This window comes from Bradyrhizobium barranii subsp. barranii, assembly GCF_017565645.3.
Taxonomy (GTDB): Bacteria; Pseudomonadota; Alphaproteobacteria; order Rhizobiales; family Xanthobacteraceae; genus Bradyrhizobium; species Bradyrhizobium barranii.
Window position 1 is genome coordinate 7674203 of record NZ_CP086136.1, and the last position, 57671, is coordinate 7731873.

A 57671-nucleotide genomic window follows, 5' to 3' on the forward strand; every position below is an offset into this window, starting at 1 on the left:
CCACCAGATCGCGCCAGTTGTCCGCCCGTCCGCCGGGCCCGGAGAAGAACTGATCGATGCGCTTTTGCGCGGGCTTGGCTTCTTTGGACATGCGGCTCTCCCGATCCCATAGGCAAAGGTGATGCAGGATCGTGAGTGCGGGACCGGTCGCTCCATTGATCCAAGTCAACGGTCGCGCATTCTGATCGGGCGGACGGACAGGACGATGCCCTCTGCATCGCAATACCGGGGCGTCAGACCGTTCGTTGCGCGGTGTTGGCTGGATCGTCGCCCAGGACGCTGTCGAGCGACCGCAGCCACTGGCCGCTGTCGGTTTTCTCCGCCAGCCCTTCGGCGCGCAGCAGGTCGCGCAGCTGCGCATGCGCGCCGACGATGCAGAAGATGACTTCGCGGGAGGCGAGTTCGTCGTAGAGCTCGTGCAGCATGCGCGCGCCGGCCAGATCGATATAAGGCGAGGCCGAAAGATCGCAGGCCACCAGCCGGATGCCTGGCGACCTCCGTAGCGCGATCAGGACCGTCTCCAGGATCGTCTCGGCATTGATGTAGAGCAGCGATGCTTCGGGGCGGAATGCGATGATTCCGGCCAGCGGTTCGACGTCCTCGTGCCTGGCGCTGTCGGAATAGCGGCCGCTGCCGGGCAATCGGCCAAGGAACGCGACATTCGGCCGCGAGGCGCGCGCCAGCAGCAGGAAGATCGATGCAATCGCTGCCAGTAGGACGCCCTGGAGGATGCCGAGCAGAAGCACGGATACCAAGGCAATCGCCGCCGCGTAGAAATCGATCCGGCTGACCCGCCACATCCGCAGCAGCGCACGCACGTCCACGAGCTTATAGACCGCGGCAAAGACGATGGCTGCGAGCACGGCCTTGGGCAGGTTGGTCAAGAGACCGGTAAAGAACAGAAGGCACAGCCCGAGCGTCACGGAGCAAATCACCAGCGCCAGCGGCGTCCGTGCGCCGGCGCTGTCATTGACGGCCGATTGCGACAGGCCGCCTGCGACGGGATAGCCATGGCCAAAGGCGGCCGCGAGGTTCGCGGCGCCAAGACCCAAAAACTCCTGCCGCACGTCGAGGGGATAGCCGTGCCTGGCGGCAAAGCTGCGGGCGGCCGAAACCCCTTCGATGTAGGCGAGCAGCACGCATCCGGCGGCGAGCGGGAAGAGATCGTCGAACTCCAGCAGCCCGAATGTCGGCAACCCCGGTGTCGGCAACCCTTCCGGTATCTTCCCGGTGACGGGCACACCGAGGGCCGGAAGGCCGAACAGCGTCGCCACCACGATCGCAAGCGCCACGATCGTGATGCCGACCGGTTTGCCCGGCAGAAACCGCTCGCCAAGCAGGAGCAGCAGCAGTGCAACTGCGCCGATCCCCAGTACGAGGACATCGACATGCCCAAGTTGCCCTGCCAGCTTGATCGCGCGGTCGAAAAAGTTGTGGCCGCCGCCGGCGACCCCGAACAGGCTCGGCAACTGGCTCATGATGATGGTGAGCCCGGCACCAGCCTTGAAGCCAACCAGAATGCTGTCGCTGACAAGGCGGACGAGCACGCTGAGCTTGAACAGCCAGGCGATGAAGCACAGCACCGCCACCGCGAAGGCCGCCAGGCTTGCGATCTGCGCATAGCGCACCGCATCCCCGCCGGCCAGCGCGCCGACTGTCCCGGCGATCATCAGCGAGATCGCCGAAGTCGGGCCGATCGCGAGCTGGCGTGACGACCCGAGCAGAGCGTAGCCGATGCCGCCGAGCATGTAGCCGTAGACACCGACCTGTGGCGCGAGACCGGCGAGCGCCGCATAAGCCAGCGAGACCGGGATGGCGTAAGCGGCGAGCGTCACACCGGCGACGGCGTCGAAGGGCAACCATTCGCGCCGGTAGCCGGCAAGCCAGGAGGCCGGCGGAAAGAACCGGGTCCATCCGGGTTCGGACGGCGCGCTCACCGCACCACCTCGTGATGCGGCACCTCGCACCGCAACAGCACGATCAGCAGCACGATCACGGGAACGCCGAGCGCGAGATCCGGGATGCCTTTGGTGGCAAGGGCCCCGACAGCGGCGCCAAGGCCGAACACCGCGCACAGGCCGACGAAGATGCCCGAACGGCGCAGCGTTCGCGGCGGCGCGCCTCCGGACGCAGCCGCAAAAATGTTTTCGATCGCCTGGCGCATGTTGCCGGTAATCATCACCGTGCTACAGACCACACCCTCGACCTTTGTGAAGATCGCGGTCTGCATCGCGGCAACGAGCGAAATGCCGAGCGTACCGGCGATATCCGGCAGCCGATTGTGCAGAATGCCGATCGCGATCAAGAGCAGAATCTCGATCAGCGTGCTGATCGCGCTGGCCCGTTCGCCGGCAGCGCGGCGCAGCCAGGCGGCGATCACGATGCCAACCGCGAAGGCCAGCATCGGCGGCACGAAGTGAAACGCCTTCGCCCAGTTGCCGGCGGTCGCATAGACCCAGAGAAAGATCAGGTTGGCGGTCTGGGCATTGGCCATCACGCCGTGGATGATCCAGGTATAGGCATCGATATAGCCGCCGGCGAAGGCGAGCAGCAGGACGATCTCGACCGTCTCATCGCGGCGCACCGCATCGGCTACGACATCCAGAGTGCTCATGCTGACAAAGCGGGCCGTCGCAGGTTCTGCATGCGCGCATAGGCGGCGCCCTGCCGCCGGCAAGGCTTGATCTGGATCAAGCAATCTCCCTTCCCCGCAAATCAAATCGGCCAAAGCACCGGGGGAATTGCGACCATGGAAACCGTCAGGTGGATCATCTCCACCGCTCCGGAAATCTTCCTGCTGCTGGCCATTGCAATCGGCTCCCTCCTCGGCCGGATCAAGATTCGTGGCTTCTCGATCGGAACGACCGCCTGTGTGCTGATCGTCGCCGTCCTGATCGGGCAACTCGGAAGCTTTGCTTTTCCGCCGATCCTCAGGGCGATCCTGTTCAGCCTCTTCGTGTTCACCATCGGCTACCGCTCCGGCCCGGAATTCTTTGCTTCCTTGAGCTTTCGGACCCTGGCGCAGGTTGTCCTGGCGCTGGTGATCGGCGCTACCGGCCTCGTCATCGTGCTCGTCTTCGCCCATGTCTTCGAGCTCGATACCGGAACTGCGGCGGGGCTGACCGCCGGCGCGCTGACCCAGTCCTCGGTGATCGGCACCGCGTCGGGCGCGCTGGCGCAACTCGGTCTGCCGAAGGCGGCGCTGGAGCAGCAGGAGGCCAATATCGCGGCCGGCTATGCCGTGACCTACGTGCTCGGCTACATCTTGACGCTGTTGTTCGTCCCGTTCGTCGCGCCCATCCTGATGCGGGTCGATCTCAAGGCGGAGGCTGCGAAGCTCGAAGCCGAGCTGGCCGGCGGCGCGCCACCGAAGACCGAAAACCTGTCCTATCGCAAATTCCAGGCGCGCGCCTATCGCGTCTCGACCGCCGCTGGCTCCACGATCGCGGCGATCGAAGCCGAGATCGGCAGCCGCACCGTCGTGGAGCGGATCGTGCGCGCCGGAGCAGACATCAAGCCGCAGCATGACACCCGGCTCGAAGCCGGCGACGATGTCGTGATTGCCGGCCCCACCACGGCAATCGTGGCGGCCAAGCCCCTTCTCGGCGTCGAAATCGACGCCGGCGAACTCCTGCGCAACTTGCCCGGCAACGTGACCGAGGTCCTCGTGGAAAACCGCAGGCTGCACGGCCGTTCGATCCGGGACATCGCCGAGCGGCTCGGCGACGATGCGCGCGGCGTGTTCCTGCGCTCCCTGACCCGCATGGGCCGCGAGGTGCCGCTCGGCCCCGACACGCGCGTCTATATCGGCGACATCATGACGCTGGTCGGCAGCACCGGCAACATCGCGCGGGCGACAACGCAGGTCGGACACGCCCTCAACGCGTCCGACCGGACCGATATTGCTTTCCTCACCGCAGGCATTGCCGTCGGTCTGTTGGCCGGCCTTGCAAGTTTCAAAGTCGGTGCCGTCGCGCTGACGCTCGGCGGCGGAGGCGGCGCGCTGATCTCCGGCCTCGTCTGCGGCTGGCTGCGGTCGCGAAACCCGACCATGGGCGCGCTGCCACCGGCGGCGCAACAGACGCTGAGCGATCTGGGGCTTGGCGGCTTCATCGCGGCGATTGGGCTCGGCAACGGCCTTGCCGCCTGGACAGCCATTCAGGCGCACGGCCTCCTGCTGGTCGGCATGGGCATCGTCGTCACGCTGATCCCGCTGACGGCCGGGACCCTGTTCGCCCGCTACGTGCTCCGCATGAACCCGGTCGTGACCTGCGGCGCGCTCGCCGGTGCCATGACGGTCGACGCCGCCGTGACAGGCGCGTGCGACGTCGCCGAGAGCAAGACGCCGGTGCTTGGTGTCGCCGTGCCCTACGCGGTCGGCAACGTGTTGCTAACGGTGCTGGGCCCGATCGTCGTTGCCGCTACGTATACGGGGTGAAGGAGATCGCGATGCGCTCGCTTCTGGCTGTAACGCTTCGATCCCTGGCGACCACCCTGCTCGTTCTGGCCTCGCTCTCCGCCCCAACGCGGGCTGAGGACGAGGTCCGAATCCAGGAAGAGATCTGGGCTCTGCCGCTGCCGTTGCCGATGTTCGCCTATCTGGTGCGCCCGGTCGGCGACGGCCCTTTCCCTCTGGTGATCATGAACCACGGCGTCTCTCTCAATCCGTCCGACCGGAGCTTCTTCCCGCTGGTGGAATTCCGCGACGCTGCAAAGTGGTTCGCAAAGCGCGGCTATCTCGTGGTCGCACCGGTCGGCAGCGGCTATGGCGCCGCGGCCCTCGACATTCCCGAGCGCGCGCTCTACGGGCCATTCTTTTCCAAGGTCGGAAAGTGCACGAACCCCAACTTCCATGATGCGGGCCTCGCAGTCGCCAAGGTCGATCTCTGGATCATCGACTACATGGCCGCCGAGAAACGGATCATTCCAAAGGACGTGATCGTGGTCGGCCAGTCCGCCGGAGGCTGGGCTTCCATCGCCTTGTCCAGTGTGAACCCACCACAGGTGAAGGCCATCATCACCTTCGCCGCCGGCCGCGGCGGGCGGGTCGGCGGCAAGCCGAATAACAATTGTGCACCCGACAAACTGGTCGAGGCGACCGCGGATTTCGGCAGCACGTCGCGGGTGCCGATGCTGTGGATCTACATCGAGAACGACACGTTTTTCGGCCCCGACCTGTCGAAGCGCATGCATGCAGCATTCACGGCGGCAGGCGGCCGCGCCGAATATCATCTGATGCCGCCGTTCGGCGGCGAGGGCCATTTCTTCATCGGCTCGCCGGACGCGATCCCGCTGTGGTCGCCGCTGGTGGCGAAGTTCCTCGACGCGCAGAAATAAAATTCAGGTTCGGAGGCACATCATGCCAAGTCCCCGCAATTGTCTCTCTGGCCTGCTGGTCGTCGCGGTCGCCGGAAGCGCGACATGTGCCGGCATCGCCGCGCCGAAATCCGCGCAGGCCGATAAACCCGCCGAGGTCGCGACACGCGGCCAGCGCGAGGCAAAGGACATCGTCTACGGAGACTGGCAGAAGCTCTGCTTCAAGGCAGGCGGTGCGCCGACGCTGTGCCGAACGTCAATCACGGGCAAGTTTCCAACCGGCCAGACGGCCGTGCGCGTGGACCTGATCGAGCGCGAAGGCACTCCCTCGGCACGGCTGCAACTCTTCGTGCCCGTCGGCATGTACCTGCAACAGCCAGCGAAGCTGACCGTCGACCAGGGCAGCCCCCTCCGCATCCCTTACAGCTGGTGCCTGACCAACGCCTGTATTGCGGCCGACGTCGCGCCTCCCGCGATCATCAAGGAGATGGAGTCAGGGAAGACACTTGCCCTCGAGGTCGTCGATTCAAACCTTCTGGCGTTGACGACCTCGGTGCCGCTGGCGCAGTTCGCGTCCGTCCACAAGGGCGCACCGGCCAGGACGCTGGAGCAATATGTCGACGAATGAGCGGCCATGCTGCGTTACGCAGCCGACGCACGCGCCACCGACTCGATCAGGGACTGCGCCGTGAATGGCTTGACCAGATAGGCAATGCATCCGGACGCGACCGCCGCCGCGCGGTTCGCCGAGCTGTCATTTCCGGTGATGTAGATCACCGGTGCGGTGACACCCTCCTCGGCCAGTTGCCGGCGCAGGTCGATGCCGGACCTTCCGTTCAGGTCGATATCGAGAACGATGCAGATCGCCTTGTCGAAGCTGCCGTGATGGAGCAAGGCTCCTGCAGAGTCGAAGAGCGTCGCGGCAAAGCCATGCTCGCGGAGCAGTCTGTTCACGCTGGTCCGGATGGACGGATCGTCATCGACGACAAAAACCGAGTCACGCTCTGGCAAGGAAGCGCCCCTTCGAGACGAATGACTGATCACGGCGGCGTCGGCGCCATATTCGCCTGGTCTACTTGCGTGTCAGGCAAAGCGCCGCATTCGCCGCCCTGCATGGCAGCACCGCACCAACGAATTTCATATTGTCTCTTGGGGAAGTCACACCGCGGGAACTGTGCCGTGACGACAAATCAGCTAATCGTCGCTCGTATCGAGCATTCCAAGCCGTTCCGCGATCGAAACGAGCTCCGCCAGCGAACGAACCTGCATCTTCTCCATCACCTGGTGGCGGTGCGCCTTCACGGTGCGCTCGGTGGTTCCAAGCTCATGCGCGATCTGCTTGTTGATCCTGCCGCGGACGATGAGATCGAACACCTGACGCTCGCGATGCGTCAATGCGGCGAGGTGAATGCGGAAGGTCTCGAGCCTTCCGCGATGCGCCTGCGCGGTGTGCTGGCGCACCATCGCGCGCTCAATCGCAGCGATCAACTGCTCGGAGGATACCGGCTTGGTCAGGAAATCCTCCGCGCCGGCCTTGATGGCCTGCACCGTGGTTGGCGTGTCGGCGTGTCCGGTCAGGAATATGATTGGCAGCGTCGAGCCCGCCGCGACCAAGCGGGTCTGCAAGTCGGGGCCGCTCAGCCCCGGTATCCACACGTCGAGCAGGATGCATCCCGGCTGCGCGTCATCAGGCGCCGCATCCAGTAAATCCTGCGCCGATGCGTAGGTCGCAACGTCGTAGCCCGCGAGCTTCAACCGGCGCGCGATCGCCGTCCGGAAGGAATCGTCGTCGTCCACCACGTGAACAAGGCCGGGCACGCATCACCTCTTGCTGAATTCCGACAGCTTCTCAATCCGCGCAACAACCTCCCAAAAGGCGTCCACGCTGTCCCTTGGTACAATGAACCTTGGGACAATGGATGAGAATGCCGCCTTAGTCGTAAATCAACTTCGACGGGAGTGGGACGGCGCGGCGCATTCCCAGCGGCGAGAGTTTTCGTCCGACAGACCAATTCGGCGATGAGCTGAGGAGTTGGCCTATGTTCGTTCGCATTGCAGCGGATTCGACGCCGCGTCCCAACTCCCTTCGTGACCTCGGCATGACCAGCGATTCAAATGCGCTCGTCAGTTTAAGCCAATTTACCTATAAAAAGGGCAGCGAAATCTACGGGGAGAGAGAGCCCGCCGAATATGTCTATCAGGTGACGTCCGGTGCGGTGCGAAGCTACAAGCTGCTGTCGGACGGCCGCAGGCAGATTGGTGCCTTTCACCTCGCCGGTGACATTTTTGGCCTGGAGAACGGCAACGAGCACCGCTTCACCACGGAAGCGATCGTCGACACCACGGTGCGCCTGGTCAGACGGCAAAGCCTCGAAATGGTGGCCGAAAGCGATGCGATGGTCGCCAGAAACCTGCTCAGCATGACCACCAACAACCTCCAGCATGCGGAGGACCACATGCTGCTGCTGGGACGCAAGACCTCGCTGGAGCGGGTCGCGGCGTTCCTGCTCGAGATGGACGGGCGGTTGACGGCGTCCGGCGTCATGGCGCTGCCGATGTCGCGGCGCGATATCGCCGATTACCTCGGCCTGACGCTGGAGACGGTATCCCGCGCGCTGTCACGGCTCCATGAGCTCGGCGCCCTCGGCTTCGTCGGCAACACCCAGCGTCAGATCGTGCTGCTGGATCGGCACCAGCTTGCAAGCCTCGACCTGCAGCCTTGAGCGGGCCGACACCGGCGAATGGCACAAACTGCACATCACACCGGTACCGTCCGATGCTAGCCTCTTCCGATGTGGAACGAGACCGCATTTCGGATCGCAGTCGTTTTGTTCGGGACGCTGCCGGTGGCGTTCACGGCCATGATCCTTTTCCTGGGGTGAGCTCGGCTCTGGCCGAGGCCTCCATCGGTATCAGGATCATTTAAGGCCAGGCGCCTGGGTTACGCCGAGGTGCTCTAGAGTCTTGCGCAAGACCTCGAACAGGATGGCGGCCGACCAGCCGAACAGCAGGACACCATTCATAGCCGTCAACGGGCCGATGAGGCGCCATTCGCGCACCGGCGTGATATCGCCGTAGCCGAGCGTGGTGTAGTTGACGAAGGCGAAGTAGAGCGCATCACTCCCCGGTGCGGCGGCCTGAACGACTTCATACATCAGAGCCCACACCAGAACCTCCAGCGTATGCGCGACCTGCAACACCACGGCTGTCGCGACCATGACACCCATCAGATGCGCTCTTGGTCTCCTGGTTTGCCGCAAGCCCGCGCCGCGGGCGATCCCGACGGCGACGATGGTCACCAGCGCATGGATTCCGATATTGATCACGCTGACCAGCGTACCGACGAGGAATTGAAGAAGCATCGAGCGCCGCCAATCCTTTTCAGCTTTCCGGGAAGCTGCCTCAACGTGGCGACGGCCCGTTCAACAAGAGCGCCAACGTGTGCCGCGCGATGGTCAATTCATCGTCGGACGGGAGCACGTAGAGAGGGATACGACTATCGCGGCGCGAGATCAGCCGTGCGTTATGGGCGTTGGCCTTCACATCCAGTATAGCACCGAGCCAGCTCAGCCTTTCGGCGATGCGCGCGCGGATCGCGGTCGAGCCTTGGCCGATCGCGCCGGTGAAAACAAAGGCGTCAAGCCCCTCCAGCGCGGCCGCGAGCAGGCCGGCGTTGAGGCCGGCGCAGTAGGCGAGGTGCTCGACGGCCTGTTCTGCTCGCAGAAAACGAGCCGCCGCACCGTCGTCACCCGGATTGGTGAACAGAAATGTGTCGCCGGGATCGATTTCGCCTGCGGAATAGTCCGACGGCGATGCGCCAAAAGCATGGAATCCATTCGTGCTTTCGACGCTGCGGCCTTCCTTCAGCGCGCACATCGAGCTGGTGTCGTCGAGGCACGCAACGATCACGCGGCGCGCGGCAATCTCGGGGGCCTCGAGCGTCAGAGCTCGTGCGATCGACTCGTAGCAAAGACCGTGGGCCCCGTAACGCCTTACGTCACCTGCGCAGAGTTGATGCGCAATAGGATAGCTGCCGTTCTCCACCGCCTTGCCAAGATGGAACGCGGTATCGAAGCAGGCGACTTGCGGTAGCGCGGGATGATTGGCCTGCATGATACGGATTGGCGCAAGATTATACGGCTGAAGCAGCGGCGCGAGTGCGATCAGCCGTTCCAGACGCGCCATCACGGCGTCATCGATCAGGGCCGGTCGGGCGTCATCCGGTCCTCCCTGAGCGACGCGATGTCCCACGGCCAGCGGCTGGATTCCCAATTCGTCCCGCAGCGAGCTATCGACAACCGCGCATGCCGCCGGGATGTCATCGACGTCGTCGTTCTGATAGGTGCGGTGCGCCAACGGATCGCCGTTCGCTCTGCTCGCCCTGAGGCGCGGATGGCGGCCGAGCCCGTCAAGCCGTCCCTTGATTTGCCGTTCCAGCCTCCCCTCGCCTCGTACGGAGAAGAGCTGGAAGTTCACGCTTCCTGCATTCGCATCGATGGCAAGGATCGCATCCATGGCGGTCAGTCGACAGCCGTCATCGCCGGGGACGTTTGCCCGAATGCGCAATCCCGCTGCGACGTTTGATGGGCCATCGACATGCCTGAGGTCAGATCTGCCTACGCCCAATCAGGGCGCATCGGGAGTCGAGAGGATTGACTTAGGTCAAAGGTGATGCGTGCGGAGATTCAGGTCTCTTCCGGCCTTTTCGGCGCAGCGGCGCGGTCGTTTCGGATCCAGGCCGCCGCGAGTTCCCAGGCGACCGACAGGATGATCGGCCCGATGAAGAGGCCGATGATTCCGTGCGCGAGCGTTCCGCCGATCACCCCGATCAGGATCACGATCGTCGGCGTGGTCAGGCCGCGCCCCATGACGATGGGTTTCAGGATGTTGTCGAGGATGCCGACGGCGCCGAGGAAGACGGTCAGGAGCACCGCGGTGGTCACGTCCTTGTCCATCCAGATCCAGATAACCACGGGGAAGAGAACGAGGAAGGGGCCGATCTGCACGATCGACAGCAACAGGACGAGGAATGCCAGCAGGCCGGCACTCGGGACGCCTGCGAGCTTGAAGCCGATGCCGGCCAGTAGCGACTGCACGATTGCGACACCGATGATGCCCTGCGACACCGCGCGGATGGTCGCGCCGGCGAGCTCCAGAAAATGCTCGCTCTGCTCCGGTACGACCCGGAACAGGAAGCCGCGCACCGCGTCGACGAGCTGCGGACCGTAGGGAAAGAGGAAGCCGGCGACGAATACCGACAGCAGGAACTGGAGCGTGCCGACACCGGCATCACCGGCGAGCGACAGCATCATCCCGGCTAGCGGTTTCAGATACGGCATCACCTCGCTCAGCACCGCGCGAATATTGCTGTTGGCCTGGGTCCAGAGATCGTAGAGCTGGGGGCCGATCAGCGGCCAGCTCTTGATCTGTTCGGGCGCCTCCGTAAGCGTGAGATCGCCGCTGCTGATCTGGCCCGCGAGATCCTTGATGCCGTCGACTGCGCTCATGCCGAGCCAAGCCGCAGGACCAATGACGATGCCCAGCGTAACCAGCGTAAGAATGAAAGCGGCGGTGCGCGGGCGGCCCCCGAGGCGTTTGGCGAGCCAGCCGAAGACTGGATAGAACGCCACCGCGAGCACCGCACTCCAGGCCAGGATTGGCACGAAGGGGCGGATGATCAGGAAAGTCCACAGGATCAGCAGCGCCAGCAATCCGAGCCGGATCACGAGCTGGATGACTCCGTCGATGGACCGATGCTGGCGAAGAGTGTTCAAGGCCTGTGTCCGGGCAGCGCTCCTGCTGGAAGCCTAGCGGCCCCTATCCCACGGCGGGCTTGATACAGATCAATGGCGCGCCCAATGCTCGCGCCAATACACGCTAGTCTACGACGAGCACGTCATCGACCTGTGTCATCGGATCTGCGCGCTGCAGCGCTCGGACAAGACAGGCTTTGCTCTGCCGCCTGAAATCAAACAGCCCTAGGCCACGCCGCGGAGTCTTCAGCGGAACAGGCTCGTCTTCCATCTAGTGCCTGGGATTGAGGGCATCATTCAGGCCGTCCCCCATCAGGTTGAAGCCGATGACGAGCGCAATGATCGCGAGCCCGGGCCAGAAGGCCATCCATGGCGCCTCGCCGAGAAATTGCCTGGCTACGTCGAGCATGGCGCCCCATGAGGGGGCCGGAGGAAGCTGGCCAAGCCCCAGAAAGGCCAGGCTCGCCTCGGCGAGAACTGCAATCGCCATGGTCAGCGTCGCCTGCACAATCGTCGGCGCGAGCACGTTCGGCAGCACCTGTCCGGTCAGGATGGCGAGATGGCCGAGGCCTTGGGACCGGGCCGCCGCGATGTAATCCTCGGTGCAGACAACCAGCGTCTCGGCACGCGCGACACGAACGAACACCGGCACGGCGGAAATGCCGATGGCAATCATCGCATTTTGCAGGCTGGGGCCCAGGAACGCGGCGAGCGCAATCGCCAGCACCAGAAAGGGGCAAGCGAGCAGCGCATCGGCGAAGCGCGAGATCACCATGTCGGTGAGGCCGCCGAAATAGCCGGCCATGAGACCAAACGGAAGGCCGATCAGCACCGCGACCGTCACGGAGACGATGCCGGCGGAAAGCGAGGCTTGCGTGCCGAAGATCACGCGCGACAGCACGTCCCGACCGAGATCGTCGGTGCCGAACCAATGTGCCGCACCGGGTGCCGCGCGAATCGCCATCCAGTCCGGCGAGTTTGGATCGTACGGCGCAATCCACGAGGCAAACACCGCCAGCACGACGAAGAACAGGATGATCGTGGCCCCGATGACGGCGGATGGTTCGCGCAACAGGCGACGAATTTCCGAAGGAGCGGCGGCGCGTGCCTGACTTGCGACCGGCACCGTCTCAATCGAGCTCATGATCTGAGCCTCGGATTGAGCAGCACATACGCCACGTCGGCAATCAGGCTCATCAGGAGGAATACGGCTGCTGTGCAGAGCACGACCGCCTGAACCACGGCATAATCGCGGCTGAACACGCCGTCGACGACCATCTTGCCGAACCCTGGGATGGAAAAGACCTGCTCCGTCAACACCGCGCCGGCCAGCAGTTCGCCAAATTGCAGTGTGCCCAGCGTGACCACGGGAATCAGCGCGTTCGGCAGCGCATGACGCAGCACGATGGTGCTTTCGCGGACGCCCTTCGCGCGGGCGGTGCGCACGTAGTCCTGCTTCATCGCCTCGATCATCGCGCCGCGGACATGGCGCATCATGATCGCAGCGGTGCCCGTGCCGAGCACCAAAGCGGGCATCAGCATCGAAAGCAGGTTGCCTCCCACGCTCTCGGACGGCGGAACGAAACCTCCGGCCGGAAGCCAGCCGAGATTCACCGAGAACAGAAGGATCAGCATGATCCCCAGCCAGAAATGCGGGATCGACAGTCCGGCAAGCCCGAACAGACTAGCGCCGTAGTCGAAGGGCGTCCCGCGCCCCAGCGCCGCGAAGATCCCGATCGGCAACCCGACGAGCAGCGCGACCAGCATCGACAGCATCGCGAGCTCAGCGGTCACCGGCAATTTTTCCGCCAGCATGGTGCCGATCGGCAATCGGGTGCGTACCGACGTGCCGAAGTCACCGTGCACCAGGGCTTTCAGCCAGACGGCGTATTGCACCGGGATCGGATCATTGAAGCGATACTTCTGCCGAAGATATTCAACGACTTCGGGATTACGCTCTTCTCCGGCGAGCGCCAGCGCAGGATCGCCGGGCAGCAGTTTCTGCAGACCGAACACCATCATCGACACCAGCAACAGGGTCGGCAGCAGGACGGCAAGCCGGCGCAGAAGCAAGCTCTTCATCGGGGCAGACTGGTCCTCACCAGGGCGAGCGCATCGGCGGGCGCGAGGCGTTGCGCATCAATTCACAGGCCTGACACCGACCAGGCGCAACAGACCGTCCGGCACCATGACGATGCCGCCGACCGATTTGCGGGCCGCAAAGAACCAGTTCGGGTGATGGAGCGGAATCGACGAGAGCGCCGTCAGGTAAATGTCCGTCGCTTTGGCGTAGAGTGCCTTGCGCTTGGCTTCGTCAGCCTCGCCCCGGGCCTGGTTCAGGATCGCATCGAGATCCTTGTTGCAGTACTTGTTGACGTTCTGGGAGCCCGCGCAACTGAAAAAGGCGACCAGCGTCGGGTCCGGGTCAGCGCGGCCGCTCCAGTTGCCGATATAGGCTTCGAAATTGCCGTTCATGTAGCGCTCGATGGCCGTGGTCGTTTCCATGGGCAGCAGCTTGACGTCGAAACCGGCCTCGCCCGCCATCGACTGTATGATCTGTGCGACCCGGGAATCGCCGGCCGTATTCTCGTACTGGATCTCGACCGGCACGCGAGTCATTCCGGCGGCGGCAATCATTGCCTTTGCCTTGGCAACATCGCGAGCCGGCGCCTTGCGCGCGCTATCGTAGAACGGAGATGACGGCGGGATCATCTGGTTATCCGCCAGGAACTCGCCGTTGAAGGCGACGCGAGTGATGACATTGCGATCGATCGCCAGCTCAAAGGCTTGACGCAGCGTCGAGTTCTTGCCGAGTGGCGTATCGGCCTTCGCGCCCGCGCCGACATTGAACATCAGATGCGAGACGGCAAGTCCCTGGCCGGAATGCAGGGCGAGGTTGGGATCGTCGCGCACGGTCTTGAGATCGGTCGGCGCGATACGCTCCGCGAGATCGAGATCGCCCGCCCGGACGCGTGACAATCGCACGGTCGAGTCGGGAACGTAGTAGTAGACGACCTCGTCATAGCCGACCCGTGCAGCGTCCCAGTAGCCGGGATATTTCTTGACCCGAATGAGGTCGCGCGACTTGCGCTCGGCAAATTGATACGGACCGGCACAGACCGGCGCGGCTGCAAATTCCCCGGCTTTCTCCGTGGCGGCCTTGGGCGAGACCATCATGCCGGCACGATCGCTGAGATTGGCAAGCAGCGGCACGAACGGCTCCGACAGGTTGAACTTCACCTTGTCCGCGGCAAGCGCTTCGACGCTCGCGACCGGCGCCAGCTCGGCCTTGCGCTTGGAATCCGGCATGGACTTCATGCGCTCGATATTGAACTTGACTGCCGCTGCATCGAACGCGGTGCCATCGTGGAACGTGACATTCTTGCGCAGCGCAAAGGTGATCGACTTGCCGTCCGCGGACCACTCCCAAGCCTCCGCCAGCTGCGGCACGATCTTGAGGTCGGGGGAGATATCGACGAGCTTGTCGCACAGCGCCGCAAACACGAAGCGGCCGGAGTAAGTGCCGCTGAGTGCCGGGTCGAGCGCATCGGGATCGTCCTGAATGCCGACCCGCAATGTCGCGGCACTCGCCGAGACAAGGCCCGTTGCGATCATCAGAATTGCCGCCAACGCCGTGCCCGTCCGCTTCATACGGAATTCCTTTCGTCGCACGCCTATCCCAAGGCTTCCAAGGCTCTGCTGTTGAAGGTCAAGACAAGCACGACTGAACCTATTTGTAAATGCCTCGAACAAATCATGGAACTAAATTACAATACGTCGCTTTCGAGAGCGCAAAATCCTCGCACCGCACCCCTTGACGACAGATCATGCGAGGTATTAGTTCGGTATGTTGACTAATTGGATTGAGGCCCATGCCAGACGCCCCCTCATCGCCCGTTGCGCGACAGCAATCCGTGCGCCTTGTGGTAGAGCGCCTGCTGCGCGATCGCTCGGTATCGCGCGCCGAAATCGCCCGCAGCACGGGCCTGTCCAAGCAGACCATCTCCGAAGTGATGCGTGATCTCGAGCGCGACGGCTGGGTCCATGAGGACGGTCAAATCCAGGGCAGCGTGGGGAGGAGCGCCGTCACCTATGCGCTCCGGCCGGATGCCGCCTTCGTGTTGGGTATCGACCTTGGCGGCACGAAACTGCATGTCGCACTTGCCGATCTGCACGGTGAGATCGTCGCCGAGAGCATCGAACCGACATCCGGCGACGGCGGCGCTGCCGTGGTCGCACAGATCGATCGCATGAAGGATGCCCTGCTTCAGCGTGCGTCCGTATCCGCGCAACGCTTGCGCGGCGGCGTGATGGGAAGTCCGGGGATGGTCGACCCAGCGTCGGGCAGCATCGTCATCGCGCCCAATATCCCCGGACTGGATAGCCTGGACGTGAGGGCCGCGCTGCGCGAACGGCTCGGAATCGACGTCGCCATCGAAAATGACGTCAATCTCGCCGCAATCGGGGAGCATTGGCGCGGCAACAGCCGCAAGGCGCGCAGTTTCGCCTTCATCGCAGTCGGCACCGGCATTGGCATGGGCATCTTTTCGAACGGCTATCTCGTGCGCGGCGCACGCGGGGCGGCCGGCGAGATAGCTTACCTGCCGCTTGGGGGCGATCCCTACGATGCGCGCGGCCTTCGGTTCGGCACCCTGGAAACCGCGATCGGCAGCGCCGGCATTGTCGAACGCTATATCGCGCTCGGAGGCGCGCCCGGCAGTACCGTGCGCGATGTCTTCGATCGGCTCGCGGTCGAGGAGGCGGCGCGAGTGACGATCGACGAGATCGGCCGGATCCTCACGACCGCGATCCTGGCGGTGCACAGCATCCTCGATTCGGAAATCATCATCATGGGCGGCAGCATCGGCGCGCGGCCCGAGTTGAAGGTCCGGATCGATGAACATCTGGCACGCTGCATGCGCGAGCCTGTTCGTATCGAGCTCAGCGCGCTCGGCAATCGCGCCACGCTGATCGGCGCGATCGGAAGCGCGATCGACCTCGTGCATCGCTCGTTGTTTGGCATCGGCAAGGATGCGGGCCCGCTGGCTCTTCCTTTCACGGCAGCAGATGTCGCGGCATGAAGGAGCAGGCGCCGAGAATCGAAGTTGTCGGCAATGCCGCCGCCGTCGCGGAACGCGCAGCCGCGCTCGTCATCGCGCGGCTACACGATCGGCGGCCGGTTACCCTCGGTCTTGCGACCGGAGCGACAATGGCGCCGCTCTATGCCCGCCTTGTCGCCGCGACCCGCGCCGGCCTCATCTCATTCCGAACGGTGTCGAGTTTCAACCTCGATGAATATGTGGGCGTCGCACCCCAATCGCCCGGAAGCTTCCATGCCTATATGCAGCAGCACTTGTTCAGGCATGTGGATATGGAAGCCGGTCGGGCAAAGATCCCCGATGGCACGGCCGACGACGTCGCCGCCGAGGCCGCGCGCTATGAGGCGCAGATTGCGGTTGCCGGGGGCATCGACCTCCTGCTCCTCGGCATCGGCGCCAATGGCCATATCGGCTTCAATGAGCCAGGTTCGGATTTCGCCTCACGTACCCGCGAGGTCAGACTCGACGAGGCAACCCGCATCGCGAATGCCATCAATTTTCCCGATCCGGCGTCGGTTCCCGAACGTGCGATCACAATGGGCATAGCGACAATCCTGGAGGCTCGGAGCATCCTCCTTGTCGCCAAGGGACCGGAGAAAGCAGCCGCCATCGCAGCCGCGATCGAGGGTCCGATCACAGCAGCTTGCCCTGCCTCGGCACTCCGCCTGCACGGCAACGTCGATATCCTTTGCGATGAACCGGCTGCCGCAGCCCTCGCCACGCGGCCCCACAACAACAATCGGAGAAGGGCATGAGCTGGGGACAGCGCGATTTCATGGTGCCGGGGCGCTCGCTGGCGGTGGGCGATCGGGGCATGGCCGCGACCTCTCATCCGGCTGTCACGCTCGCTGCGGTCGAGATCCTGCGCAGTGGCGGCAATGCGGTCGATGCCACCATTGCCGCGATCGCCCTCCAGGGTGTCATTGATCCGCATATGACCGGCATCGGCGGCGACTGTTTTGCGATCTATGCTCCCGCCTCCGGCAAGCCCGTCGCTGTCAACGGCTCGGGCCGAGCGCCGGCGAAGGCCGAGCTCGGCTGGTTTCAGCAACTCGGGCTGGCGTCGATCCCGGACGATTCACCCCATGCAGTGACAGTTCCGGGTGCGGTCGATGCCTGGTGCCGCCTCTCTGGCGACTATGGTTCAAAAAGCCTGGACGAGGTTCTGGCGCCGGCGATCCGCGCGGCCGAGACCGGCTTTGTGGTGACGCCCCGCGCCGCGCTGGATTGGGCACGCTACGCCGATCGCATCGAACGACATCGGACTGGCGTACCGATCTATCTGCCCGGTGGCGCTGCGCCCGCCGTCGGCAGCAAGCTCAATCATCCCGCACTCGGCGCGACGCTGCGCCGGATTGCACGCGAGGGGCGCGCCGCGTTTTACGAAGGTGCCGTCGCCGAAGAAATCGTCGCGACATTGAAGGCGCTGGGCGGAGTGATGCAGCTTGAAGATCTCGCAAGTGCCCGATCGGAGTACGTTGAGCCGATCAGCGCCGACTACCGCGATCATCAAATCCTGCAATGTCCGCCTAACGGACAGGGCGTCGCGGCGCTGCTGATCGCCCGCATCCTTGCCGGCTTCGACATGGCCAACCCAGCGCTCGGCGAGGCGGATCGCATTCACCTCCTTGCCGAGGCAACCAAGGCGGCCTACCGGCAGCGCGACGCGCTGGTCGCCGATCCGGAATTTCGTCCGCTCGATGTCGACTCGCTACTCTCGGAGGCGTCAGTCGCGGCATTGCGCTCCTCTATCGACCGGAGGCGTGCCAGCGCATCAGCGGATTTTGACATGCCTGTTCATCGTGACACGGCTTACGTTGCGGTCGCCGATCGCGACGGCAACATGGTATCTTTCATCAATTCGCTTTTCTTCGCGTTCGGCAGCGGCATCTACGCTCCGCGCGCTGGCGTGCTATTGCAGAACCGGGGTTCGGGATTCTCCCTTCTCGAAGGACATCCCAATGCGATTGCGCCGCGAAAACGTCCCTTTCACACCATCATTCCGGGTCTGCTGGCGAAGCATGGCAAGCCGATCATGGCCTTTGGCGTGATGGGTGGACAATACCAGGCGGCGGGACATATGCAGATCCTGAGCGGCGTGCTCGATCGTGGGCTCGACATTCAGCAGTCCTCGGATGCGCCGCGCAGCTTTGCGTTTGATGGCACACTGAGTCTCGAACCCACGATTCCCGGCTCCGTCGCCGACGAATTGATTGCGCGCGGTCATCGCGTGATCTGGGCGGACGAACCGCTCGGAGGTTGTCAGGCCGTGCACGTCGATCCTTCCAGGGGCGTCATTCTCGGCGCGTCGGACCATCGCAAGGACGGCATTGCACTGGCGGCGTGACCAGGATGAGAATGACGTGATGTCGGATCGGGCAGCATGAGCGAGACAACAGAGGCGATCCTGTCGATCGAACGGCTGACGCTGGCGCTGCCCGCCGGCGGGGATCGCGCCTCTGCCGTCGAGGACGTTTCGCTTGCCCTGTATCCGCGACAAATCCTCTGCGTCGTCGGTGAATCCGGCTCCGGTAAATCGGTCTGCGCCTCTGCCGTCATGGGCCTGCTGCCCAGGGCCATTCGCCCGGTTGCAGGGGCCATACACTTTGAGGGGCGCGATTTGCTGAACCTCCCCGCAGCAGAATGGCGGACGTTGCGCGGGCGACGCATTGCGATGATCTTCCAGGAACCGATGACAGCGCTCAATCCTGTGATCAGGATCGGCGACCAGATCATGGAAGCGTTCGAGGCGCACGGACAATTCACGCCAACTGAGCGGCAAACCCACTTGCGCGCCCTCCTCGAAGAGGTAGGCATGCGCGACCTCGAGCGGATCATCCATAGCTACCCGCATCAGTTGTCGGGTGGCCAGCGTCAGCGTGCCATGATCGCAATGGCCCTTGCGCTCGAACCATCGATCCTGGTCGCGGACGAACCAACCACGGCACTCGACGTCACGACACAGGCGCAGATCCTTCGGTTGATCCGGGACATTCAGCAGCGGCGCGGCATGGCGGTGCTGTTCATCACCCATGATTTCGGCGTCGTCGCCGACATCGCGGATCGCGTCGCGGTCATGGAGAAGGGGCGCGTCGTCGAACAGGGGTCCGTGGAGGACGTGCTCGAACGCCCGCAGCATCCCTATACGCGTCGGCTGCTCGCCGCGGTGCCCGGCGGGACCCCGCCGGTCCGGGCCCGGGTCGAGGACGAACCGATCGCCTGCGCCGCGACTGGACTTGCGAAGATCTATCGTGGCAGCGACTGGTTCAGCTCGCAGACCGAGGTCGCAGCCGTAAAGAATGTGACCTTCGAAATCCGGCGCGGCGAGACGCTCGGCCTCGTTGGAGAGTCCGGCTCGGGCAAGAGCACGATCGGTCGGCTGGTGATGCGTCTCACCGACGCCGATGCGGGCGTGGTCCGTATCGGCGAACTCGATTTCTCCGAGGCTCGCGGTGCCCGCCTGCGGGCCGCCCGCAAGCACGTCCAAATGGTATTCCAGGATCCCTTCGCCTCGCTCAATCCACGTCGCCGCGTCGGGCGAATTATCGCCGACGGGCCGATCGCGCACGGCGTCCCGCCGGCGCAGGCCTTCGCGCGTGCCGAGGAACTGCTGGCGCTCGTGGGTCTCGACCCGAGCGCCGCGCGACGCTTTCCGCATGAATTCTCCGGAGGGCAACGCCAGCGGATCGGAATTGCGCGCGCGCTGGCGCTCGACCCGGAGGTGCTCGTGGCCGACGAACCGGTGTCAGCGCTCGACGTCTCTGTCCAGGCGCAAGTGCTCACCTTGCTCGAGACATTGAAGGCGCGGCTGCGGCTGGCGGTGCTGTTCATCACCCACGATCTCAACGTCGCGGCCCAGGTCTGCGACAGGATCGCAGTGATGCGCCTCGGAGAAATCGTCGAGATCAGGCCGACGGCAGATCTGCTGACACGGCCGGAGCATCCCTACACGCAGGCACTGCTGGCCGCGATCCCGGGCAGGCAACGCAGAACGCCCTCGTCGGTCTGAACCACCGCATTTTCATTGAAGGAGGTCTCTGACATGCAGAAGCTCACGGAACTTCCACTGCTGCGCATCGGCCTTGTCGGCAGCGGCTTCATTGCCGCGTTCCATCTGCAGTCCATGCTCGGTGTGCGCAACGTCAGCGTCGGCGGCGTCTACAGCCGTTCCGCCGAGCGGCGGACACGCATTGCCGACAAGGCGCGCAATCTTGGCCTTGGGCCGGCGCATGTGTTTGACAGCATCGAGGCGATGGCAATGTCCGGCGAGGTCGATGCGCTTTGGCTGCTGACGCCGAACGACAGCCGCCTCGACATCATGCGCGAGATCCACCGCGTGACCAAGGCCGGAGCTCCCCTGCGCGCCATTGCCTGCGAAAAGCCACTCGCCCGCACGCTTGCCGAAGCACGGGAAATGCGCAGGCTCGTCGAAGATGCAGGCCTGCTTCACGGTTATCTGGAGAACCAGCTTTTCTCGACCGCGGTGATGCGCGGCAAGGACATCATCTGGCGGCGGGCCGTACCCGGAAGTGGACGCCCCTATCTCGCGCGTGCCGCCGAGGAGCATTCAGGACCGCACGAGCCGTGGTTCTGGCAAGGTGACAAACAAGGAGGGGGCGTGCTCTCCGACATGATGTGCCATTCAGTCGAGGTCGCACGCTTCATGCTGACCGCGCCGGGCGCAAAGCGCGACTCCTTAAGGCTGCTCAGCGCCAGCGCCACGACGGCCAATCTCAAATGGACGCGCCCCCACTATGCCGCCGACCTCAAGAGGCGAATGGGGGTCGATTTCACCAAACGTCCGGTCGAAGATTTCGCGCGCGGGATACTTGCGATGGAAGATGCTGACGGGCATCAATTGATGATCGAGGCGACAACCTCATGGGCGTATGTCGGCGCGGGCCTGCGCATCCAGCTTGAATTGCTTGGTCCCGAATATTCGATGGAGTTCTCCTCGCTCTCGACGGGCCTCAAGGTCTTCCTTTCCCGTGCGATCAGCGGATCAGAGGGCGAGGATCTCGTCGAGAAACAGAATTCCGAGCAAGGTCTGATGCCGGTTGTCGAGGACGAAGCCGGCATCTACGGCTACACCGACGAGAACCGCCATATGGTGGAGGCATTCAGGCGAGGCATGAGTCCGGCAGAAACCTTCGATGATGGGGTCGGTGTCATGGAAATGCTTATGGGACTCTATCGCTCCGCAGAGCTTGGCCGGACCATCCATTTCCCCGATCCCGAACTCGAACACTATGTTCCTCTCGTGGCGCGCTGACGGCGTGAAGCCCTGTCCTCCAGGCTGAGGAGTCGAGATCACCGACGAGAAGCTCGGCTTCAACATCGCGTCTTCCCGAGGATGGCGCTCTGCTATTTCGCCAAGCGGAACTTCCCACCCTCGACCTTGATCAAAAAGGCCGAGCGTTCATCATAGCCGTTGTGGTCGGTCTTGCTCATGTTCGACAGCCCGTTGTTGAGATAGACGTTCTCCCCGCGCTCGAGTTCGTCCCGCAGAGCTGCACGAAACTCGGGCGTGCCCGGCTTCGTCGTCTTCAGCGCGTTCGGAGCAGCCTTCCCGATCAGTGCGACGACATCCCAGAGGTGAGCCGCGAACATATTGGGTTTCTGACCGTTCACCGCCTCATAGGCGGTCACGAACTGCTCCGTCGCGTGACGGAACGGATCTCCCGCCGGAAGATCGGCCGCAACGGTAAAGGCCTCGCCGGCGAAAATAGCGCCTTCGACGGCCGCGCCTCCGAGCTTGATGAACTCCTCGCTGGCTACGCCATGCGTCTGAAAGATCTTTCCGGTGTATCCGCGCTCACGGAGCGCCTGTTGCGGCAGGACCGCCGGGGTACCTGCAGAAGCAATGAAGACGGCGTCGGGATTCGTCGACATCACCTTCAACGCCTGGCCGGTGACGCTGGTGTCCGCACGCGCGTAGACTTCATGCGTCGTCACCGTCAGACCCAAGGTCGGCGCAAGGCGGCTCACCTCCTTATAGTAACCTTCGCCATACCCATCCGAAACACCGACAAAGCCAAGCGTCTTCGCGCCTGATTTCGCGATGTATTTGAGAATGGCGCTCGCCATCAGGTCATCGTTGGGGACGACCTTGAAGGCCCAGGCGCGTTTGTCGTCCAGCGGCTGAACGATGGCGGTGGCGGCCGCCAGCGATAGCAGCGGCGTCTTCGACTCCAGCGCGACGTCGAGCATCGGCATGGTCACCGGCGTCAGAGAAGACCCGACCAGCACGTCGACCTTGTCCTGGATCACGAGCCGGCGCGCGTTCTGGATCCCTTTGGTGGAATCAGACTCGTCGTCCAAGATGACGTAGGTCACCTTCTCTCCGCCGATCTCTTTTGGCAGAGCTGCGACAGTCTTGAGCTGGGGTTGCCCCAAGGCAGATCCCGGGCCAGTGGCCGAAATCACAATTCCGACTTTGATTTCCGCGTGCGCCGCGCATCCATAAAGTACGCAGGCCACAACAAGACAAACGCGCGTGAAACCGATCGTCATACAGCTCCTCCCTGTCCGCCCCAGTGCTTCGGCTGGTTGCATCGGACCCCGCGGGGCAGCATCAAGGACCCGGAGGAGATCGTCCGATGTTCAAGCCCTGTCCCGGGGTTACGAGCAACCAGGCGAGCGACCCTAAGCGGATCGCAGGGCCGTGTCTGTCCCTATGCCTAGGGACAAGGACCAGCGTCTCAAGCCAGGCGCCGGCCCAAGCCGCAGGAGTACGGTTCGTTGCGTATGTTTTGCTTCGGACTATTGGCCTAACAGCTTCCTGATACCTGTCAAACCGGCACGCAGGAACGGATCTGAGTGGATGTAGAAATATCTGACGCCGCGCTCAAGCCGCTCGGCGCGATACGAGCGCGGCGTGCCTCGATCAGGCAGAATGGGTACGCAACCTTACCAATGGTCCATGCCTGCGGCCGCCGGATGCGGTCAAGCTATCGGCCCGACGTGCGATCGGGCTACTCAGCCGAGGCGATCATCGATGAAGCGCCTGAGCGCGGACGCGGCATTCAGCATGTGCGCACGCATTCGGCGCGCGGCGGTCTCTCCGTCACCTTCCGCGATCGCCTGCATGATGGCGTCATGCTCGTCGCGGGACTTGCGAATGCGATCGCCCTGCCGCAATTGGGTGCGGCGGAAGGCGCTGAGCCGCGAACGCACGTCCTGCGCCTGCTCGGCGAGAAACGAGTTGTGCGTTGCGCGGTAGATGCATTCGTGGAATTCCCGGTTGAACGCGTCATAGGCGTCGACATCGTTCGCCTCGACCATCTTCAGCGAAGCGTCATGGAGCTCGATCAGATGGCTGCGCTCGAGCGGCGTCATGCGGTAGGTCGCGAGCCTGACGCACATGGCTTCCACCTCGGCGCTGGTCTCGAACATGTCCATGATGCGCTCCGGCGTCATCCGCGCAACGACGAGGCCGCGGCGGCCGCGCACCTCGACGAGGCCGCTGACCACGAGCTGGCGAAGCGCCTCCCGCACCGGCGTGCGGGAAGCTCCAAAACGATCGGCAAGCTGCTGCTCTTCCAAGGCCGAACCGGCGACGAGCGCACCTGAGGCAATCTCGTCCGTAAGCGCATTCCGGATGCGATCGGAGAGCAGCCCGCCATCGTCCTCCGCGTCGACTGCGACCTTCAATACTTCTGCCATTCAGCCTCCCGTGATCGCGCGCACCGCGAAGTAAAGGATCGAGGGCGCGACCAGGCATCCGAGCCCGGTGTGGAATGTCGCCGTCAGCGCACCGTAGGGCACCAGACGTCGGTCCGTCGCCGCCAACCCTCCAGACACGCCGCTGACCGTTCCCATCAAGCCGCCAAACACCATCGCGCTACGCGGATTGTTCAGGCCGATCATCTTCGCCACAAAGGGCGTGCCGATCATGACGATCACCGCCTTGAATACACCGGTCGCGATCGAGAGCGCAATAACCGGTGAGGATGCGCCGATCGCCGCACCCGTGACCGGGCCCACGATGTAGGTGACCGCACCGGCGCCGATCGTCGTCAGCGATTCTGCGTCAGTGTAGCCAAACGCCGCGGCGATGAACACGCCGAGAATGAACGGCACCACCGTTCCCAGTCCGAGTGCGACCGCACCGATCGCCCCGGCCTTGCGCGCATGGACGACATCGACCTCAAAGGCGGTGGCGACGATGGCGAAATCGCGCAGCATCGCTCCGCCCATCAGGCCGATCCCGGCCAGGGCCGGCAGGTCGGCCACGCCCTTCTCGCCGCCGGTGGAGATGCCTCCCCAAAAGGCCAGCGCAAGGCCCAGCATGATCGCAATCGCCGAGGCGTGAATGCGCCCGAAGGTGAGATATTTCGAGATCGCCCCCGAGATCCACATCAGGATTCCGACGACCGCGAACGCAGTGATCAGCGCATTGGCGGCGAGAATGTGAGACATCATGATCATCCGATCCTCCCGGACTTGAAGTGGGGCACAGGTGCAGCGAGCGCCTCGACCTCTCGCGCCTCGATCTCGTCCATGGTCTCGACACGACCGCTGAACCGGCCGATCAGGGCCACCATCGCGAAACACACCGCGACCGCGCCGATCCCCGCAATGACGACGATCGGACCGCCTTTTGCCGCGGCGACCACATTCTGCTGCGCGGCCATGGCGACCACGATCGGAATGTAGAAGCTGCCCCAGAACTCGACGCCGGTCTTGAGCCCGTGGCTGAGTATGCCGTGCCGCACCAGCCAGAGCCGGGCCGCGATCAAGAACATCATGGCGATGCCCACGCCGCCGACATTGGCCTTCACACCGAGGGCGACGCCGAGCAGGTCCCCGTGCAGATCGCGAGCAGCGCTACGCCGGAAATGGTCACGGGCGCCTCCCCTCGGCGAGCAAGGCACGATCCCCAGGACTTGGACTATCTGCATGCATTCGCATCGTAAACTCCCTCCTGTGTATGCGAATATCCATCGCTTATGGTTTATGTATACACTAATTGACATTTGAAGGCAATACGCATACATTACGGCAATCGAAAGCCAACCCCGCATGCCAAGGAGCCGAAATGAGCGATTGGGGTATGCAAAAGGCCGCCCTGGCGGAGCGCCTGACGGCCGGCGGCCAGCACGCCGAGGGCAAGATGGTGCCCATCGCGAACCTGCCTGCATTCCTGAGGGCCGTGATCCGGTCAGGGGACCGGGTGTGCCTGGAGGGCGATAATCAGAAGCAGGCCGACATCCTCGCCTCGGCGCTCGCGAACCTCGACCCCCAGGATGTCCATGACCTGCACATGGTGCAGTCGGGGGTGGTCCTGCCCTCCCACCTCGACCTCTTCGACAAGGGAATCGCGCGGCGCCTCGACTTCTCCTATTCGGGCCCGCAATCGGCCCGCATCGCGCGCATGCTGTTCGGCCGCAAGATCGAGCTCGGGGCCGTGCACACATACCTCGAGCTGTTCGCCCGGTATTTCATCGATCTCACGCCGAACGTCGCACTCATCGCGGCGGTGAGCGCCGACAAGGACGGCAATCTCTATACGGGGCCCAACACCGAAGACACGCCGACGGTGGTCGAGGCGACGAGCTACAAGAACGGCCTCGTCGTGGCGCAGGTGACCGAAATCGTCGACAAGGTGCCGCGCGTCGATATTCCCGGCGACCTCGTGCATTTCGTGGTCGAGGCCGGGCGCCCCTTCTATGTCGAGCCGCTCTTCACCCGCGACCCGGCCGCGATCACCGAGACCCAGATCCTGACGGCAATGCTCGCGATCAAGGGCATCTACGCGCCCTACGGCGTGCGCCGGCTCAACCATGGCATCGGCTTCAACACCGCCGCGATCGAGCTGCTGCTGCCGACTTATGGCGAGAGGCTCGGGCTCAAGGGCAAGATCTGCACCCATTTCGCGCTCAACCCACATCCCACGATCATTCCGGCGATCGAATCCGGCTGGGTCGACCAGATCCACTGCTTCGGCTCGGAAGTCGGCATGGAGGATTACGTCGCGGCGCGTTCCGATGTCTTCTTCACGGGTCCCGACGGCTCGCTGCGATCGAACCGCGCCTTCTGCCAGACAGCGGGCCTCTATGCCTGCGACATGTTCATCGGATCGACGCTTCAGATCGACCTCGAAGGCCACAGTTCGACGGTGACGACCAGCCGCATCGCCGGCTTCGGCGGTGCGCCTAACATGGGCTCCGACCCGCGCGGCCGGCGCCACCCGAGCGAACCCTGGCTCAAGGCCGGCGCCGAAGCCGATCCCGACTCCAACGCGGCGCTGCGCCGCGGCCGCAAGCTGGTGGTGCAGATCGGCGAGACCTTCGGTGAGCGCAATGCGCCGCTGTTCGTCGAGCGGCTCGATGCGCTCGACCTGGCACGCGAGCTCAAGCTCGATCTCGCGCCGGTCATGGTCTACTCGGACGACGTCACCCACATCGTCACCGAGGAAGGCATCGCCAACCTCTTGATGTGCCGTAGCAAGGACGAGCGCGAGCAGGCGATCCGCGGCGTTGCCGGCTACACCGACATCGGACGCGCGCGTGATGCGAAGCTGGTTGAACAGCTCAGGCAGCGCGGCGTGATCCAGCGCCCCGAGGATCTCGGCATCGATCCGCTCGACGCCGACCGGCGCCTGCTGGCGGCCCGCTCGATCAAGGACCTCATGCTGGCCTCCGGCGGTCTCTACCGCCCGCCCAGCCGCTTCCGCAATTGGTGAGGAGTTTTGCATGGAAAAGCTCAGCTTCAGACTGACTGCCCCGAGATGCGCCGGCGGCACCCGCACCCAGGCGATCGTCGGCGTCGTCGCCTCCGGCAATCTCGAGGTCCTGCTGGAACGCGTCTCGCCGGAAGATGTCTGCACCATCGACATCGCAACGGCCGCTCATGGCTTCGGCATGGTCTGGGACGCCGTGGTCCGCGACTTCGTCGCCCGCCGCTCTGCCGGGGGCTTACGCATTTCCATTAATGACGGCGGCGCCAGGCCCGACACAGTGGCGCTGCGCCTTGCGCAAGGCGTCCGCAAGATCGAGGAGCCGGAACGATGACATCGGCCACAGCCGACAATACCGCGCTGAGCTGGTACGAGGCCAGCGCCCGCCAGCGCATCGACGCGCTCGTCGACGCCAGCAGCTTTGCCGAACTCATTGGCCCCGAGCTGCGCGAGATGAGCCCGCATCTGGCGATCTTCGACCTGCCGGAGCAGTTCGACGACGGCATCGTCGTCGGCCGCGGCCGGCTGGACGGCGCACCGGTGCTCGTCGCGGCGCAGGAGGGACGCTTCATGGGCGGTGCCTTCGGCGAGGTCCATGGCGCCAAGCTCACGGGCCTCTTGCGCGCCGCGCGTGCGCTTCATCAAGACGTACTGATCCTGTTCGACACCGGCGGCGTGCGGCTTCAGGAAGCCAATGCGGGCGAGCTCGCCATCGCCGAGATCATGCGCGCGATCATCGAGGCACGGCGCGCCGGCATCCACATCGTCGGCCTGATCGGCGGCCGTGCCGGCTGTTATGGCGGCGGCAGCCTGATCGCCGGCACCTGCTCGCGTTTGATCGTATCCGAACAAGGCCGGCTCAGTGTCAGCGGCCCCGAGGTCATCGAAACCAACAAGGGCATCGAGGAATTCGACTCGCGCGATCGCGCGCTGGTGTGGCGCACCATGGGCGGCAAGCACCGCTACCTGATCGGCGGCGCTGATGCGTTCGTCGACGACGAGGCGCAGGCGTTTCGTCAGGCGGCGGTCGACGCGCTCAAAGCCAACAGACGATGCGACGTGGCGGTGCTCGAAGCCGAGCAGACGCGCCTCGAGCGGCGATTGCAGCGTTTCGGCGAGGCCGAGGACGCCATCGAGATCTGGCAGACGCTTAGCATCGACCAGCCGACCCAGATCCCCGCACTTCCGACCGGCGCATTTCTTCGCGCGGCAAGCAACAGGGAGAACGCCGATGACGCTCGATGAAATCCTGGTCAGTCTCTTTCCGAACGGCAGCAAGATCGCAACCACCGGCGCGATGATCGCGGGACAGGCGATGCTCCCCAATGGCGGTCCAATCCACGTGCTCGGCATCACGCAGGGTCAACCGCTCGGCATCGACGAGGCGATCGTGCTCGCAGGGCGCGTGATCGAGATCGTCAAATCCGGCGATCGCGCGCCGATCCTGGTCCTGGTGGATTCCGCCAGCCAGCGCATGAGCAAGCGCGACGAGTTGCTCGGCCTCAGCGAGTATCTGTCGCATCTCGCCAAGACCCTGCTGCTGGCGGAAGCCGAGGGACACCGCACCGTCGGCCTGCTCTATGGCGGCAGCGCGGCCGGTGCGTTCATCGCCACCGCGCTCGCCACCGGCACGCTGGTGGCGCTGCCCGGTGCGCATCCCGCGGTCATGGATCTGCCGTCGATGGCGCGGGTCACCAAGCTGCCGATCGATGTGCTGAAGGCCAAGGCGGAAGCGACGCCGGTGTTCGCGCCCGGCCTCGACAACATGGTGCAGACCGGCGGCATTCACGCCGTCTGGGATGAAAATACGCCTTTGGCGCCGCAGCTTGCCGCCGTGCTGCAACGACCGCAGGGACAGGACGATCGCGCGCGACTCGGCGCCGAGCGTGGCGGCCGGCGGAAGGCGGCCGAGATCGCCGATCGGGTTGTCACGCTCGCGGCAGCCGCGCATCAGGGGGCGCAACATGGCTGAAGCCCTCCAGCGCCATACGATGGTGACGGCCTCGGCCACCGGGTGGGCCGCCGCGATGAGCCGAAATCCCGCGCTCGCCGGCGAGCCGATTATCGAGGGCTGGGCGCGCACCGGCCGCCCGCTCGTGGTTCGTAGGCCGGCCTGCAACGACCCCGCAGGCATGATTCCGCTCGGCCTGCCGCTGCCGCCGAGCCACGGCAAGCGGCGTATCGCGGTCGCGCTCGCCCCCGGCGAACTCATCGCGCATGCTCCGCCGCCATTGCTGGCGGATACGGCAGCAGCCGCGCCGGCGTCGTGGCGCCAGACCATCGACCTGCTCGTCCGCCTTCTGCCGGAGACGCGCACATTCGGCAGTCTGGCCTGGCAGCATCTCACCGGCCTGCCCTATCTGTCCGATGGATCGGACCTCGACCTGCTCTGGCCGCTGTCGTCGGCGAGGCACGCGAACACCCTGCCGTCCGACATCGCGCGGATCGCAGAGACGGCACCGATGCGGCTCGACGGCGAGATCGTCTATCACGCCGGCGGTGTGCAATGGCGCGAGCAGACCGGCGCTGACGAGGACGAAGTCCTCGTCAAGGGCGCGGCCGGCGTTCATGTCACCATGCGTGCGGCGTTTCTTGCGGGTGGCGCGTCATGAATGTCGCGCTGAGATGGCAAGCGCCGCCGCAACGCGTGCTCCGCGCGGAGCAGCTCGGTCATCTCGCATCGCTGTGCCTGAAGCTCGAAGTCGATACCTATCCGAAGCCGGGGCTCGTCAGCCACGTCGACAACGGCGCGCATCGCGATATGGACGCCGGGCTCCTGTGCCGAAGTGCCGACACGCTGGCTCCGTTCTTCCACGACCTCGCAGCCGCGGGCGCCGAGGGCGCCGGCATGGACCGGTTGCGCGCGATCGGGGTTGCGGCGGAGCGCGCGATGTTGGCGGCGACCTCAGGTGTGAACACGCATCGCGGCGCGATCTTCGGACTGGGTCTGCTCTGCGCCGCGGCCGGGTATCGCGGCGCTCTCGGCATTCGCAAGCCGCTCGGCGAATTGGTGTCGCAACGTTGGGGCGACGCCATCTACGCAGGCCCGATATCCATGCGTAGCCACGGCGCCGTGGCGTCACGTCGCTACGGCGCCGGCGGCGCCAGGGCGGAAGCGGCTTGTGGCTTCCCCTCCGTCTATGACATCGCCCTTCCCGCGCTGCATGCGGCGCGGACGCTCGCGCCTCGGGATGAGGAGGCGGTCCGGGTTCAGACCTGCATGGCGCTGATCGCAGATGTTGCCGACACCAATCTGTTGCACAGGGGCGGAGTTGACGGATTGCGCTTCGCGCAGGCTAGCGCATCCGCATTCCTTGCCGCAGGCGGAATCGGTTGCCCAGGCTGGCGCAAGCACGCCGACGGCATTCACCAGGCGTTCGTCGCGCGCAATCTCAGTCCGGGCGGATCGGCAGATCTGCTCGCCATGGCTCTGTTTGTGGACGCTCTCTTCGTCGATCGGCTGGCCCCCTGATGCTTGCACTGCTCTGCGGCGGACAAGGCACCCTGTCGGACAATATCTTCGATCTCGTCGCCGATCGGCCTGCTGCGGAATCGGTCTTCGCCGCTGCGACCGCTTGTCTCGGCGAAGATCCGCGGAAGTTCATAAGGACGCGCCGCGCGGACGAGCTGTCCGCCAACCATGCCAGCCAGATCCTGACCGTCACATCGGCGCTCGCGATCCACGCCTGTATCGCGGACTTGCTGACTGAGGGAACCGCTGTCACGGGCTACAGCGTCGGCGAGATGGCGGCCTGGAGCGTTGCGGGAATATGGACCGCCGCCGAAGCGTTGCGACTGACCGATATCCGCGCCCGATTGATGGACGGCGTGGCGGGGCCGGACGGGCGGCTCGGCTATGTCCGCGGGCTCGAACGAGCCACGCTCGAACACCTGCTCGAGACGCACCGCTGCGAGATCGCAATCAGGAATCCCGGCCTTCTTGTCGTGGTTGGAGGCGCGGAGTGCGATGTCATCGCCCTCTGTCAGGAGGCGACGACACAGGGCGCCGCCCGCGCCGGTCTTCTCGCCGTCAAAATCGCCTCGCATACGACGCGTCTCGAACCGGCCTGCACGCCCTTGCAGCAAGCGCTTGCGACCAGCAGACGCGCTCCTGTCGCAGACCAACGAACCCTCCTCGCAGGGGATGGCGGCGAGCGCATCTTCTCCGTGACCGATGCGACAGCAAAGCTCGCATGCCAGATCGCGCGCCCGATCGACTGGGCGGCGACGCTGGAGGCTCTCGTAGAGCTCGGGGTCGATCAAGTCCTGGACCTCGGTCCAGGACACGCGCTTGCCGAGATGACGCAAGGCTTCCATCCATCGATCCGCTGCTACGCCGCCGACGGATTTCGCACGATCGATGGTCTGCGAAACTGGGTTGTTTCCGAATAGGCAGCGCGCCCGGCGGCTCGCGATTGAGCGAACGCATGAAATTTCTCGAGCGAACTCGCCCTCGACAAGAGAAGCCTCCAGATACTCACCGCGATCGGTGCTGAAAGCTGTGGTGTTGAGCGACGCCAGGCATTGCCCCATAAGCCCTGTTGGACCCAAACCAGGGAGCCGCGCCGCCAGGGAGCTCGAGGCCCATTCTGCCTGCTGGCGTCAACTCGCCGCTGGCAAGCGAATAATAGCTGGGGCAGCAGCGCGGCCCACCGAATGGTTAGACTCGCGCTTAAGACGGAGACAAGCCCCAAAGCCATCAGCAGCATGCCAAGCCAGGTCCAAACCCGTCCGTCATCGCCCGCCTCTGCGGCGGAAAAGGCGAGCGGTGCCGCCGAGGCGGCAACCACGTCACTGGCGGCTGGTGCCGCCGCAAGGAGTGCCTCCACGTCGACCTGGCGCGGCGTGATCTCGTCGGCCGTGAGCCGGTCGCGTTTGGAAAAGGGGGCCGGCGACGCGCGGGTTGCGATCCCGGTGGCGAGGACGGGACTGGCATCAACCACGGACGGGCTCGGCCGGGACGTATCCGCAGGTGCGGAGCGCGGCAGCTCCGCGCGCGCATCCACCACCGTCTTCCGCTTGCGCGCCGCGGTCTGGTTCTCTTCGGCCGCGGCGACACGATGTTTGGTGGCGCGTTGCTGAACCAGCTTCTTCGCCCTCTCAGTTCCTTCGGCGATCTGGAACCAGCATCTGCGCTGGCCTTCCACCCGATAGACCCAGTGCTGGCCATCGGCGGTCGACTTGCCGGGCCGCGTCAAGCACTCTGCTTCCGCGGAAGCGGGCGCAGGGGCTGTGGCGGGACCGGCATTGAAGAGTTCGGAAAGAGGCGTCGAAAACGCGGATGATGTCGAGAGACCTGCAATAAGCGTAAAAGCGGCGCAATAAACTCGCAAATGACCGGACATGGAAAACCCCGGTGTTGCGCCCCTGCCCGGACGGGAGCGTTGGCCGTGACCTAGGTCGCAATGCGACTTAAATCCGGCAACGCCGTGGATTCATTTTGGCCGCAGGCGATCTGGCCGTCAGCTCGATTGTCCATTTTCGCCATCCCCTCAAGGTCGCACTTTCAAGCATCGGCCCACGCAAAGTTGCAAAGGCTGTTTACCCGAACGGATGTAGCCGATGTTACGGGTGCCAGACGAAGCGCTATATCCGAACTGACGACTGGGCATGCGACCTTCCCGGGATGACAGTCTGTCCGGAGTGCAGAACCCGTCCGATCGCGCGGAGCGATTGCGATGAGGGAGGCTACGATGGATTTTTCGCGGATGTCGGATGGAATCCGGCTGCATCACGCCTCCCATCGCCACGATGGGTACGATGGTGACGACGAAGCGGGTCCGGCACCGAGCGCACCGTTCCTGACTGACGCGGTTGGCGGTGGCGCCCTGGTCCATGGTCCCCGCCCGTTTGCAGGTCAATTTGCAGATTCTGGAGCGCACCCCGCGAGCGCGAACACCCAGCACAATGACTCCGACCCGATTCAATCCAAACATCCCACGTCGGTGGGCGACACGGGCGGCCACGTCGGCAACCATGCTGCGGCGGGTCTGGATGCTTCGTCCACCACGCCCGCTTCCAGCGCATCACATCCCGGGATGGGCATTGCTGCGGTCGAGAGCGGAGCCAACACGGCCGGAAACGGCGGAGATGGCTACTTCTACGGAAGCATCATTCACGCGTCCCTGTTGATCTATCAACCGATCAACATCTCGGTGAGCTTGGGATACGGCTCGGTCGCCCTGGCCAACCAGTCCAACAATTTGAATGTCGATCAGTCCGCTTTTCAGATGGCCGGCGTCGGCGGCCATGGCGGCAATGACAACATTGCATCAGGCGGCAGCGTCAGTACGTCCTTAGGCGCCGGCGTGATCGCGAGCGGCGACAACAGCGCCGGAAACGGCGGCAGCGGCTATTTCTCGGGTGCGATCGTGGACGCTCCCGTGGTGATCTATCATCCGATCAATATTGCGGTGGCGGCCTCGGGCGGCACTGCGCATGCAAATCAATCGAACACGGTGGATATCGATCAATCGGCCACTCAGATCGCGGGCGTCGGCGGAAGTGGCGGACATGGCAACGTAGCCGTCGGCGGCAGCGTCATGACGCTCGACCCCGGCTGGGGATCAAGCAACGGAGGCGGCGTCTCGGACGTTCAAACGGGCGGAAGCCAGGCCGGCAATGGCGGCGACGGCGTGTTCTACGGTGAACTCGTCCATACCTCGTTTGTAGTGTACAACCCGATCAACATCGCAATCGCGGGCTATGGCTCCAGCACTTACGCGGTCCAGATAAATGATGTCTCCGTGGATCAATCCGCGGTTCAGATCGCTGGCATTGGCGGGCACGGCGGCAACGACAACGCCGCAGCGGGCGGCCATGCAAGCCTTCTCTCCCATAATCTGTGGGGCGGCTCCGATACGATCGCGACCGGTTCGAACAGCGCAGGCAATGGCGGCAACGGCTATTTTTCCGGCAGTCTGATCGACGTCAGCGTCGCGATCTATGCACCCATCAACATCGCAATCGCAGGTCCCCATTCGACGGCCGTAGCCGATCAGGTCAACAACGTGCACATCGACCAGAGTGCGGTCCAGATCGCCGGCGTTGGCGGGGACGGCGGCCACGGCAATCTCGCACTGGGTGGCGATGCCGCGCATCTCTTGTCGGATCTTCACCTGGTGGCATAGCGAAACGTCGCATCGCTCGCATAGCCGATCGCATCGCGGCACGCGCCGTCGCCACTCTTCGCATGCAAAGCCCGCGCAGAGGCGCCTCTCCTGACGAAATGTCGTACTTTCGTACGTAGGCCCACCAAACCGGATGGTGTCCGATTTGACATCTATCGCCATCGCGCGTGGGCGGACCAGACTTGCCGCGCGCGTCCGCCTGATCGGGATGGATGTTGCACGACAGCCAACAAACCGACGGAGGCCTCAAATGATGCCAAAGGCAATCAACATCTCGGATACGATCAAAGTCAAATCGATCGACACCGGTGGTCAAAGTGCCGGAAATGGCGGCGACGGTACTTTCAAGGGAGCCATCATCAGCAAGCCGACTGTCAACTACGATCCGACCAACAAGGCGGAAGGTGCCGACGTGCACGTGAACACCGGCGATCACGTCAAACAGACGGCGGATTGGGATGCCGGCGGCGCAAACGCCAAGGCCTCGTATTTTTCGAAGGCCCATGGCGGAGACGCCGAGTCGAACGGAAGCCAAAAATCCTACAGCGGCTACGATACCTCCAAGGTCTACGCCAATACGGATGCCACCCAGATCAACAAGGTCATGGTGGACCAGCACCAGGAAGTTGTGGCCGGCATCGGCGGCGATGGCGGAGACGGCAACTTCGCATGGGGTGGCGGAGTGACCTTCCATCTCGATACGCTCTAACCAGCCGCTCGTCCGACTGGCGGGACCGGCGGCCGCGGCCGCCGGTCCTGGATTTCACGCCAATGATCTACCGATGCCGTTGCCGGATTGCGTTGGCCATCGGTCAAGTGCGCCGGACCTCGATTTCAGGCGGTGACGATCATGCTGATGCCGCCCATTCGGTTGCCTATCCTGCCGCAGATCAGGACGCCACTGCACGCGGCCCTCCGGTCCTGCGCGGGACCGCTCGGTCTCGTATTCGCGTATAGCTGCAGCTACAACCTGCTCCTGTTTGCGCCCTCGATCTATCTTCTTCAGATCTACGACCGGGTGTTGTCGAGCCGGAGTGGCGACACCTTGCTCCTGCTCACGCTCATTGTCGCGATCACGGTGGTCGTCGGCGGCGTGTTCGATGCATTGCGGCGCGCCGTCCTGGGACGCCTTGGCGCCTGGCTCGACGATCGCCTTCGTCCTTGCGTACTTTCGGCCGGCCTCGAATCAGCGCTTCGCAGCGATTGGACGCAAGCGTCGGGCGCGTATCGGGATCTCACGGTGCTGCGCCAGTTCGTCGAGTCCGGCGCATGTCCGATGCTGTTCGACGCGCTCTGGGCGCCCCTGTTCCTCCTTGTCCTCTTTCTGATCCATCCCCTGCTCGGCGTGGTGGGCGCCTGTTGCGTCGCCTTCCTGTTCGCGCTCACGGTTGCCGGAGAGCTGGTCACCGAAGACGTTCTGCTCAGATCCGGCGCCGCGCTGTCCAGAAGCTGCGGCCGCCTCCAGACTGCAGCGAGCAACATCCACATGATCCGCGCCATGGGAATGTTCGATAGCGCTGCGCGCATGATCCACCGTGACGCGCAGCACGCCCGCAGAGAGCACGATGTGGCACTCCGGCGAGGCGAGATCGTCTCGCTGGCCACCAAGCCGGTTCGCGCGCTGTCGCAGGTCTTGATCATGGGGGCTGCCGCATGGCTTGTCCTCGATCACGGGAAGAGTCCGGCCATCATCTTTGCTGCCACGCTGATGTTCAGCCGGGCGCTCGCGCCGGTCGAAAGTGCGGTCGCAGGCTGGAAATCACTCGTGACGGCCGTGAGCGCCTGTCAGCGGCTCGGCGCACTTCTCGCCGCATTCCCCGCCGCCCGGCAGCAGAGCGCGGAGGTTTTTCCGCTGCAGGCGCCAAGCGGCCTCGTCGTCGACAATGTCGGCGTGAGGCTGGCGGGGACCAACCATCTTCTCCTGAACGGCGTCTCGTTCACCCTCATGCCCGGAGAATGCCTTGGCATTATCGGTCCGTCCGGGTCAGGCAAGTCCTTGCTCGGCCAGGTGATCGCCGGGCTGTCGATGCCAACGCATGGCCGTATCCTCCTCGACAATACCGACGTCTCGCTGCTTCGCGAGGGCCGAAGCGGCGACCGCCTCGGATATCTCCCCCAGGACATCAACCTGCTCGGCGACACGATCAACGACATCATCGCACGCCTTGAAGATGCCGACCGGCGGAAAGTCATCGAAGCGGCCAAGCTCGTCGGTATCCATGGGGCGATCATGGGCCTGCCGCTGGGGTACGACACGGTGGTTCAGAGCGAAGCAACCTTCTCGCGCGGGTATCGGCAGCGCCTCGGTCTTGCCCGCGCCTTTTTCGGCAGTCCACGCCTCGTCGTTCTCGACGAACCCAACGCCAGCCTCGACTACGGGGGCGAGCGAATGCTCCTGGATGCCATCGAGCGCATGAAGCTCGCAGGCGTCATCCTTGTCGTCGTCACCCACAGGATGGGTCTCCTCGCCGCCACGGACAAGATTGCCATCATGGAGGGCGGTGCGGTCGCCGCGTTCGGCGACAGCGAGGACATCTTTGAACGGCACCTGAGCCGACCCCAGGTTACTTCGCAGATTGCGCCATGATCTGGAACTCTCTCACCATCTGGAAGCTTCCCGCCGTCTCGAGACTTCCCATGGTCTGGGACCAGCTCATGCGAGCGCCGGCGAGCCCCCTGCCCGCCCGGCGATCTGGCGTCGTCGTGACCGCAATCGACGATTTCGAGCCTCTGGAATTTCCATGGTGTTCGACGCCCACGCCGACCTCTCCGCGCGGAAGGCTTCGCGGTATCACCGTCGCGGGCAATCTGCTGGTGCTCTGCTTCATGCTGGGGCTTGGGACATGGGCGAGCCTCGCGCCTCTCGAGAGCGCCGCGATCGCGTCCGGCGTCGTGGAATCGGAATCGAGCCGCAAGACGATCCAGCATCTGGAAGGCGGTATCATCAGGAAGATCCTGGTTTCGGATGGCGATATCGTGCGCAGCGGCCAAACGCTGATCGAGCTGGACGACACCCGGGCCGGCTCGGAGATGCAAAGCCTCCAAGGCCAATTCTGGGATGCCGCTGCTCGTGCCGCACGGCTTCAAGCCGAGCAGCAGAGATTCGAGAAGATCGCAATCCCGGACGCGCTGGAACAGGACAGCAGGCAGAGCGAGGTGGCGGCCGCCGCGGTGTCGGCGCAGCAATTCATTTTTCAGGCACGCCTCCAGGTTCACGAGTCGCAGCTTGCGGTCATTCGCGAACGAAGGCGTCAAGTCGAGAAGGAGATCGAAGGTCTCAAGGCTCAGGAAACCGCCACCGGGCAGCGGGTCGACATCGTTCGGGAGGAACTGGATATGGTCGCGACCCTCGTCAACAAGGGACTCGAACGGCGGCCGCGGCTTCTGAACCTGCAGCGGGAGCTGGCCGACGTTGAGGGCCGCCGCGGCGAGATCGCCGCGCAGATTGCCCGCGCCGGGCAGGTCATCAGCGAACAGCAGGCCACCTTGTTCAAGCTCGAGAGCGAGAGGCAGAACGAGATCGCACAGTCGCTTCGTGAAGCACAGAACCAGATATTCCAGCTCCGCGAGCGGTTGCTTGCGGCCAGGGATCAGCTATCGCGAACGGAGATCAAGGCGCCCGAGGACGGCGTGATAACCGATCTGCGGGTTCATACGGCCGGCGGCGTCATCGGAGCGGGCGCTCCGCTCATGGACCTGGTGCCCCGGCAAGACCGTCTCATCGTGACCGCGCGCCTGAGGCCCGAGGACATCGATGTGGTTCATTCCGGCCTCAATGCCGAGGTTCAACTCGTACCGTACAATCAGCGTCGCGTGCCTCGCCTGAAGGGAACCGTCGTGCACGTATCCGCAGACCGGCTGCTCGACAAGCGTACCGACCAGCCATACTACGCGACCAGGATCCGGATCGACGACGGACAGATCGTCGCGAACGACATCCAGATCGTCCCCGGCATGCCGGTTCAGGTGTTCATCACGACGGGGCGCGGCACCGTGGCTCTCTACGCGCTCAGGCCCCTGCTCGACAGCTTCCGTGGTGCATTCAGAGAGGACTGAAGCGCGATGAGATTGGGGTGAATCGTCATCGCGCCTTCCGGGTCCGGATCATGCATTAGGTCTCCGGCATGAGAGCCACGCCGGGGACGTGATCGCGACTCGGCGCGGGCAACCGGCCGCGCCAGCGGAGCACGGCCTCCGTGCGATTGTGCGCGGCACATTTCCTCATGATATGCTGAATGTGCATTTTGACCGTGCTTTCCGACAGGCCCAATTTGGCGGCGATCAGCTTGTTGGGGAGGCCGAGCTCCAGTTCCGCCAGAACCTGTTGCTCACGAGGCGTGAGATCGGTCACGCTCCTGTCGATAGCCACTCTGGCTCCCTCGTTCATCAGATATGCGGGCGTGAGTCCGCGCGCATCCGGCGGCTCGAAATCCGGCATCCTGTTCATCCCGGCCACGGGCAACGGCCTGTAGGCGCCGCCGACAAGAACTAGGCGCAGGCCGGCTATGGCGATCTCGATCGGTAGCGAGGAGGAAAGAAAGCCGCGCACGCCCCGCTGCATCGCGGCCTGCACGGTCGGCTCGTCCTCGTGGTTTGACAGGACCACGGTGGCGGCGTTGGGACAACACTCCGCAACGAAGGCGAGATCGTCCTCAACCGAGGGATCGCCGATGGGCTTGTCCGCGATACTCAGCATCACCAGACGAACATCGCGGGCTGACGTGCAGTCCAGGCCTTGGACCGATGCCATGTCGAGGATCTCAAGTTCGTCCAACTCCCGCCTGAGGACGTGCAGAATGCATGTACGAGGCAACAGGAGCGGCTCGATGATCACCAGAACCGGCAAGTGAAGCGATTCATTGAGCCGTTTTGAAGCGTTGGTTATGTCGTGCATGATGTCCTCGAGATGAAAAGAACTTCCGCGATATTCCCATTCCGTATTGCGTCTCCCCTGCTGCTGCATTCATCCTGAATGCATCATCACGAGAGCGGCGCAGTGCCGCGTTAGTGCCGTATCCACTGCGGGATCACTCGACACCTGGGGGGAAATTCTTTCCGCTCAAATCATCTGGGCGTGTACCGCGCGGTGGCGCAGTCGACGCATCCCTAATTGCAGATATTTCGATACGCCGTTGACGCCGCCGACCCTGACTTGCCGTCGACGACATATGCTTCATCCTCCTTCACGAGATACAGAAACGGCCTCTCGCCAGTCTCGCCGCCTGACGCGCTTCTTCCTTTCACGCGGCCGCAAATCGTATCCACGGGGCGTCCAAACATGTTCTTTCGCATTGCGCGCTTCACGTCGCTGAGTTCGACCGTTTCCGGCCCCCTCATCTGCGTCGCGATCGCAACCTTCGCCTTGTCCAGAGCAGGGTCCGGCATTTCCGCGGGCCGTTCGGATGCCGGGACGCTGATGCTCGTCCGCGGGGACGCCGCTTTGGCAAGGTCGGTCGATCCGCGTTTCTTCGGAGATGGCTTTTTGCCGGACCTTGCCGGCGTTGCAGAATTCGATTTGACAGCCGCAGGCTCTTGCGCCAACGCCGTCGGCATTGGCTGCGCGGGTTGGGCGACAGCGAAACAGGGTCGTGACGCGCATCCGAGGAAATACCCTCGGGAAGGCGCAAACCAGCCAAAGCCGATCAGGACTCCCGCCAGCACTCCGACAAAAAGCAGTCCCATCCGATTCCCCTCCTCCGGGAGCTCGGCTCGCACTCGTAACTAGGACTAATTCCGCGCTGGTGATCTATCTGTTGCGCAAAAGCATTAAGCGCCCATTAAGCGCGCGCCGTTGTCCGGCCCATGCCTGGATGGGCGGATTAGATCGGGCTCCAGACCCGTGCCGAAATGACCGCGCCGATTGCCACAATGTAGTCGTTTTTCTGAATTCGGACGCGATCTGCAGGACGGCGGCGACTTCGGCGGTCGGCCGACGACTTATCCGCCAAATCGCTTGATCAGCTTTGAGCCCTTGGCTGCATCGATCTGCTGGCCAGTCAAGTCGGAGCCGGCGCTCAATCCTTTCGTCATGAGGTTCTTGACGCGTTGCCCCGCCTGCTTCTCATTGGAATAGTCGATCTCGACATGATCGAGGCTCATCAGATGGCCAAGCTCGTGAGCCCAGGCGCGTCCATTGGCGTGGTCATTGCCATACCAGTGGACGAAGCTTGCCGGCTCGGGTTCGCTATTGGGGTATGAACTTCCGCCGGCGGATAGATTTTCAATCGAATTGACGAGGTAGATGTGGATGGCATTGTCCGGATCGTGCCGAGAGGCAAGAACACCCAGCAATCGCTGATCATTGCTGCGCGCGCTCTTTGCCATGTCGAGCGGCTTCTCCATCAAGCAATCGCTGATCACGAACGCGATCTTGGCCTTTGACCAGATCGTATTGACCACGTCGAGCGCCTTCTTGGCCGTGTCGCTGCTCCATTGCCCGGGCTCAACGCCCCCCCTGTCGGCAAATGGCGTGATGTAAATCCTCAACGGAATGGGCATCAGCTTCTCCGAAGTCCGAAATTCCGGTCGTGAGCGGTTTGTTTGACCCTTGTTAGCCACAACGGCGACTAACGAGCCACGTTTCGCCCGCCTCGTCGACTGAACGTGAATCGGGTCAGACGAGCACGTGCCCCTGGTGCGCGGGTCCGCCAATCCAGCTGGAAAATGTGTCGCGAAGACCCGGAAGTCTCCGCAAGGAAAGACTAGGACCGGGCTTACGTTCAGAATGGCCGATGCAGACTCGAACGGCATGCTTGAACACGGCGCTACACGATATCGGCTGAAATCTTCAGGGCAGGAAGAACATGAATGGCATTCCGCCGCCTTCCGGCTTGTTGCTTGCGCTGGCCTCGGGTCTTGCGGGTCTTGCAGGAGCAGCCTCCCTCTCCCTTCGTTCAAGTCTTGCGGACGGGGCCTGACGGACCTTGCGCTTCTCGCATTCATCGTCGCCATTCAGAAAGTAACCCGCAGCGCAGGCAATCTTGACACAACGATCGCCGTCGCGCTTGAGGCCGGATCCGCAAATCAAAGGACAAACCCGCGCCGGCTTGAGCTTGATCGCATCGAGCGCATCGGCGCTCGCGGTCTTGGTATCGAACTTGGTGCCGGCACTTTGATTGAACAGCTCAAGCGAGCGCCGCGACGCCGCATCCCACTCCCCACTGGCCGATCCCGTGAGGCAACCGACCCGGCGCAATTCGGTTTGCACCGATTTTGCCAGCTCAGCCGGCGAAGGTGGCGGCACGGGAGCCTGTGGATTGGGGAGCGCTGCCACTTTTGTGTCCGTGTTTGCCTTCGCCTCTTGCGGCTGCCCTGTTGCTGATGGTGCAGCGTTCTTCGCGGCAGGTGCCGTTTCAGCCGCGACACGCCTTTGTTCGGCTTGAGCAGCCTGATGCTGCGCGGTTTCCTTGGCGGCCTCGGCGGCGGCCCGAGCTTCCTGCGCTGCCTTCAGATCCGACGCCGCCTTGGCAAGTTGCATCTGTTGTGCGCCCTCGTTGACGAGCCGCGCCTGCTCCTGCTCGGCCTGACGCGCCTTTTCGGCCGCAGCAACACGCTTCTCCTCCGCATCGATTTTGGCGAGCTGAAGCTTTGCGAGACTTGCGTAGTAACCATCCGGATATTGGACGATGAAGAAGTTCAGTGCATCCTTGTTGCCAACCTGCAGCGCGAGCTCGTAGTCGCGCCGTATTTCGGATCGCAGCGTTGGCGATGGAGCAGCTTCCTTCGCGGCCTCCTTGGCTGGTTCTCCGGCTGGTTCCCTGGTTGGCCCCTTGGCTGTTTCCTTGGCTGTTTCCTTGGCTGTTTCCTTGGCTGTTTCCTTGGCTGGCACCAGCGGCACGTCGTCGCCGCCAAGCGTGCCGTAAACATAGGGCTCCTGCCGATTGCCCGTCGCTTTCATGACGTCGTCGCGAACGAAGCCGAACACTCTGCGCAAATCCAGACCCGGAGTCCCGATATATTTGACCAATGCGGCAGCGTAGGGACTGTTCTTGCTGTTGCCGTCCGACGCTGTCGAGCCTGCCTTGGCGGCGAAGGCAACCAGAGTATTCGCCGTCGCCGGCTCAATTCGGGCAAGGCCCCGGCTGATGGACCGCGAGCCGACCGTCCGTTTCATCTTTTCGGAGAAAGGATTGTTGCGGCAAGCGTCGAGGATCACAAGTCGCAGCTGCCTTGCCGGTTCAATGGCCAGCATGACGCGATCGAGCGAAAACGCCTCATCGTACACATCCGTATCGCGCTCGAGGGTGGCGTCGACCGGGATCAGGTAGTTCGTACCTTCGATCTCCATACCATGACCGGCGTAGTAGATGACGGCCACATCTGCGTCGCGAGCCTGATCGGCAAAATCGCGCAGCGTGCGCCGCATCTCCATCGCCTGAAGATCCTGGCGGGTTTGCACAACGTCAAAACCTGCGTTCTTTAGTGTCGCCTCGACAATCGCAGCGTCATTGACGGGATTCGAAAGTGGCGCCGCGTTTTTGTAGGCAGAATTGCCAATGACAAGTGCGACGCGATTCCCCGCCCATGCCGGCTGACAGAAGAAGAGCAGCAGCACAGGAAGAAGGAACAAGATTCGGCGCAAATTCACGAATCCGTGCAAACCCATGGCAGTACTACTGTTTAATTATGCGCTTTATCATTCGTGTCGCCACGACAGGTTCGGTTCAATGACAACTCGACGATCCGGAAGGTCCGCGGAATGTGGAACCGCATGGGACTGGCTGGTGTGGCCGCGCTCGGAGATGTGGCCAGCCAATTGACCTCTCCGGAGGCCTGGCGTCTAGTGAGGCAGATTTTGAGCGAGCGAGATCACTGCTGTGACTGACGCGAAGGTCGGCCAGGAGGGGACAGCCAGGAACCGGATCGCCGGCGGCGTCAATCCCTGGCTGGACTGGACCTCCAGGGTGGCCATCGTGATCGTCTATGGCGGGTCTGCTCTCATTGGCGCCGCCAGCATCCATCGCCTTCCGTTGGGCAGCGTGGACAACTTGCTGATGATCGCAGCCAGTATTGCCAACGACCTGTTCCTTGGACTCGTTGCACTGACAACCATGACCCGGCTGGTCCCGACAATGAAGTCGAAGGGCGTTGAGATGCGGGTCTCGGCCTTGCTGGGCGCATTTCCGACCGTCGCACTCGCTTTTCTTCCGAAGGCAGAGCTCGGCCCGATCTGGTCGGCTCTGTCCACGACGTTGATCCTGGTGGGGATCTCGCTTTCTATCGTGGTACTCCGCTGGTTGGGCAAATCCTTCAGCATTCTACCAGAGGCGAGGCGCCTTGTGACGGAAGGGCCTTATCGAGTCGTCCGGCATCCCCTCTACCTATGTGAGGGGATTGCGTTAGTCGGTGTCACACTTCAGGTCCTTTCACCACTTGCCGTGCTCATCGCCATCGTGGTTGCGATGACTCAGTGCCGACGAATGATCAACGAAGAGCGGATTCTAAGACTGGCCTTCCCTGAATATGACGTCTATGCCGCGGCAACGCCCTTTCTGATCCCTGCAGGTCTGATCCCCGCAAGACTCGGGCGACGAGCTCATCAGGCCGGGCCGGAGCTCTCGACCAAGGCGATTGATCCGCACGCCTGACACCGCGCTTCACGTCTCCTCGATGTGCGGCTCAGCGGAACTCAGGTTTGAACCACGCCAGAGGCTTTGTGCCGCGCTGCCACGAGCAGCCTCCAAAAAAAATAACTGTTTTATATCAACATCTTATATTGCGATCGCGCCCTCAGCAAAGCACTGGCGGGCGCCTATCATCCACATGAATCGGCGCACAACGCCCGGCGCAATATCTTCCATACCTTTTGAACGCGTCCGCATTTCGCAACAACACATAGGAATGGATCGGGCTCGAGATTGGTACTGTATACAGATAGGCAGCCGCCAGTAGCGTACGAATTCAGGAGCTGTTTCTCACGCGGCCATCTTCGCAACGTCACCATTCTACGGGCATAGGTTGAGTGTTCGCCATGAGAGTGTACAGGCACCTTCGAGTTTTGCTTCTTCTCGCCGCTTCGCTGTTCCTGGCCTCTCAGCCAGCCTGGGCGACAAAGCGCGTGGCTTTGGTGGTCGGCAACGCCAACTATCAAAACGCCCCTCTGCTCCCAAACCCGGCCAACGACGCTGCGGCTATCACCGCGACCTTGAAGGGAGCAGGTTTCGATGTGGTTGACTCAAGACTTAACCTCGCCGCGACCGATATGCGGCGGGCCTTGAGAGAATTCGCCGATCAGGCCCGCAATGCCGACATAGCCCTGGTGTACTACGCTGGCCACGGTATCGAGATCGACGGGACAAACTATCTGATCCCGACCGACGCCAGACTCGAACGAGACACGGACATCTACGACGAAGCATTCTCGCTCGACCGCGTCCTGCTGGCGATTGAGCCTGCGAGGCAACTACGCGTGGTGATCGTCGACGCGTGCCGCAACAATCCGTTTGCCGATTCGATGAAACGTACAGTTGCCTCGCGATCGATCAGCCGTGGACTGGCCAGGGTCGAGCCCACCGTCTCCAACACGCTGATCGCGTTTGCCGCCAAAGCGGGACTAACCGCACTCGATGGCAACAGCCAGAATAGCCCGTACGCGACGGCCCTCGTGAAGTACATCGCAAAGCCGGGGCTCGACTTGCGAAGGGCTTTCGGCTTCGTCCGCGACGATGTCTTGCAAGCCACGGGCAACCGACAGGAACCCTATGTCTACGGCTCGCTCGGCGGCGAAGACGTTGCGCTTGTTCCGGCTACCAAGGCTGAGGAGCCGATACAGGCGGCCAACCCCCAGTCGGAAATTCGACGTGATTACGAATTGGCCTTGCAGCTCCGCAACAAGCCTGCTCTGAACGCGTTCCTGACCCAACATCCGGACGGATACTACTCAAATCTGGCCAAGCTGCAGCTCAATCAGCTCGACGCCGAGGACGCACGTGTCGCGGCCACGGCGAAAGCGCAGGAGGCCGAGCAGCAGCGAGCTCGCCTGATGTCCCAGGGCGCCCAGCGTGCCGACCAGGAGAAGGCGGCCGCGGATCTGAAGGCTGCGGAAGAGGCCCGGATTGCGGCCGAGAAGACGAAGCAAGCGGCGCAGGAGCAGGCCGCAGAGGCGGAACGGAAACGTGTTGCATCCGAATCTACAATCGTCGCGGCACTCTCCGGGAATAAGCCGGCTGCTGAGAGTACCGTCACGGATAACCCAGCGGCCGCTACGCCCGCTGAGGACAGCAAGACGCCCAAGCTTGCCGCGCTGAGCGACGAGCCGCGCCAGACCGATATCGCAAAGGCCGATCTCTCCAAGTCCGTAGATATCGCCAAGTCTGTACAAGGCGAATTGAGCCGCGTCGGCTGCTTCACCGGCGCCGTCAATGGCCAATGGAATGCGGCCTCACAGCGCTCGTTGGCTCTCTTCAACCAGCACGCGGGAACCAAATTCGACGCCAAGCTCGCAAGTCTCGACGCGCTTGACGCAATCAAGCTCAAGCCGTCCCGGGTCTGTCCCCTGATCTGTGATCATGGCTACAAGGCTGACGGTGACCAGTGCAGCAGGATTACCTGTGCCGAGGGTTCGTTCCTCAACGACGACAATGAATGCGAGAAGCGACGCGAGAAGAAACCGGTTGCAAAGCGCAACACCGACGAGCGTCCGTCACGTGCGGATCGTTCGGCACGCGAGAGGCCGGCGCCGGCAGCCGACGTTCCGCGGCGACAAGCAACTGCGAGGTCCGGCGGCGGCGGTGGTCAGGTCGTTTGCGATCAATCTCTGTGCCGTCAGGTTAGAAGCGGCTGCCACCTCGAATACCGTGGCGGCGGCGGCCCCGGGGGCAACGTGGGTAATGTCGAGTCCTGCAACTAGCAACGCGCAAGGCTGCCACGGCGTCATGGAAGGCCAGGAGGCCGCGCGGATCTTGGTGTCGAGAAGGTGTGACGGGCGGCAGAGCTTAATACTGGGTCATCCAGGTCCGTGCCTGGATTGGCCGAAGCGGAGCGACCTGCGTGGTTGCGTGTGAGCTTGAGCAAAAGGACGCCAACGCCTTTCCCGGGGTGACGCTCTTTACGAAGCGGCAGGCACCCGGCATGAAGCCGACGGCGGTTTATCTTCCGCCAAAGCACCCAACATCTGCCACCAAGTTCGACGTCGTGATCTGGCTTCACGGCTTCTATGTCAAAAACCATGAATTCCTCTTCCACAGCGATCCAGCGCGGCTGCGCGAACAGGTCCGGGATTCCGGCAAGGACGTAGTGCTTATCGCGCCGTTCCTGGGCTACGAATATGCCGTTGGCGACACCTTTGCCGGAAACTACAGCGTGTCTGACCTGGCAACCGCGAACTGGGGCGAACGCTATATCGAGGAGATCCTTGGAGCTCTTGCCAGGTTCCTGGGTCTCTCCTCGACGTCCATTCCTCAGCTCCAGATCGGCAAGCTCATCATCGCATGCCACTCCGGCGGCGGTAACGGCATGCGTAATCTCGTCGGGAGCCTCGGAAAGTATCAGGGCAAGCTGACGGCCTGTTGGGGATTTGACTGCCTCTACGGTGCCAATGCGCGGCCCGATGATGCGACCTTCTGGTACCAATGGTTGTCCGGACAGAGCGGCCGGGCGCTCGAGATCGTGTATGGTCCATCAACTCTGCCGCAATCGGTGAAGCTGGACCTGATCGGGCGTGGGCTGGCGACGACCGATGGCAATCAAACTCAGCCTCAGCGCCCTGCCCTTAAGAACCTCAGCGTAAGCTTGGGTCATCACGATCTATTCCCGGCATTTGGCCAGATGGTCAGGGTCAACGATCTTGACCCGGCTTTCGTGGATCGCTTCATGATACCGCAGGTCGCGGACCAGCCGCGGCATAAGCCAGCGCCGCAGCGCGGGGAATTCCTCCAGCACGCAATTTCCAACGTTCGCAGCGCTTTTCCCTTTCCAAAGGACATTCATTACATGATCGCCCGGGTGGCTTCTTCAGCCGACTGAGCAAGCTATAACCCAAGCTTCACAGGACTCACTTGATGGAATAAGATTTGACGTCGAACGACCAATTGTTCGTCGCCAGCTTTCCGCTGCTGTTGTCCGGCACGCGCAGCTCGCTGGTCCAGGCCGATAGATAGCTCAATGCGTCGGCCTGACCTTCCAGCTTGCGGGGCATGTCCGGCAAATCAAGCAATTGCACGCGTCGCTCGCTCAGGATGGCGATCATCACTGCGGACCCCGTCGGCGGTGCGACGACATATTCAAAACCACGCTGTCGCGCCGCCGGGGCAGGAACAACAAATTCGACACCCGGCTTGACGAGATTGATGTCGCGTTCGTTCGACTGCGCCAATAGCTCGGGGGTCGGAAAGATCTGGGACATCCGCCCTTCCGCGTCGACGTCGACCAAAATGAGATATCCAGTCTTCCTGGCGGTGACGCCGAACGAGACCTTGCCGCCGACGTTGACGGTCTGGCTCGGCAGGATCTGAAGGGACACACTCGCGGCATTGGTCTGCCCGCGCACCGCTTGTACAGGCCAAAGCCAACGTGCGTACGTCGTGCCGACATGCAACGACACCGTCGGCAATGGTGCTGCGGGCACAGCTCCGCTACCCGCCAGTAGCAGCAGGAATGCGAGCCATGGTCGCGCCTGGCGGATCGGCTGCGATGACGGCATGGTCTGCTCCCCTAAGAGTCAGGGGGCACTGAAGAAGCCGATCGAGGCGATTCGCGCGTCTGCGGGCAAGTAACGCTCGAGACTCTTGATCACTTGCCCCGAGGCGCGACGCCGGTTGAACTGCATTAGGGCTGTCTCAAGATCTACCATGCGTTGCTGCGAGGTCACCGCAACGATCTGTTCCGCACCGAACGGCTCGCCGACCCTGAGCGGTAGGCGCAAACTCGCCGATCGGGCCAGCGCCGCATCAGAACCCACCGGATACAACAATTGGATGGTGCCATCGCCAGACACATTGAACAGCAGCACCGCCCTTGACGCCACATCGGACAGGTCAACTTCGACGGTCTGGCCAGCACGCTGTTGGCGATCGTCTGGCCAGATGCGCATGATCTGCGGCGACCGGGTCGCAATGCGTTTCAGTTCACGAATTGCCGCGGTCCGGTCGACTACCGTCGGCAGGTTTGCAACGTCGATCCCGTAGGCGACCACGTCGCCCCACGCGATCACGTCGTGCGACACGGGATCCCAGATCAGGTCGGGATTGTCCGTCGGTTGGACCGCCTGCACGGGAACATCTTTTGGCTTCACGCTTGCAAAATAGCTCGTCTTGCCGTCGAGCGCCGCCAGCCGGATTGGTGCAGCGAGGCGGAGAGGCCCCGGCGCGTCGCCGGCCGGAAGTTCCTTGGTTGCCGCCGCGGCAAGGGTCGGAATGGTTGGTGCCTTGGCCGTGACAGACGGCGGCGCGGGCGCCTGTCCCTCGATGGCCCCGGATCCGGCCGGCCCAGAGGCCGCTCTCGCGGCCGGCCCCTGAATCAGCACGACACCGCGCGTCAATTCGAAGGCGACGTCGATATCCGGCGTCTGAGGCGGCGATGATACGGTCACGATGTTCTGGCGCTGGTCCGAGAGCTGATAGACCACCTGCCGAACATTGCTGAAAAGCTCCTTGAGCGTCACCTTCCCATCGTGATTGATGTCCGCGCTCCCCTCCACCGCCCGCGCGACCGCATAGCTGAGAGCCCCGCGCAGGCCATCGATGCCAGGGATGCGGACTTCCGGCGCCTTGGTGTAGCGGTCCACCGCAGCCAGGAACGCCGTGTGGTCAAGATCGAGCTCTGACTTCGGATCGTTGCTGTCCGACACCGGCTTCAGTTCGTCGACCAGCAACGTGTAACGCGGGACCTGCCGGAAGCTCATCTCAGCGGCACGCGGATCGATATCGCGCACCATACCACCGCCGTGGCAGGTATCAGCCACGAAGATCACCCTCGCCCCGCGCAGCTCGAACTGCCGGATGAAATGGTTGAACTCACTGCCCAGAACACGTTCAACGGATCCGGTTGGCGTGGTTCCAAAGCCTGGCAGCAGGAACACGTTTTCCATTCCGTCCGGCTCCGAGCCCTTGACGCGCTCCGGCTCCTGGGTGCCATGACCGGCGATCGACAGAAAGATGAGGTCGTTGTTCTTGGTCCGCTCCACCAGTGCACTGATCTCGCGCAGGACGCTTGCCCTGTCGGCCTGGGCGTTCGTCAGTACGACGACGTCGCCAACCCCCATGCTTTTCAAGCTGGTCACGATGTCAGTGGCGTCGGCGACCGCGCCCTTCAATTTCCGCACGTGCTGATAGTCATCGATCCCGATCACGAGCGCGCGCACCGCCGCCCCGTCCGGATTGCTGATCGACAGTCCTCCTGCCGCATATGCGTGAGGGGTTATCAGTCCGATCAACGCAGCGAGCCCGATGGTGGCGCATAGCCGCCTGATCCCGCAATCAAATCCTCTGGGCATCCGCATCGTGATCCACCTCGACATCATGCCTACCCATTTTGTAGCTCTGGCGACACACCGGGTTCAGCGCCTTTTGCTTGCCGTTTTGCGGCCCGCCGGCGATTGTTCGGTTTCCTGATAGGCGCTCGCTGAAACTGCCGTCTGATCGTCCGCGAAGGCTCGAAAGCGGACCGGAACGTAGCCGCGCGAAAGCAGGCTCGCCAACGGGTAGACGTTGCGGCAGACGCGGCCGTTGCAGCCGCCGGTCGAGGATTCCATCACCTCGGCCTTGCGATCCGGCGTGAACCGCAGGAACAACATCACGTGCGAGCCCGGCTTGTTCAGCGCATCGCCGGGCCTCAGGTCCCAGGGATTTGCCACGGGGGCTGCGATCGCAGGAATAGCGGCAGTCGTGTAGTGGACGGAGAGCCCCCACGCGGCGCTGACGAATGCCGAACAATCGACGCCAGCCACATCCGGCCGTGGCGCATTGCGAGTGCACACATTGCCAGCCAGCGTCCCGCTCTCGATCCGCTGCCGGAAGTTCGCGAGTGAACCGTGGCAGCCCCAGCAATAGGGTACGCCGCGGACCTCCTGGTTCACCTTTCCCTGCAGATACCACGGCCGACGAACACGGCTGAAGCCGCTGCATTGGCTGTCGGGATCGTTGCCGTAATTCGCCTGCGTCAGCTTCCACTGGATGCCCTCGAACGCAAACGCCGTCTCGATCGCCTGCTGGCGATTGGACGGTCTCACGGCGGCCGACGCGTCGAATTTGACGCCGGATTGCGGTGCCGGCGCGGCTGCCGTTCGCGACGGCCGCACGTCGATAATCGAAGCGTTGGTCAGAGGCCTGAAGCCCACGCCGACCACTTCAATACCATCCGGTTTGGTCCGCAGGAAATAGACATCGCCATCGCCCGAAACCGTGACGAACCGCCGGGTCAGCGGCGTGTTTTCCAAAGGAAGCTCATAGATTCCTTCGAGACGCCCGTTCGCGGCATAGCGTGCGACGAACGTAGAGGCATTCTTTCCCGATGGCGGAATGTCCTCCGCCAACACATAGAAGCGGTCACTGTTGTCAATCTCGAGAAACTCTACCGTGCCGAGCTGGTTGCGCACCCGCAGGCCGAGCTGGCCGATCGTCTCGTTGGTGACCATGGTCTGGATTTCGACCCGTACGCTGGCGTTGCCCTTGTCCGGAATGATATCGGCGATTACCGAGCCCTTGCTTCGAGAGGCAACATATTGCCGGTCGGGCTGCCGCGTCGTCTTGATGATGGCCGCGCGGGTGTTCTGGTCGAGCAAGTCGGTCGCGCTGCCTGGCGCCTGTGATCCCATCTGGGCAAAAGCCGAGACAGCGACCTGGTCGTCCACGCCGCGGCTCGAGACCTCTTCAAGCTGGATCACATCACCACCGAGGCCGCGCGTGGATTGCCCCGGCGCCGCCTTCAGCGTCCGTACGCCGCCGTCCCAAACCATGATGTCGTCATTGTGGACGACGAGATCCGTCGGCTGGACGTCTTTCGGCATGTTGAGAACGTCAGGATCTGAGCTCGGCTGTTTCGGATCAAATTGGAGGATGCGACCGTTGATCTGATCGAGCACAAACAGGTTGCCCTGCCCGTCGGCGCTGAGTGCTTGCGGTCCCGCGAGTTCCACGTCCTCGCTGGCCGGGACGATGCCGACCATGGAAGCAGCCGAACCGCCCGCAAAGCTGCGTACGACAGTATCGTCGGCGTACGCCTTGGTTCCAAGAATGCCAGCGCCGACGATGAAGACCCAGATCCAATGATTTGGACGAAGCATGTTCGCCTCAGTGTACCCCGAACCGATCGCCGCGTCGGATCGACTAATCCGAGATGCCGTTGATGCGGCGCGTCAATTAGTGGTGAGCAATCTCAATCACGTTCAATCTATCACTGGACGGTGATAGTCCGAATGTCTTCAGCTTGCGGTGCAAAACATGGCCCGGAATAGATTTGAGCAGGTGAGCGAAGTCCAGCCCGACGCGATCACGCTTGTCCTGAAACGCGACAATGACGGTATCTCCGGATCGATCGTGCTGCCGGCCGCCGCGAGCGGGGGACGGCTGACCACCGACCAGGTCAGCGCGCCGTTGCCGGCTCAGGATGCTTTTCGTGGCGCGATCCGGCTGGCAAACGACGTAAAGCTCGCGCTCGTAGTGTGCGATCCAGACGGGGTCTGGAAGTCCGAGTGGGGCGATCTTTATCAGCCGATCGATTGACCCGCATCGGATGGAACCAGCATATGCTGCGACGCCGCATCGAGACCAGCTTGCCGAACGGACCCTCCCCCCGACCATCGTTCTGGATACGGGCCTCCATGGTCGCGCTGCTGGTTGCGACAAGCTGGCCGGCACGCGCCAACGACTCAGCTGCGGAATTGTCGATCGGCGGGCTCCAGTTCGTACGCACCAATGACGTGGCCATGGAGAGCGAGAACCTTCGTATCGCGCTCGACAGGATTAGCGTTCGCTACCAATTCGCCAACGTCACCGCCAAGCCGGTCACGCTTACTGTTGCCTTTCCGCTGCCCGACATCGACCTGTCGGAGGCTGAGAACATCGCACTGCCGTCAAATGATCCGATCAACTTCGTCGACTTCGAGACCAAGGTCGATGGCAGCCCGGCGCCGCTGACCGTCGATCAGCGCGCCATGGTCGGCAACAAGGATGTCAGCGCCCTGCTCCGCGAACTCAAGTTGCCGCTGCTGCCGATTGGTAGCCGCGAGATCCGGGTGAACGACCTGCCCGAGGCGACCCGGGCCCGGCTCGTGGACGACGGACTTCTGATACCTGCCGGAATGAGCGACAACGGTCGGCAGCAGTATGCGCCGGGTTGGGTTATCAAGACCTCGGCTGTGCGTCAGCAGGTGTTTCCGTCCATGCGCACCGTCTTGGTCGAACACCAGTACCGGCCGAGCGTCGGCTCCAGTCCCGACACCATCCTGCGCTCGAGCCTGCGCCGCAGCGGCGCACTCGCTCAGGAAGTCGCCCGTTACCGGAAAGAGTACTGCGTCCAGGATACGTTCCTCGCCGAACTCGACAAGCGCGCGGGCAGTAACCAGACCAACAGCGCGAAGCTGCAGGAGCGGCGCATATCGTATGTGCTCAAGACCGGCGCGAATTGGGCCGGGCCGATCCGCTCATTCAAACTGACTATCGACCCAGGCGGCAGCGACCGTTTGGTGAGCTTCTGTCCTGGGCGGCTAAAGGCATCGTCCGCGACTGGAAACATGCTTGAATATACGGCAAGCAACTTCAAGCCGGATGCCGACCTGAAAATCCTGGTGATCGGAACATTCTGAGCGTGCCGGTCAATTGGTGAGCAGCACGTAGCGCGCGGCCGCGATGACGGTCACCTTGTTGCGCTGAGCCTCGCTTAGCGCCTGCAGAAAGAACGTGTCGGCAGCCATCGGTCGCGGCTGGCGCAATGAGTCCAGAACCTGCGGAACCGCCACGACCAACAGCAATTGCGGACCGCTCGCGCGTGCTGTCGGGAGCCTAAACGAAAGTGAGTCGATGCCCGGCTTCAGAAGGTAAGAGAGGCTCTGGACTTCGCCGCGATCCGACACCATGAGCAGCTCCACCACGCGGTTGGCAAAGTTCTCAATGGTCCCATTGAGGGTTTCGCCGCCCTTCAGCTCTGTCGCTGACAGGGTGATGCGTGGCATTCGCGCCTGATCGCTCCCGACCTGACTCAAGAACTTGACGGCTGGGCATTGCGCCTGGGTCACTTGCCTGACGCCGACCGAAGCTTCGAAACCCTGCTCACGCCGGAACGCTTTGTCGAAGGTGTCGAATGGGGCGGTCGAGGCACCGAACCCTTCGATGACAGCCGCATTTTGGCTCACAGCAATCGGCAAGACAAAGAAGCAGTCACCGCCAGAATATTGGGCCACGTATTTGCGGATGCGGTCAGCTCGCCCCGGCCCATCGAGTGCCGGAGACGGCGTTGCCGTCGGCTGCGCGGACAACTTCTCTGTCTCTTGGCGTCCGGACTGTGGTCCAGCGGGCTCGACCTTCGGCGGCACCATTGTTCCAGCGAGTTTCGGCGGTGGCGGCAAGACCGCGGTGCCGGGCGCTGACCAGACCAGCTTGTAGAAGGCATATCCACCACCGCCGACCAGCAGCAACAATGCCGCCACGCCCGCCCCCAGCCAGAGGCCACGTGCGCTCCGCGCGGTCGACGGCATCCTGTCCTGCGACGCCGGTGCCGCGCTTTCCGGCCGCCGTAGCGGATCGAAGCCATATAACGGCGCGGCCGGTGTCTGGGCCGATCCGGTTGGCGTCCAGCTGGCGACCTCCCCCATGGTCGGGCGCAATGCCGGATCAGGCTGCAGCATCCGCTCCAGCAAAGGCCGGATTCGCATATCCACCGCACCGAGATCGGGCACACGCCGGCGCTTCTCCACCAGTTGAAACTGGCTGCCGCCCATGTCGAGTTTCTGCCCGGTCAGCGCATGGAACAGCACAAGACCGAAGCTGTAGACATCGGATTTCGCAGTCACGTCATTGCCGTACAACCCAACCTGTTCCGGCGATGCGTAATTGTCCTTGCCGGCGAAGCCCGAGCCGATGATGGTCTTGTCACCCATCTGGGTCGACCGCGCGATGCCGAAGTCGATGATCTTGGCCCGCCTGACGTCGTCGAGCGGAACGATGATGTTGTCCGGAGAAACGTCACGATGGATGATGCCGTGCTCATGGGCGGCCTCCAGTCCCGATGCGACGCGCTGCATCAGCTTGATCAGCGCCTCGAAGGTCAACGGCCCATCATCGAGCATGTTCGAGAGCGAGCGGCCATTCACGAATTCCATCGCGAGATAAGGTCGCTGCAGCACCGGCTCCACGGTAAACAGGAAGTAGCGAACGATCGCGTCATGCGGAAGATTGTGGAGTGCCGCGGCCTCTCGACGGAACAGCGCGAGCGCCGCCTCGTTGTCAACCATGTCGGGCAGCAGCATTTTCACTGCAACAGGCGATCCAGTCTGGATCTCACGGCATTTGTAGACCTCACCCATGCCGCCCGCGCCGATCACCGCTTCGATCTCGTAAATGCCGTTGAGACGCGTGCCGGGCGGCACGCCGTGATAGGACGATCGGAACGGATCGTTCGGGGTCATGGTTGCGGCTCCCGATTGAGCGGAGATCTTGTCGCCTCCTGAGATCGTGGCGTCAGCAGTCGCACGATCACAATCGTCACGTTGTCAAGCCCGCCACGATCAAGAGCCAGCGCGAGCATGTCATCGCAAGCCGCCTGGGCGCGTCGCGTAGCCACGTGCTGCAGGATCTCGTCGTCCTGCACGTGCCTGGTCAGGCCATCGCTGCAGATCACGAAGATATCCTCCGGCTCGGCCGGGCCTGTCACCACCTCAAATTCCGGATCATCGGCGACACCGACGGCACGAGTAATGGCATTGCTCGGCCAATCATTCACGTCTTCGCGCGAAAGCGCACCTTCGGCGATCAGCTCCTCCAGTTCGCTGTGATCATGCGACACTTGGCTAATTGCGCCACGACTGATCAGGTAGACCCGGCTGTCACCCGCCCATATGCAGGCATAGTAGCTATCGCGAACGAGCAGAACCGCCGCTGTGGTCCCGACGGTGGCACCCTGTCGTTCATGACTTAGCGCCAGTATCTGCTGGTTTGCGCTGAACAGCCGCTCCTCGCATTCCGCCAGCAGGTCTGCGGCTGATTCTGGCGTGCCGATCGCGTCCAGCGACTGCACGACAATACGACTGGCGAGATCGCCGGCCTCGTGACCACCCATACCGTCGGCGACCGCCCAAAGGCCGACGTCGGTTCGGACCAAACATGAATCCTCGTTCCGCTCCCGCACCCGTCCGGCATGGGTGACGCTACCAACATCGAACAAGGATGGAATATGCGCCATCGCGTGTCATCCATTCCCGGATGCCGCGTGGCCGAGATCACCGGTCAGCAGCGTGATGTAGTGAAACGGATCTGGTAATCCGCGGCAACTCAGCGCCATTGGCGGAAAGCCTTCCCCTCCCGCGGTCCACCAGAAGCTAGCCGCGGCGTAGACTTGTGGGTTGGCGGCGCAAAGTGCTGCAAACGACTCCGCGAAGGCGTCGACCGCCGAAGGCCTTCCCATTGTCGCAGTACCGAGCGACGTGATCGCCGGACCGCCGGCGATGGTCTCCTGCAGTCGTGGTACCGCAAGCCGATCCAATGCATCGGAGATCTGCTCGAAGGTTGCGGCCCGATCCAGGGTCGAAAGCATGAACGCCTCCACTTGCCCGAACCATTCGTCCTGCGGATCAATGCTCGGCGGCGGCAGCGAGACGGCCTCGCCGGTCACCGCATGCAGGGTCAAGGGATAGTATCGCCCCACCCCGTCGAGCGAGGGCATGATCGCACCCGCCACTGTCGTGCCGCAGATCGCGGCGCCGAGCCAAAATCGCCAGACCGGCGCGGTCAGAAAGGCTTGCTGCCATCCAGGGCCAAGCTGGTGGCGACTTGCTGACAGCGCGGCCTGTACCCACGGCTCCCAGGCTTCCAGGAAGCTGCGCGGGGTCGCGATCGCGATGAAATCGCGCTTGGCGCCGATCTTGCCGAATAGCCCGCAACGCATGGTCATATCCCGGTCGGGCAACGAAACTCGCGCAGCACTGACAGGTTCAGCGGGTTGCGCAACGACCCAGTCGAAATTTGATAGTTGAGCTCGCGCCCCGCGACGATGAAAGTCGCGCTGGCCGTTTCCGCTTTCACAACCAATGAGCCCGCCTCCAGCATCCGAAATAACGACCAGGGACCAATGCGCTCGAGCACGGATGGCGCGCCGGTGTCGTTACTAACTGAAATTGCCGTTCGCGGCGCTGGGCCCGGCCATAGGACGGTCGTTGGCGAGTTGCTCTGAGGCGGTGGTGGTGGCGGTGGCGTCGGTTGCGGACCGCCGAACAAGGACGACGTGGCCGGTCCGGGAATGGTTGGGCTCGCAATCGTGGTGCCGCCGATCTCGGTCTTAACGGTCACGCCTGGCCCCGGTGCCCCAGGAGGCCGGATCGCGAAAGAAACGGCGGGCACACCGCCGCCCGTCTGGAAGAACGCATCCCGGATATAGGCCGCATTCTGGAATTGTTTGAGCGTGTCGGGCGAGAACGACCGACCAACGGGGCTCTCCTTGCGCCAAGCCCAGTCCGACCGCGACGTGTCGGCATAAGGTGCCAGGTACTGGGTGAAGAACTTGTCCATAACGCCATTCGGACTGAATAATTTGGCAAAATCCGCCAGCGGGACTTCCTGGCCGCTGCTGCGGACAAACGGGTAGCGGTTGGTCACGGTCTGTTGGCAGACCGGCGTGACCTGATCGCGCAACGTTTGCAGGATTTGCCCGGCGGTTGAAGCCGCGATGCTGCCTTCGAACTCCGCGGCTGCTGCGCGCAGCATGTCGGAGAATGGCGGTGGCATGCGCGAGGCATTGTTGCGGAGCGCTGCGACCTGGGTCTGAAGTGCAGCCGTGGCCTGTGCTGTCAGTTGGGGATTCTCGATGATCAACGTCAGGTTCTGCGCGATGTCGTTCAGGTTCGCGACGGTCGAGTCGATCGGCCGGCGGGTGCTCTCGCCTTCGAGCGCCGCGTGGTAAGGTTTGAACTGTGCCTCGATCGTCGCGCCAGGCGGTCCATCCTGGGCATTCGTGAAGAGTGCCGGCGCCGGTGCGGCAGCTGGCGCCGAAGCGTTCGCCGGCTTCGCCCGTTCCTTGGTCAGCACCGTCTCGTCGCGCACCGATTCCAGAATTTGCCGCATCGGCGAGGTCGGCGCCGAAAGCGCCCGCAGCACCTCGTATTTCGGCTTGTCGGCGAGCAGCTTCTTCAGGCGCAGGCTCCCGAGCGCCGTTCGCCAGGTCGTCACGAAATCGTTGGAATAGATGTTGAGCAGATCGCCGGCCAGATTGTCGTACTGCTGGTCAATGGCCGACTGCTGGCCTGCATCACCCAAAACCCATCGCTCCCGCTTCATCCGCTCGGACAATCCGGACAGCCGGGCGACGAACTTCTGATGGAAGCCGTTATACGTGAAGAACTCAGGTACCCGCACCGCGTCCAAAGGCTGCCCCGTCGTGGTTTCGAACACGACACCCATGTCGGGTCCGCCATGGCGGCTAGCGATCCAGTCGCCAGCGGTCGATGCGCGAGCCTCCGATTTCAGAAACTCGTAGGCACGTTGCGACACGCTCAGGCGCGCCAAGGAGCTCTGGGCCTGCTTGATCAACCGGCCGTCGAGTTCGACCAGCG

Annotated in this window: 51 protein-coding genes and 1 pseudogene (2 of these 52 running past the window's edge); 25 read left to right on the top strand and 27 right to left on the bottom strand. The window is 63.3% G+C overall.

The window, feature by feature from the left end:
* The 3 genes from J4G43_RS37425 to J4G43_RS37435 form a co-directional block, all read right to left on the bottom strand.
* On the bottom strand, window positions 1-91 hold the 5' end (the start) of the coding sequence (locus J4G43_RS37425; RefSeq protein ID WP_208087986.1) for a decarboxylase. 2663 nt of this gene lie to the left of the window's left edge; only the first 91 of its 2754 coding nucleotides appear in the window; the start codon lies at window positions 89-91; its stop codon lies off the left edge, out of view.
* Window positions 92-233: 142 nt separating this feature from the next.
* Window positions 234-1937 (bottom strand): SulP family inorganic anion transporter, encoded by a 1704-nt coding sequence (locus tag J4G43_RS37430; RefSeq protein WP_208087987.1) that lies wholly within the window; start codon window positions 1935-1937, stop codon window positions 234-236.
* Window positions 1934-2614, bottom strand: coding sequence for a YoaK family protein (locus J4G43_RS37435; RefSeq protein WP_208087988.1), 681 nt, complete (start codon window positions 2612-2614; stop codon window positions 1934-1936). The genes J4G43_RS37430 and J4G43_RS37435 overlap by 4 nt, the downstream gene beginning before the upstream one ends.
* Before the next feature lie 135 nt (window positions 2615-2749).
* Between J4G43_RS37435 and J4G43_RS37440 the strand changes: the two genes are divergently transcribed.
* Genes J4G43_RS37440 through J4G43_RS37450 form a run of 3 tightly spaced genes read left to right on the top strand, consistent with a single transcriptional unit; the run spans window position 2750 to window position 5944 of the window.
* A complete protein-coding gene (locus J4G43_RS37440) occupies window positions 2750-4438 on the top strand; it encodes an aspartate:alanine exchanger family transporter (protein WP_208087989.1) in 1689 nt (562 codons plus the stop codon).
* Between the two features lie 11 nt (window positions 4439-4449).
* Complete coding sequence (locus J4G43_RS37445) at window positions 4450-5337, top strand: alpha/beta hydrolase family protein (RefSeq protein WP_208087990.1); 888 nt, start codon at window positions 4450-4452, stop codon at window positions 5335-5337.
* A 22-nt stretch (window positions 5338-5359) separates the two neighbouring features.
* Window positions 5360-5944, top strand: coding sequence for an invasion associated locus B family protein (locus J4G43_RS37450; protein WP_063981855.1), 585 nt, complete (start codon window positions 5360-5362; stop codon window positions 5942-5944).
* Between the two features lie 14 nt (window positions 5945-5958).
* Here J4G43_RS37450 and J4G43_RS37455 read toward each other — a convergent pair whose 3' ends face one another.
* The gene (locus tag J4G43_RS37455) at window positions 5959-6360 is read right to left on the bottom strand and encodes a response regulator transcription factor (RefSeq protein ID WP_225005326.1); all 402 of its coding nucleotides are present in this window, start codon (window positions 6358-6360) and stop codon (window positions 5959-5961) included.
* Between the two features lie 150 nt (window positions 6361-6510).
* Window positions 6511-7134: a response regulator transcription factor gene (locus J4G43_RS37460; protein WP_071911438.1), complete on the bottom strand. Its 624-nt coding sequence runs from the start codon at window positions 7132-7134 to the stop codon at window positions 6511-6513.
* A 221-nt stretch (window positions 7135-7355) separates the two neighbouring features.
* Between J4G43_RS37460 and J4G43_RS37465 the strand changes: the two genes are divergently transcribed.
* The gene (locus J4G43_RS37465) at window positions 7356-8039 is read left to right on the top strand and encodes a helix-turn-helix domain-containing protein (RefSeq protein WP_063981852.1); all 684 of its coding nucleotides are present in this window, start codon (window positions 7356-7358) and stop codon (window positions 8037-8039) included.
* A 195-nt stretch (window positions 8040-8234) separates the two neighbouring features.
* Here J4G43_RS37465 and J4G43_RS37470 read toward each other — a convergent pair whose 3' ends face one another.
* The 6 genes from J4G43_RS37470 to J4G43_RS37495 form a co-directional block, all read right to left on the bottom strand.
* Complete coding sequence (locus tag J4G43_RS37470) at window positions 8235-8678, bottom strand: potassium channel family protein (protein WP_063981851.1); 444 nt, start codon at window positions 8676-8678, stop codon at window positions 8235-8237.
* A 40-nt stretch (window positions 8679-8718) separates the two neighbouring features.
* Complete coding sequence (locus J4G43_RS37475; RefSeq protein WP_208087991.1) at window positions 8719-9831, bottom strand: acetate kinase; 1113 nt, start codon at window positions 9829-9831, stop codon at window positions 8719-8721.
* 170 nt (window positions 9832-10001) lie between these two features.
* Complete coding sequence (locus J4G43_RS37480; protein WP_135216477.1) at window positions 10002-11090, bottom strand: AI-2E family transporter; 1089 nt, start codon at window positions 11088-11090, stop codon at window positions 10002-10004.
* Between the two features lie 250 nt (window positions 11091-11340).
* Window positions 11341-12213, bottom strand: a complete 873-nt coding sequence (locus J4G43_RS37485; RefSeq protein WP_063981848.1) for an ABC transporter permease — start codon at window positions 12211-12213, stop codon at window positions 11341-11343.
* Window positions 12210-13151 (bottom strand): ABC transporter permease, encoded by a 942-nt coding sequence (locus J4G43_RS37490; RefSeq protein WP_028149199.1) that lies wholly within the window; start codon window positions 13149-13151, stop codon window positions 12210-12212. The genes J4G43_RS37485 and J4G43_RS37490 overlap by 4 nt, the downstream gene beginning before the upstream one ends.
* Before the next feature lie 57 nt (window positions 13152-13208).
* Window positions 13209-14720, bottom strand: a complete 1512-nt coding sequence (locus J4G43_RS37495; protein ID WP_208087992.1) for an ABC transporter substrate-binding protein — start codon at window positions 14718-14720, stop codon at window positions 13209-13211.
* 221 nt (window positions 14721-14941) lie between these two features.
* Between J4G43_RS37495 and J4G43_RS37500 the strand changes: the two genes are divergently transcribed.
* Genes J4G43_RS37500 through J4G43_RS37520 form a run of 5 tightly spaced genes read left to right on the top strand, consistent with a single transcriptional unit; the run spans window position 14942 to window position 21440 of the window.
* Window positions 14942-16150 (top strand): ROK family transcriptional regulator, encoded by a 1209-nt coding sequence (locus tag J4G43_RS37500; RefSeq protein WP_210387390.1) that lies wholly within the window; start codon window positions 14942-14944, stop codon window positions 16148-16150.
* The gene (nagB, locus tag J4G43_RS37505) at window positions 16147-16923 is read left to right on the top strand and encodes a glucosamine-6-phosphate deaminase (protein ID WP_208087993.1); all 777 of its coding nucleotides are present in this window, start codon (window positions 16147-16149) and stop codon (window positions 16921-16923) included. Before J4G43_RS37500 ends, nagB begins: the two co-directional genes overlap by 4 nt.
* On the top strand, window positions 16920-18515 hold the full coding sequence (gene ggt / locus J4G43_RS37510) for a gamma-glutamyltransferase (protein WP_208087994.1): 1596 nt from the start codon (window positions 16920-16922) through the stop codon (window positions 18513-18515). The genes nagB and ggt overlap by 4 nt, the downstream gene beginning before the upstream one ends.
* Window positions 18516-18551: 36 nt before the next feature.
* On the top strand, window positions 18552-20177 hold the full coding sequence (locus J4G43_RS37515; protein WP_208087995.1) for a dipeptide ABC transporter ATP-binding protein: 1626 nt from the start codon (window positions 18552-18554) through the stop codon (window positions 20175-20177).
* Window positions 20178-20210: 33 nt separating this feature from the next.
* Window positions 20211-21440: a Gfo/Idh/MocA family protein gene (locus J4G43_RS37520; protein ID WP_208087996.1), complete on the top strand. Its 1230-nt coding sequence runs from the start codon at window positions 20211-20213 to the stop codon at window positions 21438-21440.
* Between the two features lie 92 nt (window positions 21441-21532).
* On the opposite strand, the gene J4G43_RS37525 is transcribed toward J4G43_RS37520, so the two are convergent.
* The 4 genes and pseudogenes from J4G43_RS37525 to madL form a co-directional block, all read right to left on the bottom strand.
* Window positions 21533-22681, bottom strand: coding sequence for an ABC transporter substrate-binding protein (locus tag J4G43_RS37525; RefSeq protein ID WP_208087997.1), 1149 nt, complete (start codon window positions 22679-22681; stop codon window positions 21533-21535).
* 465 nt (window positions 22682-23146) lie between these two features.
* Window positions 23147-23833, bottom strand: a complete 687-nt coding sequence (locus J4G43_RS37530) for a GntR family transcriptional regulator (RefSeq protein ID WP_208087998.1) — start codon at window positions 23831-23833, stop codon at window positions 23147-23149.
* Window positions 23834-24598 (bottom strand): malonate transporter subunit MadM, encoded by a 765-nt coding sequence (madM, locus tag J4G43_RS37535; protein ID WP_166343381.1) that lies wholly within the window; start codon window positions 24596-24598, stop codon window positions 23834-23836.
* Window positions 24595-25016 (bottom strand): annotated as a pseudogene (madL, locus tag J4G43_RS37540) (malonate transporter subunit MadL). Before madL ends, madM begins: the two are co-directional and overlap by 4 nt.
* A 192-nt stretch (window positions 25017-25208) precedes the next feature.
* Between madL and mdcA the strand changes: the two are divergent.
* From mdcA to J4G43_RS37575, 7 genes are read left to right on the top strand one after another with little or no spacing between them, the layout of a single operon-like run.
* Window positions 25209-26855, top strand: a complete 1647-nt coding sequence (mdcA, locus tag J4G43_RS37545) for a malonate decarboxylase subunit alpha (protein ID WP_085402437.1) — start codon at window positions 25209-25211, stop codon at window positions 26853-26855.
* A 10-nt stretch (window positions 26856-26865) separates the two neighbouring features.
* On the top strand, window positions 26866-27183 hold the full coding sequence (gene mdcC, locus J4G43_RS37550; protein ID WP_208087999.1) for a malonate decarboxylase acyl carrier protein: 318 nt from the start codon (window positions 26866-26868) through the stop codon (window positions 27181-27183).
* A complete protein-coding gene (locus J4G43_RS37555) occupies window positions 27180-28094 on the top strand; it encodes a biotin-independent malonate decarboxylase subunit beta (protein ID WP_208088000.1) in 915 nt (304 codons plus the stop codon). The genes mdcC and J4G43_RS37555 overlap by 4 nt, the downstream gene beginning before the upstream one ends.
* Entirely contained in the window at window positions 28081-28821 is a 741-nt protein-coding gene (gene mdcE / locus J4G43_RS37560; protein ID WP_208088001.1) for a biotin-independent malonate decarboxylase subunit gamma, read from the top strand. The genes J4G43_RS37555 and mdcE overlap by 14 nt, the downstream gene beginning before the upstream one ends.
* On the top strand, window positions 28814-29461 hold the full coding sequence (gene mdcG, locus J4G43_RS37565) for a malonate decarboxylase holo-[acyl-carrier-protein] synthase (protein ID WP_208088002.1): 648 nt from the start codon (window positions 28814-28816) through the stop codon (window positions 29459-29461). The genes mdcE and mdcG overlap by 8 nt, the downstream gene beginning before the upstream one ends.
* Window positions 29458-30321 (top strand): triphosphoribosyl-dephospho-CoA synthase MdcB, encoded by an 864-nt coding sequence (gene mdcB, locus J4G43_RS37570; protein ID WP_208088003.1) that lies wholly within the window; start codon window positions 29458-29460, stop codon window positions 30319-30321. Before mdcG ends, mdcB begins: the two co-directional genes overlap by 4 nt.
* Window positions 30321-31241, top strand: coding sequence for an acyltransferase domain-containing protein (locus J4G43_RS37575; protein WP_084795019.1), 921 nt, complete (start codon window positions 30321-30323; stop codon window positions 31239-31241). Before mdcB ends, J4G43_RS37575 begins: the two co-directional genes overlap by 1 nt.
* Here the strand turns inward: J4G43_RS37575 and J4G43_RS37580 are convergent.
* Entirely contained in the window at window positions 31181-32047 is an 867-nt protein-coding gene (locus tag J4G43_RS37580; RefSeq protein WP_208088004.1) for a hypothetical protein, read from the bottom strand. The two genes, J4G43_RS37575 and J4G43_RS37580, sit on opposite strands and share 61 nt — an antisense overlap.
* Window positions 32048-32542: 495 nt before the next feature.
* On the opposite strand from J4G43_RS37580, the gene J4G43_RS37585 reads away from it, so the two are divergent.
* The 3 genes from J4G43_RS37585 to J4G43_RS37595 all read left to right on the top strand — a co-directional run bounded on the left by J4G43_RS37585 (window position 32543) and on the right by J4G43_RS37595 (window position 36566).
* The gene (locus J4G43_RS37585; RefSeq protein WP_225005328.1) at window positions 32543-33979 is read left to right on the top strand and encodes a hypothetical protein; all 1437 of its coding nucleotides are present in this window, start codon (window positions 32543-32545) and stop codon (window positions 33977-33979) included.
* Between the two features lie 250 nt (window positions 33980-34229).
* Window positions 34230-34688 (top strand): hypothetical protein, encoded by a 459-nt coding sequence (locus J4G43_RS37590; RefSeq protein ID WP_028150787.1) that lies wholly within the window; start codon window positions 34230-34232, stop codon window positions 34686-34688.
* 141 nt (window positions 34689-34829) lie between these two features.
* On the top strand, window positions 34830-36566 hold the full coding sequence (locus J4G43_RS37595) for a type I secretion system permease/ATPase (RefSeq protein ID WP_208088006.1): 1737 nt from the start codon (window positions 34830-34832) through the stop codon (window positions 36564-36566).
* Here J4G43_RS37595 and J4G43_RS56120 read toward each other — a convergent pair.
* Window positions 36544-36924 (bottom strand): hypothetical protein, encoded by a 381-nt coding sequence (locus J4G43_RS56120; RefSeq protein WP_408581456.1) that lies wholly within the window; start codon window positions 36922-36924, stop codon window positions 36544-36546. The genes J4G43_RS37595 and J4G43_RS56120 overlap by 23 nt on opposite strands.
* Here J4G43_RS56120 and J4G43_RS37600 point away from each other — a divergent pair.
* Window positions 36806-38035 (top strand): HlyD family type I secretion periplasmic adaptor subunit, encoded by a 1230-nt coding sequence (locus J4G43_RS37600; protein WP_408581448.1) that lies wholly within the window; start codon window positions 36806-36808, stop codon window positions 38033-38035. The genes J4G43_RS56120 and J4G43_RS37600 overlap by 119 nt on opposite strands.
* A 55-nt stretch (window positions 38036-38090) precedes the next feature.
* Here J4G43_RS37600 and J4G43_RS37605 read toward each other — a convergent pair whose 3' ends face one another.
* From J4G43_RS37605 to J4G43_RS37615, 3 genes are all read right to left on the bottom strand, one after another.
* Window positions 38091-38873, bottom strand: coding sequence for a response regulator transcription factor (locus J4G43_RS37605; protein WP_208088008.1), 783 nt, complete (start codon window positions 38871-38873; stop codon window positions 38091-38093).
* 1043 nt (window positions 38874-39916) lie between these two features.
* Entirely contained in the window at window positions 39917-40729 is an 813-nt protein-coding gene (locus J4G43_RS37610; protein ID WP_225005330.1) for a hypothetical protein, read from the bottom strand.
* A 37-nt stretch (window positions 40730-40766) separates the two neighbouring features.
* On the bottom strand, window positions 40767-42584 hold the full coding sequence (locus J4G43_RS37615; RefSeq protein WP_208088009.1) for a caspase family protein: 1818 nt from the start codon (window positions 42582-42584) through the stop codon (window positions 40767-40769).
* A 211-nt stretch (window positions 42585-42795) separates the two neighbouring features.
* Here J4G43_RS37615 and J4G43_RS37620 point away from each other — a divergent pair, with 211 nt between their 5' ends.
* From J4G43_RS37620 to J4G43_RS37630, 3 genes are all read left to right on the top strand, one after another.
* A complete protein-coding gene (locus J4G43_RS37620) occupies window positions 42796-43566 on the top strand; it encodes a methyltransferase family protein (RefSeq protein WP_208088010.1) in 771 nt (256 codons plus the stop codon).
* 383 nt (window positions 43567-43949) lie between these two features.
* On the top strand, window positions 43950-45827 hold the full coding sequence (locus J4G43_RS37625; RefSeq protein ID WP_210387391.1) for a caspase family protein: 1878 nt from the start codon (window positions 43950-43952) through the stop codon (window positions 45825-45827).
* 140 nt (window positions 45828-45967) lie between these two features.
* On the top strand, window positions 45968-46942 hold the full coding sequence (locus J4G43_RS37630; RefSeq protein WP_225005332.1) for an alpha/beta hydrolase family protein: 975 nt from the start codon (window positions 45968-45970) through the stop codon (window positions 46940-46942).
* Window positions 46943-46970: 28 nt separating this feature from the next.
* Here J4G43_RS37630 and J4G43_RS37635 read toward each other — a convergent pair whose 3' ends face one another.
* The 3 genes from J4G43_RS37635 to J4G43_RS37645 all read right to left on the bottom strand — a co-directional run bounded on the left by J4G43_RS37635 (window position 46971) and on the right by J4G43_RS37645 (window position 51197).
* Window positions 46971-47519, bottom strand: a complete 549-nt coding sequence (locus J4G43_RS37635; protein ID WP_225005781.1) for a DUF4384 domain-containing protein — start codon at window positions 47517-47519, stop codon at window positions 46971-46973.
* A gap of 117 nt (window positions 47520-47636) precedes the next feature.
* Window positions 47637-49415, bottom strand: coding sequence for a caspase family protein (locus tag J4G43_RS37640; RefSeq protein WP_208088012.1), 1779 nt, complete (start codon window positions 49413-49415; stop codon window positions 47637-47639).
* Window positions 49416-49472: 57 nt separating this feature from the next.
* Window positions 49473-51197: an NHL repeat-containing protein gene (locus tag J4G43_RS37645; RefSeq protein WP_208088013.1), complete on the bottom strand. Its 1725-nt coding sequence runs from the start codon at window positions 51195-51197 to the stop codon at window positions 49473-49475.
* 157 nt (window positions 51198-51354) lie between these two features.
* Here J4G43_RS37645 and J4G43_RS37650 point away from each other — a divergent pair, with 157 nt between their 5' ends.
* Window positions 51355-51636, top strand: a complete 282-nt coding sequence (locus tag J4G43_RS37650) for a hypothetical protein (RefSeq protein WP_208088014.1) — start codon at window positions 51355-51357, stop codon at window positions 51634-51636.
* 98 nt (window positions 51637-51734) lie between these two features.
* Complete coding sequence (locus tag J4G43_RS37655) at window positions 51735-52718, top strand: DUF4424 domain-containing protein (RefSeq protein ID WP_208088015.1); 984 nt, start codon at window positions 51735-51737, stop codon at window positions 52716-52718.
* A 9-nt stretch (window positions 52719-52727) separates the two neighbouring features.
* Here J4G43_RS37655 and J4G43_RS37660 read toward each other — a convergent pair whose 3' ends face one another.
* The 4 genes in view from J4G43_RS37660 to tssM are tightly spaced (at most 6 nt apart) and all read right to left on the bottom strand, a layout consistent with a single transcriptional unit that may run on beyond the window.
* A complete protein-coding gene (locus J4G43_RS37660; RefSeq protein WP_208088016.1) occupies window positions 52728-54536 on the bottom strand; it encodes a serine/threonine-protein kinase in 1809 nt (602 codons plus the stop codon).
* Complete coding sequence (locus tag J4G43_RS37665; RefSeq protein ID WP_208088017.1) at window positions 54533-55309, bottom strand: PP2C family protein-serine/threonine phosphatase; 777 nt, start codon at window positions 55307-55309, stop codon at window positions 54533-54535. The genes J4G43_RS37660 and J4G43_RS37665 overlap by 4 nt, the downstream gene beginning before the upstream one ends.
* Before the next feature lie 6 nt (window positions 55310-55315).
* Window positions 55316-56017, bottom strand: coding sequence for a type VI secretion system-associated protein TagF (tagF, locus tag J4G43_RS37670; RefSeq protein ID WP_208089522.1), 702 nt, complete (start codon window positions 56015-56017; stop codon window positions 55316-55318).
* Window positions 56014-57671 carry the final stretch of a type VI secretion system membrane subunit TssM gene (tssM, locus tag J4G43_RS37675; RefSeq protein WP_208088018.1) on the bottom strand. Its footprint extends 1885 nt past the window's final position, so the window shows 1658 of its 3543 coding nt (coding positions 1886-3543); the start codon falls outside the window, past its right edge; it ends in the stop codon at window positions 56014-56016. The genes tagF and tssM overlap by 4 nt, the downstream gene beginning before the upstream one ends.

Coding starts and splice junctions, on each gene's coding strand:
- mdcB (WP_208088003.1), top strand. CDS start 29,458: ATGAATGTCGCGCTGAGATGGCAAGCGCCGCCGCAACGCGTGCTCCGC.
- mdcG (WP_208088002.1), top strand. CDS start 28,814: ATGGCTGAAGCCCTCCAGCGCCATACGATGGTGACGGCCTCGGCCACC.
- J4G43_RS56120 (WP_408581456.1), bottom strand. CDS start 36,924: ATGATACCGCCTTCCAGATGCTGGATCGTCTTGCGGCTCGATTCCGAT.
- J4G43_RS37650 (WP_208088014.1), top strand. CDS start 51,355: ATGGCCCGGAATAGATTTGAGCAGGTGAGCGAAGTCCAGCCCGACGCG.
- madM (WP_166343381.1), bottom strand. CDS start 24,598: ATGATCATGATGTCTCACATTCTCGCCGCCAATGCGCTGATCACTGCG.
- J4G43_RS37605 (WP_208088008.1), bottom strand. CDS start 38,873: ATGCACGACATAACCAACGCTTCAAAACGGCTCAATGAATCGCTTCAC.
- J4G43_RS37470 (WP_063981851.1), bottom strand. CDS start 8,678: ATGCTTCTTCAATTCCTCGTCGGTACGCTGGTCAGCGTGATCAATATC.
- J4G43_RS37660 (WP_208088016.1), bottom strand. CDS start 54,536: ATGACCCCGAACGATCCGTTCCGATCGTCCTATCACGGCGTGCCGCCC.
- mdcC (WP_208087999.1), top strand. CDS start 26,866: ATGGAAAAGCTCAGCTTCAGACTGACTGCCCCGAGATGCGCCGGCGGC.
- J4G43_RS37465 (WP_063981852.1), top strand. CDS start 7,356: ATGTTCGTTCGCATTGCAGCGGATTCGACGCCGCGTCCCAACTCCCTT.
- J4G43_RS37490 (WP_028149199.1), bottom strand. CDS start 13,151: ATGAAGAGCTTGCTTCTGCGCCGGCTTGCCGTCCTGCTGCCGACCCTG.
- J4G43_RS37655 (WP_208088015.1), top strand. CDS start 51,735: ATGGTCGCGCTGCTGGTTGCGACAAGCTGGCCGGCACGCGCCAACGAC.
- mdcE (WP_208088001.1), top strand. CDS start 28,081: ATGACGCTCGATGAAATCCTGGTCAGTCTCTTTCCGAACGGCAGCAAG.
- J4G43_RS37525 (WP_208087997.1), bottom strand. CDS start 22,681: ATGACGATCGGTTTCACGCGCGTTTGTCTTGTTGTGGCCTGCGTACTT.
- tagF (WP_208089522.1), bottom strand. CDS start 56,017: ATGACCATGCGTTGCGGGCTATTCGGCAAGATCGGCGCCAAGCGCGAT.
- J4G43_RS37665 (WP_208088017.1), bottom strand. CDS start 55,309: ATGGCGCATATTCCATCCTTGTTCGATGTTGGTAGCGTCACCCATGCC.
- J4G43_RS37625 (WP_210387391.1), top strand. CDS start 43,950: ATGAGAGTGTACAGGCACCTTCGAGTTTTGCTTCTTCTCGCCGCTTCG.
- J4G43_RS37585 (WP_225005328.1), top strand. CDS start 32,543: ATGGATTTTTCGCGGATGTCGGATGGAATCCGGCTGCATCACGCCTCC.
- J4G43_RS37575 (WP_084795019.1), top strand. CDS start 30,321: ATGCTTGCACTGCTCTGCGGCGGACAAGGCACCCTGTCGGACAATATC.
- J4G43_RS37475 (WP_208087991.1), bottom strand. CDS start 9,831: ATGGATGCGATCCTTGCCATCGATGCGAATGCAGGAAGCGTGAACTTC.
- J4G43_RS37500 (WP_210387390.1), top strand. CDS start 14,942: ATGCCAGACGCCCCCTCATCGCCCGTTGCGCGACAGCAATCCGTGCGC.
- J4G43_RS37520 (WP_208087996.1), top strand. CDS start 20,211: ATGCAGAAGCTCACGGAACTTCCACTGCTGCGCATCGGCCTTGTCGGC.
- nagB (WP_208087993.1), top strand. CDS start 16,147: ATGAAGGAGCAGGCGCCGAGAATCGAAGTTGTCGGCAATGCCGCCGCC.
- J4G43_RS37590 (WP_028150787.1), top strand. CDS start 34,230: ATGATGCCAAAGGCAATCAACATCTCGGATACGATCAAAGTCAAATCG.
- J4G43_RS37610 (WP_225005330.1), bottom strand. CDS start 40,729: ATGCCGTTCGAGTCTGCATCGGCCATTCTGAACGTAAGCCCGGTCCTA.
- J4G43_RS37555 (WP_208088000.1), top strand. CDS start 27,180: ATGACATCGGCCACAGCCGACAATACCGCGCTGAGCTGGTACGAGGCC.
- J4G43_RS37435 (WP_208087988.1), bottom strand. CDS start 2,614: ATGAGCACTCTGGATGTCGTAGCCGATGCGGTGCGCCGCGATGAGACG.
- J4G43_RS37495 (WP_208087992.1), bottom strand. CDS start 14,720: ATGAAGCGGACGGGCACGGCGTTGGCGGCAATTCTGATGATCGCAACG.
- J4G43_RS37645 (WP_208088013.1), bottom strand. CDS start 51,197: ATGCTTCGTCCAAATCATTGGATCTGGGTCTTCATCGTCGGCGCTGGC.
- ggt (WP_208087994.1), top strand. CDS start 16,920: ATGAGCTGGGGACAGCGCGATTTCATGGTGCCGGGGCGCTCGCTGGCG.
- J4G43_RS37445 (WP_208087990.1), top strand. CDS start 4,450: ATGCGCTCGCTTCTGGCTGTAACGCTTCGATCCCTGGCGACCACCCTG.
- J4G43_RS37515 (WP_208087995.1), top strand. CDS start 18,552: ATGAGCGAGACAACAGAGGCGATCCTGTCGATCGAACGGCTGACGCTG.
- J4G43_RS37440 (WP_208087989.1), top strand. CDS start 2,750: ATGGAAACCGTCAGGTGGATCATCTCCACCGCTCCGGAAATCTTCCTG.
- J4G43_RS37485 (WP_063981848.1), bottom strand. CDS start 12,213: ATGAGCTCGATTGAGACGGTGCCGGTCGCAAGTCAGGCACGCGCCGCC.
- mdcA (WP_085402437.1), top strand. CDS start 25,209: ATGAGCGATTGGGGTATGCAAAAGGCCGCCCTGGCGGAGCGCCTGACG.
- J4G43_RS37640 (WP_208088012.1), bottom strand. CDS start 49,415: ATGCGGATGCCCAGAGGATTTGATTGCGGGATCAGGCGGCTATGCGCC.
- J4G43_RS37615 (WP_208088009.1), bottom strand. CDS start 42,584: ATGGGTTTGCACGGATTCGTGAATTTGCGCCGAATCTTGTTCCTTCTT.
- J4G43_RS37450 (WP_063981855.1), top strand. CDS start 5,360: ATGCCAAGTCCCCGCAATTGTCTCTCTGGCCTGCTGGTCGTCGCGGTC.
- J4G43_RS37530 (WP_208087998.1), bottom strand. CDS start 23,833: ATGGCAGAAGTATTGAAGGTCGCAGTCGACGCGGAGGACGATGGCGGG.
- J4G43_RS37600 (WP_408581448.1), top strand. CDS start 36,806: ATGCTGGGGCTTGGGACATGGGCGAGCCTCGCGCCTCTCGAGAGCGCC.
- J4G43_RS37595 (WP_208088006.1), top strand. CDS start 34,830: ATGCTGATGCCGCCCATTCGGTTGCCTATCCTGCCGCAGATCAGGACG.